The following is a 56,221-nucleotide window of genomic DNA, read 5'->3' on the forward strand; positions in this document are numbered from 1 at the left end:
CGAGCACCAGGCACTCATTGGCAGGTATGGCCTGAAGCTGGACGGCGACCTGCGCCACCGGCTGCGCCGCCCTGGGCCCTGCCTCTGCCAGCAACTGCAGGGTCGCCACAGGGCCCGCATACTCGGACCTTGGCGTCAGCGACAGCTCACTGGTCACCTCGGGTGCCATACGCTGCTGCCAGGCGAACAGGCCGATATTCAGCAGGATCAGCAGAAAGAAAAACCAACGCATTCCTCACCCTCACTCCAACGGACAGGCTAGTGCCAGGCCACGAAACACCAAGTCGGGCACGACATCTGCTGCCGGGCATAGGTCAGCCACCAGCCCTGCATCTCCGCCGGTGAGCAGCACTTCGAAGTCCGCTCCCAGCCAGTCACGGGCCAGTCGACATTGCTCCTCGACAAAGCCCCTGAGCATATGGAGACAGCCGCGCTCCACCGCTTGCGCCGTGTTGTGTCCGGGCGCCAGATCCTCTATCACCTGCACCACCTCGCCATCCTCATAGCGGATACGCCGCGTATGCGTACGCAGCTGCGCGCGCATCAGAGGAAGTCCAGGGCAAATATAGCCCCCCAGATGCTGCCCCCTGGCATCGACCAGATCGGCAGTGACGGCCGTACCGAGATCAATGACCAGACAGGCCTTGCCTGCCAGATGATAGCCAGCCACTACAGCCAGCCAGCGGTCCAGTCCCAGGCGCTGATAATCGTCATAGCCATTGCTGACCCCCATGCACGAGCGAGCAGGCACTGCCTGCCTGACACTGAGGAGATAACGCGTGGCCAGCAGATCAAGCAGTTGGCGGGTTTCTCCCTCGCTCCGAACACTGACTATGCGGCACCAGCGCAAGGCTGCGGGATCCACGCACTGCAGCGCATCGAGCAGCTCGCGGTCCGAGGCTACACTCCCGGCATGCACGGGTGGCAGACCGTCGCTCTGCAGGATTCGCCACTTGATCAGGCTGTTACCGCAATCCAACTCAAGAATCATCCTGCAGCCTCAAGCTCAGCTCGCCACCACTGAATACCTGTTCGGCACCACCGACCATCAGGCGCAGCGCACCGTCTCCGGTAACCCCAAGCACCGTCCCCTTGACCTCATGTACGCCACTGATCAGTCGCACCTCGCGCCCCTGCCAGAGATGCTGAGCCTCCCAGTCATGATGGAACGCCGCGAAACCGTGCTCGCGGTGTACTGCCAGCATTCGGCCAAGCTCCTCGGCCAAGGCCGCCACCAACTCGCACCGGTCTATCAGACTACCTGTCTCCAGCTGTATGGACGTCCATGGCTGGTCGATCTCGCTACCTGTGAGCATATTGGCATTGATGCCAATACCAATGATTACATTGCATGCATCCGCTGGATCGCCATTAAGCTCCAGCAGGATGCCGGCAATCTTCTTTCCTGCCGCCAGCAGGTCATTCGGCCACTTGAGGCCGAGGTCGACAACCCCTGCCTGGCGCAGGACGCGCAGGACAGCCAAACCGACGACTAGGCTCAGCGCCTGCAACTGCGTGGACGAGCGATCAACCCGAATCACCAGGGAGAAGTACAGGTTGGCTCCGTAAGGACTAGCCCACTGCCGCCCCCGGCGCCCGCGTCCGGCGGTTTGCGCTTCAGCCAGCACCAGGAACGGCGGCTCCTGACCTGCGAGCAGCCGGATTGCCAAGGCATTGGTCGAATCTACCTGCTCCTCCACGCACACCGACATTGGCGCTAACCGCGCCTGCAGGATGTCGTTGGCCAGCAGGCTTATGGGGCGCTCGAGTCGATAGCCCTTGCCGCGAACCTTGAACAGGGACAACCCGGTCAGTCTTTCGAGGAGCTGCAGCTGCTTCCATACCGCGCTTCGACTGATTCCCAGTGCTGCGCCAAGCTCTTCGCCGGAATGGAAATGTCCATCTGCCAGCAGACGCAATAATTGCAAGATAGGCACCCCCAATCAGCCAAGGCGCATCATAGCGGCCGGAGTAGTCACGCGCAAAATTCCGCCAAAATGCGAAACCCCGACCAGCATGAGCTGATCGGGGTTTCTGTATAGGTGCTTGACGATGACCTACTCTCACATGGGGAAGCCCCACACTACCATCGGCGATGCGTCGTTTCACTGCTGAGTTCGGGATGGGATCAGGTGGTTCCAACGCTCTATGGTCGTCAAGCAATTCGGTTGGGGCATCGCCGTGGCGCTACCCCGAATCGGGTACGTGATAGTCGTATTCGGTAATTTGCGGTTCTGCAAGCTTTCGGCCTGTCTCACGCAAACAATCAGATTGTTTGGGTGTTATATGGTCAAGCCTCACGGGCAATTAGTACTGGTTAGCTCAACGCCTCACAACGCTTACACACCCAGCCTATCAACGTCGTAGTCTTCGACGGCCCTTCAGGGAGCTCGAGGCTCCAGTGAGATCTCATCTTGAGGCAAGTTTCCCGCTTAGATGCTTTCAGCGGTTATCTTTTCCGAACATAGCTACCCGGCAATGCCACTGGCGTGACAACCGGAACACCAGAGGTTCGTCCAACCCGGTCCTCTCGTACTAAGGTCAGCCCCTCTCAAATCTCAAACGTCCACGGCAGATAGGGACCGAACTGTCTCACGACGTTCTAAACCCAGCTCGCGTACCACTTTAAATGGCGAACAGCCATACCCTTGGGACCGGCTTCAGCCCCAGGATGTGATGAGCCGACATCGAGGTGCCAAACACCGCCGTCGATATGAACTCTTGGGCGGTATCAGCCTGTTATCCCCGGAGTACCTTTTATCCGTTGAGCGATGGCCCTTCCATACAGAACCACCGGATCACTAAGACCTACTTTCGTACCTGCTCGACGTGTCTGTCTCGCAGTCAAGCGCGCTTTTGCCTTTATACTCTGCGACCGATTTCCGACCGGTCTGAGCGCACCTTCGTACTCCTCCGTTACTCTTTGGGAGGAGACCGCCCCAGTCAAACTACCCACCATACACTGTCCTCGATCCGGATAACGGACCAGAGTTAGAACCTCAAGATTGCCAGGGTGGTATTTCAAGGATGGCTCCACGCGAACTGGCGTCCACGCTTCAAAGCCTCCCACCTATCCTACACAAGCAAGCTCAAAGTCCAGTGCAAAGCTATAGTAAAGGTTCACGGGGTCTTTCCGTCTAGCCGCGGATACACTGCATCTTCACAGCGATTTCAATTTCACTGAGTCTCGGGTGGAGACAGCGCCGCCATCGTTACGCCATTCGTGCAGGTCGGAACTTACCCGACAAGGAATTTCGCTACCTTAGGACCGTTATAGTTACGGCCGCCGTTTACCGGGGCTTCGATCAAGAGCTTCGCTTGCGCTAACCCCATCAATTAACCTTCCGGCACCGGGCAGGCGTCACACCCTATACGTCCACTTTCGTGTTTGCAGAGTGCTGTGTTTTTAATAAACAGTCGCAGCGGCCTGGTATCTTCGACCGGCATGGGCTTACGTAGTAAATACTTCACCCTCACCGGCGCACCTTCTCCCGAAGTTACGGTGCCATTTTGCCTAGTTCCTTCACCCGAGTTCTCTCAAGCGCCTTGGTATTCTCTACCCGACCACCTGTGTCGGTTTGGGGTACGGTTCCTAGTTACCTGAAGCTTAGAGGCTTTTCCTGGAAGCATGGCATCAACCACTTCGCATTCTAAAAGAACGCTCGTCATCAGCTCTCGGCCTAGATTTCCCGGATTTGCCTAAGAAATCAGCCTACCACCTTAAACTTGGACAACCAACGCCAAGCTGGCCTAGCCTTCTCCGTCCCCCCATCGCAGTAACTAGAAGTACAGGAATATTAACCTGTTTCCCATCGACTACGCTCTTCAGCCTCGCCTTAGGGACCGACTAACCCTGCGTCGATTAACGTTGCGCAGGAACCCTTGGTCTTTCGGCGTGGGAGTTTTTCACTCCCATTGTCGTTACTCATGTCAGCATTCGCACTTCTGATACCTCCAGCGAGCTTCTCAACTCACCTTCACAGGCTTACAGAACGCTCCTCTACCGCTCATCCAAAGGATGAACCCGTAGCTTCGGTGTGTGGTTTGAGCCCCGTTACATCTTCCGCGCAGGCCGACTCGACTAGTGAGCTATTACGCTTTCTTTAAAGGGTGGCTGCTTCTAAGCCAACCTCCTAGCTGTCTAAGCCTTCCCACATCGTTTACCACTTAACCACAACTTTGGGACCTTAGCTGACGGTCTGGGTTGTTTCCCTTTTCACGACGGACGTTAGCACCCGCCGTGTGTCTCCCACGCTGACACTTCCAGGTATTCGGAGTTTGCATCGGTTTGGTAAGTCGGGATGACCCCCTAGCCGAAACAGTGCTCTACCCCCTGGAGTGATACGTGAGGCGCTACCTAAATAGCTTTCGAGGAGAACCAGCTATCTCCGAGCTTGATTAGCCTTTCACTCCTATCCACAAGTCATCCCCTACCTTTTCAACGGGAGTGGGTTCGGTCCTCCAGTCAGTGTTACCTAACCTTCAACCTGCTCATGGATAGATCGCCCGGTTTCGGGTCTATACCCAGCGACTAAACGCCCTATTAAGACTCGCTTTCGCTACGCCTCCCCTATACGGTTAAGCTCGCCACTGAATATAAGTCGCTGACCCATTATACAAAAGGTACGCAGTCACCTAACAAAGTAGGCTCCCACTGCTTGTACGCATACGGTTTCAGGTTCTATTTCACTCCCCTCTCCGGGGTTCTTTTCGCCTTTCCCTCACGGTACTGGTTCACTATCGGTCAGTCAGTAGTATTTAGCCTTGGAGGATGGTCCCCCCATGTTCAGACAAAGTTTCTCGTGCTCCGTCCTACTCGATTTCACTTCAAGGACCCTTTCGCGTACGGGGCTATCACCCACTATGGCCGCACTTTCCAGAGCGTTCCGCTAAAATCCAAGAAGCTTAAGGGCTAATCCCCGTTCGCTCGCCACTACTAAGGGAATCTCGGTTGATTTCTTTTCCTCAGGGTACTTAGATGTTTCAGTTCCCCTGGTTCGCCTCTTGCACCTATGGATTCAGTACAAGATACCCGGCTTGTGCCGGGTGGGTTCCCCCATTCAGAGATCTCCGGATCAAAGTCTGTTTGCCGACTCCCCGAAGCTTATCGCAGGCTACCACGTCTTTCATCGCCTCTGACTGCCAAGGCATCCACCGTATGCGCTTATTCACTTGACCATATAACCCCAAGCAATCTGCAATCCGAAGATCCGATTTCCTGCGGTCATTGTGCGTGAATACGACATTCGCCGAAAACTTGCGCTTGAACTCGCAAATTTTACCTTGACGTGGATGAGTGCAGTGAAAACACTCACCCAGTCTACTTCTATCACTTACCCGAATTTTTAAAGAACGTTCTGGCGCAAAGACCAGAAATCAGTATTCCTACATCAGCCGCACCTGGCGAACTGACTGAATACTCATTTCTGAGCTTTCGGCGATTAAATGGTGGAGCCAAGGAGGATCGAACTCCTGACCTCCTGCGTGCAAAGCAGGCGCTCTCCCAGCTGAGCTATGGCCCCATCTTTCGATCGGCCTGCGCACCACGACAATTGGTGGGTCTGGGCAGATTCGAACTGCCGACCTCACCCTTATCAGGGGTGCGCTCTAACCAACTGAGCTACAGACCCAATCGCCTTTCGCGAGTGAATCAAGCAATTCGTGTGGGAGCTTATGAAGAAGCTGGGATCTTCGATTAAGGAGGTGATCCAGCCGCAGGTTCCCCTACGGCTACCTTGTTACGACTTCACCCCAGTCATGAATCACTCCGTGGTAACCGTCCCCCCGAAGGTTAGACTAGCTACTTCTGGAGCAACCCACTCCCATGGTGTGACGGGCGGTGTGTACAAGGCCCGGGAACGTATTCACCGTGACATTCTGATTCACGATTACTAGCGATTCCGACTTCACGCAGTCGAGTTGCAGACTGCGATCCGGACTACGATCGGTTTTGTGAGATTAGCTCCACCTCGCGGCTTGGCAACCCTCTGTACCGACCATTGTAGCACGTGTGTAGCCCTGGCCGTAAGGGCCATGATGACTTGACGTCATCCCCACCTTCCTCCGGTTTGTCACCGGCAGTCTCCTTAGAGTGCCCACCATAACGTGCTGGTAACTAAGGACAAGGGTTGCGCTCGTTACGGGACTTAACCCAACATCTCACGACACGAGCTGACGACAGCCATGCAGCACCTGTGTCTGAGTTCCCGAAGGCACCAATCCATCTCTGGAAAGTTCTCAGCATGTCAAGGCCAGGTAAGGTTCTTCGCGTTGCTTCGAATTAAACCACATGCTCCACCGCTTGTGCGGGCCCCCGTCAATTCATTTGAGTTTTAACCTTGCGGCCGTACTCCCCAGGCGGTCAACTTATCGCGTTAGCTGCGCTACTAAGTTCTCAAGGAACCCAACAGCTAGTTGACATCGTTTACGGCGTGGACTACCAGGGTATCTAATCCTGTTTGCTCCCCACGCTTTCGCACCTCAGTGTCAGTATCAGTCCAGGTGGTCGCCTTCGCCACTGGTGTTCCTTCCTATATCTACGCATTTCACCGCTACACAGGAAATTCCACCACCCTCTACCGTACTCTAGCCCAGTAGTTTTGGATGCAGTTCCCAGGTTGAGCCCGGGGCTTTCACATCCAACTTGCTGAACCACCTACGCGCGCTTTACGCCCAGTAATTCCGATTAACGCTTGCACCCTTCGTATTACCGCGGCTGCTGGCACGAAGTTAGCCGGTGCTTATTCTGTTGGTAACGTCAAAACTGCAGGGTATTAGCCAGCAGCCCTTCCTCCCAACTTAAAGTGCTTTACAATCCGAAGACCTTCTTCACACACGCGGCATGGCTGGATCAGGCTTTCGCCCATTGTCCAATATTCCCCACTGCTGCCTCCCGTAGGAGTCTGGACCGTGTCTCAGTTCCAGTGTGACTGATCATCCTCTCAGACCAGTTACGGATCGTCGCCTTGGTGAGCCATTACCCCACCAACTAGCTAATCCGACCTAGGCTCATCCGATAGCGTGAGGTCCGAAGATCCCCCACTTTCTCCCGTAGGACGTATGCGGTATTAGCGTTCCTTTCGAAACGTTGTCCCCCACTATCGGGCAGATTCCTAGGCATTACTCACCCGTCCGCCGCTGAATCAGGAAGCAAGCTCCCTTCATCCGCTCGACTTGCATGTGTTAGGCCTGCCGCCAGCGTTCAATCTGAGCCATGATCAAACTCTTCAGTTCAAATCAATCCGGGTTTTGAGAAAACCCTAAACTTGGCTCAGCAATCGCAAAAAACTCTCGAATTCACGAGTGTTGCTTGTGATGCTGATAATCTTGCGATCACCAGTCTTACCCCACAAGCACCCACACGAATTGCTTGATTCAACTTGTTAAAGAGCGTTTCGATCAGACTCTGCGGAAGCTTTCGTCTCAACCGAGGCCGCGCATTCTACAGCAGCCTTTTAACCTGTCAAGCGACTTTCGAAAATTTTCTTTTCGATTCAACCGCTTGCGCTTCAGCGCAGCACCAGGCCACCGAAGCGAGGGAGATGAATCATACAGCAACCGGAGCCACTGTCAACCTCACCTCCGCAGCGCCATCCGCTTCGCGGAACAGCGCCGGCAAGACCGAAGCCTTGCCCCTCCCGACCACAACCTGAAGATAACTCCTTGATTTTCAAGGACTTTCAGCTCGTCGCCGGGAGTGGTGCGCATTATAGGGCGGCAAATCTGGGCGTCAACGCTTTTTTCACTCGGCGCGCAGCTCGATGCGCGCGAACGCCTTCTTGCCCGCCTGGCAGACATGCACCACACCGGGCGCGAAGACGAAATCGCGATCCACCACGACGCCATCCACCTTGACGCTGCCGGCATTCAACATGTCCCGCGCAGTGGCGGCATTCTTGGCCAGACCGGCCTTGTTCAGCACCGCCGCGATCGACAGCGGCTCAGCCGAGACCAGCACCACCTCCGGCAGATCTTCCGGCAGCTCACCATCCTTGAGACGATTCCCTGCCGAGCGATGCGCCGAAGCAGCCGCCTCTTCGCCATGGAAGCGACTGACGATCTCTTCGGCCAGCTTGATCTTGATGTCGCGTGGATTGGCACCGCGCTCCACGTCGCGACGGAACTCCTCGATCTCCACCATGGGGCGGAAACTGAGCAGCTCGAAGTAGCGCCACATCAGCGCATCGGGAATGGACACCAACTTGCTATACATCACCCCTGGCGCTTCCTGGATGCCGATGTAATTGCCGAGCGACTTGGACATCTTCTTGACGCCATCGACCCCCTCCAGCAGCGGCATGGTCAGGATGACCTGGGATTCCTGGCCGTAAGCGCGCTGCAGCTCGCGCCCCATCAGCAGGTTGAACTTCTGGTCGGTGCCGCCCAGCTCCACATCTGCGCGCAGCGCCACGGAGTCATAACCCTGGACCAGCGGATAGAGGAACTCGTGGATGGCGATCGACTGATTGCCCGTATAGCGCTTGTGGAAGTCGTCGCGCTCGAGCATGCGCGCCACGGTGTACTGCGACGCCAAGCGAATGAAATCCGCCGGTGACAGCTGATCCATCCAAGTGGAATTGAAGGCCACTTCGGTCCTGGCGGGATCGAGGATCTTGAACACCTGCGCCTTGTAGGTCTCGGCATTCTCCAGCACCTGCTCGCGGGTCAGCGGCGGGCGAGTCGCGTTCTTGCCGCTGGGATCGCCGATCATGCCGGTGAAGTCACCGATCAGGAAGATGACCTGATGACCCAGCTCCTGGAACTGGCGCAGCTTGTTGATGAGGACGGTGTGCCCCAAGTGCAGGTCGGGCGCGGTCGGATCGAAGCCGGCCTTGATCCGCAGCGGCTGGCCGCGCTGCAGCTTGGCCACCAGTTCCGCCTCAACCAGAATCTCTTCCGCGCCGCGCTTGATCAGCGCCAGCTGTTCTTCGACCGACTTCATGGAGCTGCCCATATCCACAGAAAAAAGGGGGCAGACACGATACAAGATCGCAGGAAATTTACAAAGACTGGGCATCTGGGCACGGCCGTGCATCGCGAAACTGACAGCCGCGGTTGCCTCAAAGGTCGTTCGGTTATAGCTTAGGGGGTTATTGCACCCGAAAGAACCCTACCCACCATGACGGATACGTCCAGGAACACACCCCCATACCCGCGCAGCCACCTGCTGGCTGCGAGCGGCATTGCGGCGCTGCTGAGCCTGACCCTGCTGGTGTTTCCCAGCAGCCAGGTAGAGGCCAAGAAGGCCCTGCTGTCATTCGACATTCAGAGCCCCAACACTCTTGTGAATGAAGACGCCAGCACCGTCAGCGCAGTCACCCCCGACACGCCTGACTCGGCAAGCGCCGACGAACGGTTGTCAGAAGCGGCTGCCGAGAAGCCCCGCGAGCGCGTGGTCACCGTAACCAGCGGCGATACCCTGTCCAGCATTTTCGCCAAGGCAGATCTGCCCGCCGACACCCTGCACCAGTTGCTGAGCGACAATCGCAATGCGACGCAGCTGACCCGAATCAAGCCGGGCCAGGTCTTCACTATCGTCCGCGACGAACAAGGTCAGCTCGAATCCCTCAGCTCGCGCCTGAGCAGCCTGGAAAGTGTGCACGTCACCCGCACGGCCAAGGGTTTCAGCGTCAAGCACGAGCAGATCAAACCGGCCGTTCGCCAGGCCTACGCCCACGGAACCATCGACAGCTCGCTGTTTCTCGCCACCAAGCGTGCCGGACTGCCGCACTCGCTGGCCCTCGAGCTGGCCAACGTCTTCGGCTACGACATCGACTTCGCTCTCGACATCCGCGATGGCGACGAATTCGAAGTGCTCTACGAAGAGCAGGTGATCGATGGCAAGGCCGTCGGCACCGGCAACATCCTGGCGGCGCGCTTCAGCAACCAGGGCAAGACCTACACCGCCGTGCGCTTCACCAACCGGCAGGGCGGCAGCAGCTACTACCGCGCCGATGGCAGCAGCATGCGCAAGGCCTTCATTCGCACGCCGGTCGACTTCGCCCGTATCAGCTCGCGCTTCTCCAGCGGCCGACTGCATCCGGTGCTGAACAAGATCCGCGCTCACAAGGGTGTCGACTATGCCGCTCCGCGCGGTACGCCGATCAAGGCGACCGGCGACGGCAAGGTCATCCTCGCCGGGCGCAAGGGCGGCTACGGCAACACCATCATCATCCAGCACGGTCAGCGCTACCGTACCCTGTACGGCCACCTGAACGGCTTCGCCAAGGGCATCCGCAGCGGCAGCCAGGTCAAGCAGGGGCAACTGATCGGTTACATCGGCACCACCGGCCTCTCCACCGGCCCACACCTGCACTACGAGTTCCAGGTCAACGGCGTGCATGTCGACCCGCTGAGTCAGAAGCTCCCCATGGCCGATCCGATCGTAGGCGCCGAGCGCAAGCGCTTCCTCCAGCAGAGCCAGCCGCTGCTGGCGCGCATGGACCAGGAACGCGCCTCGATGCTGGCGCTGAACAAGCAGTAAGGTATGCCGCTCTATCTGGGAGTGATGTCCGGAACCAGCCTCGACGGCCTGGATGTCGCCTTGGTCGAGTTCGAAAGCGCGCAACCGCTCCGGCTGCTCGCTTCGTGCTACACACCGATGCCGACCGAGCTGGGGCGACAGCTGCTCGCCTTGTGCAGCAGCGGCGAGGACGAGATCGCCCGCGCGGCCCTGGCCGAGAACGCCTGGGCGGAACTGGCCGCCCAGGCCATCGGCCAGCTGCTGCAGCAGGAGCGGCTGGCCCCCGCACAGATCCGCGCCATCGGCAGCCACGGCCAGACCATCCGCCACGAGCCGCAGCGCGGTTTTACCGTGCAAATCGGCAATCCGGCCCTGCTGGCCGAACTCACGGGCATCAGCGTGATCGCCGATTTCCGCCGCCGCGACGTGGCCGCTGGCGGCCAGGGCGCACCGCTAGTGCCCGCCTTCCACCAGGCGCTGTTCGGCAGCACGCGGCCGAGGGCCATACTCAACGTCGGCGGCTTCAGCAACCTCACCCTGCTGGCCCCCGAACAGCCGGTACGCGGTTTCGACTGCGGCCCCGGGAACGTCCTGCTCGACGCGTGGATCCACCATACCCGCGACGAGACTTTCGATCGTGACGGCGCCTGGGCCGCCAGCGGGGGCGTTGACCAGCCTCTGCTGCAGCGCATGCTGGCCGACGATTACTTCAGCCGACGCGGCCCGAAAAGCACCGGCCGCGAGCATTTCAACCTCGCCTGGCTGCTCGCCCACCTGCAGCAGCAGCCACAACTGGCCGCTGCCGATGTCCAGGCCAGCCTCCTGGAACTGACCGCCAGCAGCATTGTCACTGCCCTGCTCGACAGCCTGCCAAACGCGGAAGAGTTGCTGGTGTGCGGCGGCGGCGCGCACAACGGCCGCCTGATGCAGCGCCTGAGCGAACTGCTTCCCGGCTGCCGGGTTGCCAGTACTGACAGCCACGGCCTGCCCGCCGACTGGATCGAAGCCATGGCCTTCGCCTGGCTGGCCCACTGCTGCCTGGAAGGCATGCCTGCCAGCTGCCCCGAAGTCACCGGGGCCCGCGGACCGCGCATCCTCGGCGCCATCTATCCGGCCTGACTGAACGCACCAACGAAAAACGCCGCGCTAAAGCGCGGCGTTTTTCGTGAAGCTTGCCCGGCTCAGATCGAGAATGACTGCCCGCAGCCACAGGTAGTGGCGGCATTGGGATTCTTGATCACGAAGCGCGAGCCTTCCAGCCCCTCCTGGTAATCGACCTCGGCTCCGGCCAGATACTGGAAGCTCATCGGGTCGACGACCAGGCTCACGCCGTCACGCTCGACCACGGTGTCCTCTTCGTCCTGCTCTTCATCGAAGGTGAAGCCGTACTGGAAGCCCGAGCAGCCGCCACCGGTAACGAAGACGCGCAGCTTCAGGCGCGGATTACCCTCTTCCTCGATCAGGCTCTTCACCTTGTTGGCCGCTCCCTCGGTGAACAGCAGAGGGGTGGGGGTGAAGGTTTCAATGCTCATGTCCAAACTCCAGGCGTACAGCCATCTTGCAGCACAGAGGCGACGCATTATCGCTCACCGAGCGAAACGGTCAACTATTAGGTGGCGCGCTACGACCAAACAATACCCATGCAGCGCCGTCGGCGCGTTCTTGAGCAGATTTTGCCGCAAACCGCGGCGGTTTACTGCAGCTCTGCCCAACGAAACTGGCGCTCCAGCGGCTGGTGCTGCCCTTCGACTGCAGCGCGAATCCGCACCTCCTGGGGCTCGAAGCCGTCCGGCAAGCGCAATTCGGCCAGATCCGCACCCTCGGGGACAGCCTGGAAGTGACGGAAAGCGAACGGCAACTCGCCTGCGCTACCATTTCCCAGCTCGCCCAAGGCAAGCACGCTAGCCCTGCCCTTGAGGCGCCCCCGCAGCTCGACCTGCAGACTCCCGCGCAGCGGCTGCGCATCCGAGCCGATACGCCCCAGCAGGATCCGGAAACGGAAACGCCCGGGCTCCTCGGTCGCCTGCAGCTCCAGCGAACGGATCTGCAGCCCCTCGCGCTTGCCGGCCGGTGCCACCACGTCCTGGTAGGTAGCCAGCTCCTGCTGCAGGCGGAAAATCTGCTCCTCGAGCAGCTTGATCGTCTGGCGGTTCTGCTCCTCGGCCTGCTGCGCCAGGCTCGCCCCGCTCTCCATCACCGCCTGCTGGCGGCGCAGGCGATCCAGCTCGGCGCTGCGCAATTGCAGCTGCTCGGCCTGGACACGGGCCTGATCGATCACCCCCGCCAGGCGGTGCTCGCTGTGCCAGTAACCGGCCAGATAGGCCACCGGCAGCGCCAGCAGCAGCGCGACCGGCACCACCCGCCGCCCGCGTCGCGACAGCGTGACACCGCCGGGCAGATCCATCAGGGCAGCAGGGCGGCGTGGGACAGGCCCATGCGCTCGTCCAGCCCGAACAGGATGTTCATGTTCTGCACCGCCTGACCGGAGGCGCCCTTGACCAGGTTGTCGATCACCGACAGCACCACCACAAGGTCGCCGCCCTGCGGCCGGTGCACGGCGATGCGACAGACGTTGGCGCCACGCACGCTGCGGGTTTCCGGATGGCTGCCGGCCGGCATCACGTCGACGAACGGCTCGTTGGCGTAGCGCTGCTCGAACAGCGCCTGCAGATCGACGCTGCGGTCGGCCACGCGCGCATACAGGGTGGCGTGGATACCGCGGATCATCGGCGTCAGGTGCGGCACGAAGGTCAGGCCGACCTCGCCGCCGGCGGCGCGACGCAGCCCCTGGCGGATCTCCGGCAGATGGCGGTGGCCCTTCACCGAGTAGGCCTTCATGCTCTCGCCGGCCTCGCACAGCAGCGAACCGACGCTGGCGCCACGTCCGGCGCCACTGACGCCGGACTTGCAGTCGGCGATCAGGCTGGACGCATCGGCCAGGCCGGCCTCCAGCAGCGGAATCAGGCCGAGCTGGGTCGCGGTCGGATAACAGCCGGGCACCGCGATCAGGCGCGCACCCTTGATCGCCTCGCGATTGACCTCGGGCAGGCCGTAGACGGCCTCCGGGAGCAGGTCCGGCGCACCGTGCGGCTGGCCGTACCACTGGCTCCACTCCTCGGCGTCCTGCAGACGGAAGTCGGCGGACAGGTCGATCACCCGGGTGCCGGTGGCCAGCAGCTCGCCGGCCAAGGCGTGAGCGACGCCGTGCGGTGTGGCGAAGAACACCACGTCGCAGGCGCCCAGACGAGTCACGTCCGGCACGCTGAAGCGCAGCTCGTCATAGTGACCGCGCAGGTTGGGGTACATGTCGGCGACACGCACGCCCTCCTCCGAACGCGAGGTGATCACCTCCACCTGCGCTTGCGGATGCTGGGCCAGCAGACGCAGCAACTCAACCCCGGTATACCCGGTCCCCCCAACAATGCCGACCTTGATCATCTCGTGTCCCCGCGGGCCTTCTGTGGAAAATATAGCCACCCATGATACGGCCGTGGCGGAGCCCGGCCAACCGCAGGATGACGGCGCAGCGACGCTGCGACTACCATCTGCGCTGCCTCCATCCGAGAAGGACTCCCGCATGCTCTACCTGTGGCTCAAGGCCCTGCACATCATTGCCATCGTCTGCTGGTTCGCCGGCCTGTTCTACCTGCCGCGTCTGTTCGTCTACCACGCGATGAGCGAGGACGCACCCAGCCGCGAACGCTTCTGCGTGATGGAGCGCAAGCTGTACCGCGGCATCATGACCCCGGCGAGCCTCGCCGCAGTGGCCCTCGGCATCTGGATGCTGATCCTCAACCCCGCACTGTTCGCCAGCGGAGGCTGGATGCACGCCAAGCTGACCCTGGTCGCCCTGCTGATCGGCTACCACCACTGGTGCGGCGCCCTGCTCAAACGCTTCGCCCGCGGCGAGAACCGCCACGGCCACGTGTTCTACCGCTGGTTCAACGAGGTGCCGGTGCTGTTCCTGCTGGCCATCGTCATCCTGGTGGTGGTCAAGCCGTTCTGATCCGCCTGTTCGGCAAGCCAGCGGCCTTCAGGCGCGGTAAACTGCGCCCCCTTTGCGCGGCCAGCCCGACAGTCACGGAGACCCGCATGCCCCAATACGCCCTGATCACCGGCGCCTCCAGCGGTATCGGCCTGGCCCTGGCCGAAGCCCTGGCCAGGCGCGGCCGCGCCCTGATCCTGGTCGCCCGCGAACGCCCGGCGCTGGAAAGCATCGCCTGCGAGTTGAGCCAGCGCTTCGGCGTCGAGGTGATGTTCCGCGTCTGCGACCTGACCGAGCCCCTGCAACTGTCCGGACTGCTCTACGAGATGGAGCAGTGCGACTACCAGGTCGACCTGCTGGTCAACAACGCCGGCGCCGCCTGTGCCGGCGGTTTTCTCGACAACGACTGGCACGCCGAGCGCAAGCTGCTCGAGCTCAACGTGTTCGCCCTGACGCGCCTGTGCCACGCCCTCGGCAACGCCATGGCGCGCCGCGGCGGCGGGCAGATCCTCAACGTCGCCTCGCTGGCCGCCTTCCAGGCCGGCCCCTGGCTGAGCAGCTACTACGCCAGCAAGGCCTTCGTCCTGCACTTCTCCGAGGGACTGCGCGAGGAGCTGCGCGAGCAGAACGTACAGGTCTCGGTGCTCTGCCCCGGCCCGGTGCGCACGCCGTTCTGGCGCAATGCCGGCCTCGACCTGCGCCCGCTGAAGGACAGCCCCTGGCTGATGAACGCCGAGCAGCTCGCCCAACTGGCCCTGCAGGGCCTCGACCGCCAGCGCAGCCTGATCGTCCCCGGCTGGCGCAACCGCCTGCTGGCCCGCGCCGCCCAGCTGTTGCCGCGCGCGCTGGCGCGCCGCGTCGCCGCACGCCTCAACCGCCACCTGCTGCCGGGCTGAGCCCGGCTCAGTCGGCACGCACCGTGCGCTCGGCCGCCCAGGCACGCAGCGCCGCCAGCTCCTCGGCCATCACCACCGACAGCGGCGCGGTCTGCTGCAGGGTGGCGAGCAGCAGCGCCTGATCCACCGCGCACTGCCGCGCCTGCGCCGCGTACAGCGCACTGACCACCGCCTGCTCGATCTCCGCCCCGGAAAACCCGGCGCTGGCCGCCGCCAGCTGCGCCAGATCCAACTGTGCCGGTTCCAGTTCGCGGCGCGCCAGATGGATACGGAAGATCTCCGCACGCACCGTGACGTCCGGCAGGTCGACGAAGAACAGCTCGTCGAAGCGCCCCTTGCGCACCAGCTCCGGCGGCAGGCGGTGGATGGCGTTGGCGGTGGCGACCAGGAATACCGGCGCCTTGCGCTCGGCCATCCAGGTCAGCAGCGTGCCGAGCACCCGCTGGCTGACGCCGCCGTCGTGATCGCCGCTGGCCAGGCCCTTCTCGATCTCGTCCATCCATAGCACGCAGGGCGCCATCTGCTCGGCCATCTTCAGCGCCTCGCGCAGGTTGCGCTCGGTCTCGCCGAAGTACTTGTTGTACAGGCAGGCGAAGTCCAGACGCAGCAACGGCAGGCCCCACAGGCCGGCCACCGCCTTGGCCGCCAGGCTTTTGCCACCGCCCTGCACGCCGACCAGCAGCACGCCGCGCGGCCGGTCGGCACCCTCGGCGGCGAGGAACGCCTCACGCCGCTCGCCGAGCCAGCGCTTGAGATTGCCCAGTCCGCCGACATCGGCGAAGCGCGCAGTCTCGTACTCGAAGCCGAGCACGCCATCCATGTCGAGCAGTTGGAAGCGCGCGCGGTTGAGTTCGGGCAGGTCGTCCTGGGTGATGGCGCCGTCGTTGCAGATCACGTTGCGCGCCAGCAGGCGCGCCTCGGCATGGGCCAGGCCGCGCAGGTTCTTCACCAGCTGCTGCAGGGTGCGGTTGTCGGCGCGCACCCGCAGGCCGTGGTTGCGCTCGCTCCAGCGCTGCGCCTCGTCGCGGACGATGGCCAGCAGCTCGTCCTCGCCGGGCAGCGCCAGGCTGAAGCGCGCCGTCAGGCGCTGCAGCTCGGCCGGCAGTTTCAGCGCGTGGGACACCAGCACCAGGGTCGGGCGCTGGCTGCCCTGGGCCATCGCCACCTCCTTGAGCAGCCGCACCAGGCGCGGACTGTCGGCAAGGAACGGATGCAGGTCGCAGAACACGTAGAGGTTGGCCTGCGGATCGGCCTTGACCAGGCGCAGCGCCACCTCCGGCTCGCGGCTGTCGTCCCCGCCCTGCGGCTCGCCACCGAAGCCCAGACGCTGCACGCCCTCGGTGACCGACCACAGGTACAGACCCAGGCCGCGCTTGATCGCCAGGCCGCTGAGGGTCTCCAGCACCCGCGGCTCGTCCCAGGACTCGATGACGATCAGGCGCACGCGCGAGTCGAGCACCAGGCCCAGATCGTGGATATCGTTCTTCACACTGACTCCTTGTGGGGTGGGCGGCGACGGACGCAGCCGGTAAACTCGGCCGATCCGCAACCAATGGAGAGACGCCTGTGGACTGCCTGTTCTGCAAGATCGTCAATGGCGACATTCCGGCGCGCAAACTCTACGAAGACGACCAGGTGGTCGCCTTCCACGATATCGCTCCGCAGGCGCCGGTGCATTTTCTCGTGATTCCGAAAAAGCACATTGCCACCCTTCACGATATCGGCGAAGAGGACAAGGCGCTGCTCGGGCACATCGCCTACACCGCCCAGCGCCTGGCCCGCGAGCTGGGCTGCGCGGAAGGCTTCCGCGTGGTGATGAACTGCAACGAACAGGGCGGCCAGACCGTCTACCACATCCACATGCACGTGCTCGGCCAGCGCCAGATGCACTGGCCGCCGGGCTGATCGCACGCCCTGCTGATCCTGCGCAAGCCCCGCCACTCCGGCTTGCGCCAGACTCGCCGCCGTCGCCATTGCCGGAGGTCGCCATGACCAGCCAACGCCACTACTCCCCGGCCGATCGCCTGCTGCAGCAGGCCGACGCCGCCCTGCGCACCCTGCTGCCGTTCAGCGGCCAGCCGGGCCGCCCCTCGCCCGCCCGGGACAAGGACGAGGTCGCCCTCGCCGAGGCCGAAGCCCGCCACGTCTGCGGCCTGATGCGCATCAACCACACCGGCGAAGTCTGCGCCCAGGCGCTGTACCAGGGGCAGGCGCTGACCGCCAAGCTGCCGCAGGTGCGCCAGGCCATGGAGCAGGCCGCCGACGAGGAGATCGACCACCTGGCCTGGTGCGAGCAGCGCATCCGCGAGCTGGGTGGCCGGCCCAGCCTGCTCAACCCGCTGTTCTACGGCCTGTCGTTCGGCATCGGCGCCGCCGCCGGACTGGTCAGCGACCGGGTCAGCCTGGGCTTCGTCGCCGCCACCGAGGATCAGGTGGTCAAGCACCTCGACGAACACCTGGCCCAACTGCCGGCCGGCGATCAGCGCTCGCAGGCGATCCTCGAGCAGATGCGCGAGGACGAGCTGCAGCACGCCACCACCGCGCTGGACGCCGGCGGTCTGCGCTTCCCGGCCCCGGTCAAGGCCGGCATGACCCTGTTGTCCAAGGTGATGACCAAGGCCACCTACCGCATCTGAGGCCGGGCTGCAGAAACGCGAAAGGGCACCCGAGGGTGCCCTTTCTGCTGCGCGGCGGAAAACTCAGTGCGGCATGTTGCGGCCGTAGAAGATCTCAAGCATCTCGTGACGCACGCGCTCCTCCACTTGGGCGCGCTGCTCGGCGGAGAGGTTGTTGGTGGCGTCGCCGAACAGGTAGTTGTCCAGGTCGAAGTCCTTGAGCAGCATCTTGGTGTGGAACAGGTTCTCCTGGTACACGTTGACGTCGGTCATCTGGTACGCCTCCTTGGTGTCGTCGGAGAGGTACTTCTGGATCGAGTTGATCTCGTGGTCGATGAAGTGTTTCTTGCCTTCCACGTCGCGGGTGAAGCCGCGCACGCGGTAGTCGACGGTGACGATGTCCGAGTCGAACGAGTGGATCAGGTAGTTCAGCGCCTTCAGCGGCGAAATCACCCCGCAGGTCGACACGTCGATGTCGACGCGGAAGGTGGCGATGCCTTCCACCGGATGGATCTCCGGATAGGTGTGCACCGTGATGTGGCTCTTGTCCAGGTGCGCCAGGATGGTTTCCTTGAGCGGACCGGGCGACTCCTCGATCTGGCTGTCGGTGGGCTCCACCGGCTGCTCGGAGATCAGGATGGTCACGCTGGCGCCCTGCGGATCGTAGTCCTGGCGAGCGATGTTGAGGATGTTGGCGCCGATGATCTCGACCACATCGGTGAGGATCTGCGTCAGCCGCTCGGCGTCGTAGACCTCGTCGATGTACTGGACGTAGGCCTGCTGGTCTTCCGGCGTCTCGGCGTAGCAGATGTCATAGATGTTGAAGCTCAAGGTCTTGGTCAGGTTGTTGAACCCATGGAGCTTGAGTTTGCTTTTCACCGTCGGTAACTCCCCAGGTGTATGCGGCGTTGCCGCGGTTGTGGCATGCCCGTCAGCTGCACCAGGCAACTGCGTAGGACGGCTTGCACCTCTTCGCCAAGGCGGTGGCTATAAAGAAGGCGCCGCGCCATCCCTCGGGATCACGCGGCGCCTCGAAAAAATAAGCGCGACATTATGCAGATGGCAGGCCCGCTCGCCTAGAGCCTGCCGGCAGATTGTGGCCGGACGGTCAGGCACCCAGCTCGACGATCTCGTAGCTGTGGCTGATCTCCACGCCGCCGCGGGCCAGCATGATCGACGCCGAGCAGTACTTCTCCGCCGACAGCTCCACCGCGCGCTTGACCTGAGCCTCCTTGAGGCCGCGACCCTTGACCACGAAGCGCAGGTGGATGCGGGTGAACACCTTGGGATCCTCGTCGGCGCGCTCGGCCTCGAGGAACGCCTCGCACCCCTCGACCGGCTGGCGGGCCTTCTTGAGGATGTGCACCACGTCGAAGCTGCTGCAGCCGCCGAGGCCGAGCAGGAGCATCTCCATCGGCCGCACGCCGAGGTTGCGGCCGCCGCTCTCCGGCGGGCCGTCCATGACCACCACGTGGCCACTGCCCGACTCGCCAAGGAACATGGCCTCGCCGGCCCACTGGATACGTGCTTTCATCAGCCTGACTCCGCGCTAGTGTATAAAGGAAGCGCGCAAGCTTAACACAGCTGCCGGGGAGGCTCCTTTAGTCGAACCTCTGTGATCTGTCGCGCAATTTACCCCTACGGATTGCGGGGGGGCTGTTAAGGTGACGCCACTTTACTGGCACACTGCCTAGCTCTAAAACAATAAAATCTCGCCTGCTGCACAGGGCTTACCTCTCTTTATATTTTTCGGGATCGGGCATGGTTGCTATTAGCCTCACACCAAAGATCAAGAACCTCGACAAGCTGCTGGCACACTGTCATCGCCGTCGCTACACCGCCAAGAGCACCATCATCTACGCGGGCGATCGCTGCGAAACCCTGTTCTTCATCATCAAGGGCTCGGTGACCATCCTCATCGAGGACGACGACGGCCGCGAGATGATCATCGCCTACCTCAATCAAGGCGATTTCTTCGGCGAAATGGGCCTGTTCGACCTCGAGGGCCGCGAGCACGAGCGCAGCGCCTGGGTACGCGCCAAGACCGAGTGCGAGGTGGCGGAGATCAGCTACGCCAAGTTCCGCGAGCTGACCCAGCAGGACCCGGAGATCCTCTACACCCTCGGCAGCCAGATGGCCGAACGCCTGCGCAAGACCACCCGCAAGGTCGGCGACCTGGCCTTCCTCGACGTCACCGGTCGGGTGGCCCGCACCCTGCTCGAGCTGTGCAAGCAGCCCGACGCCATGACCCATCCCGACGGCATGCAGATCAAGATCACCCGCCAGGAAATCGGCCGCATCGTCGGCTGCTCGCGGGAGATGGTCGGCCGCGTGCTCAAGTCCCTCGAGGAGCAGGGCCTGGTGCACGTGAAGGGCAAGACCATGGTGGTGTTCGGCACGCGCTGAAGCCCGACAGCCGCCCTGCCCGCCAACGAATAGGCCGTCCTCGTGGACGGCCTTTTTGCATGGTGCCGGTTCAGCCCGGGAAGAACAGCCGGCGCAGCTCCTCGCCCGGCTCGGGCGCGCGCATGAACGCCTCGCCGACCAGGAAGGTCCACACGTCGTGGCGCTCCATCAGCTCGACGTCGGCGCGGGCGAGGATGCCGCTCTCGGTGACCACCAGGCGATCGGCCGGAATGCGCGGCAGCAGGTCGAGGGTGGTCTGCAGCGACACCTCGAAGCTGTGCAGGTTGCGGTTGTTGATGCCGAGCAGCGGCGTGTCCAGGCGCTCGAGGGCGCGCTCCAGCTCCGCGCCGTCGTGTACCTCGACCAGCACGTCGAGGCCCTGCTCCCTGGCCACCTGGGCCAGCTCGACCAGCTGGACGTCGTCCAGGCAGGCGGCGATCAGCAGCACGCAGTCGGCGCCGATGGCGCGCGCCTCGACCACCTGGTAGGGATCGATCAGGAAGTCCTTGCGGATCACCGGCAGCGCACAGGCGGCACGCGCCTGCTGCAGATAGGCGTTGGCGCCCTGGAAGAAGTCGACGTCGGTGAGCACCGACAGGCAGGTGGCGCCGCCGGCCTGGTAGCTGGCGGCGATCTGCGCCGGATCGAAGTCGGCGCGTATCACCCCCTTGCTCGGCGAGGCCTTCTTCACCTCGGCGATCACCGCCGGCCGGCGCTGCGCCGCCTGCTGCAGCAGGGCGCGGGCGAAGCCGCGCGGCGCGTCGGTGGCGCGCGCACGCGCCTCCTGCTCGGCCAGGCTGACCTGGGCGCGGGCAGCGGCGACTTCCTCGACCTTGCGGGCGACGATCCTTTCCAGCACGGTCGGCACGCTCATGCCTCGCTCTCCACTTTGAACACGTTGGTGAAGGACGCCAGCTCGTCCATCTTCTCGCGGGCCAGGCCGGTGTGCAGGGCGTCGTGGGCCAGCTGCACGCCTTCCTTGAGGCTGGTGGCGTGGTCGGCGGCGTACAGCGCGGCGCCGGCGTTGAGGATGATCATGTCGGCGGCCTTCTGGCCCGCCTCGCTGCGACGCCGGCCGAGCGCATCGCGGATCAGCTCCAGCGACTGCGCAGCGCCCTCGACATTGAGGCCGATCAGGCTCTGGCTGCGGATGCCGAAGTCCTCGGGCTGGATGCGGTATTCGCTGATCACGCCGTCCCTGAGTTCGGCGACGTGGGTCGGCGCGGCCAGGCTGATCTCGTCGAGGCCGTCCTGGGCGTGCACCACCAGCACGTGCTGGCTGCCCAGGCGCTGCAGCACCTCGGCCAGCGGCCGGCACAGCGCCTGGGTGAACACGCCGAGCACCTGGTGACGCACGCCGGCCGGGTTGGCCAGCGGGCCGAGCATGTTGAAGATGGTGCGCAGGCCCAGCTCGCGGCGCGCTGCCGCGGCATGGCGCATGGCGCCGTGGTGAGCCGGGGCGAACATGAAGCCCACGCCGACCGTTTCGATGCAACGCGCCACCTGCTCGGGCTTGAGATCCAGGTAGATGCCCGCCGCCTCCAGCAGATCGGCGCTGCCGCTCTTGCCGGACACCGCGCGGTTGCCGTGCTTGGCCACCTTGCCACCGGCGGCGGCGACCACGAAGGCGGCCGCCGAGGAGACGTTGAAGATGTTCATGCCGTCGCCGCCGGTGCCGCAGGTGTCGACCAGCCGCTCGGCGTCGATGCTCACCGGAGCGGCCAGCTCGCGCATCACCTGCACGGCGCCGACGATCTCGTCGATGGTCTCGCTCTTCATGCGCAGGCCCATGAGGAAGGCGCCGATCTGCGCGTCGCTGCACTGACCGGTCATGATCAGACGCATCACGTCCTGCATCTCGGCGGTGGACAGATCCAGCTGGTTGACCACCCGGTTGAGGGCTTCCTTGATGTCCATCAGCGCACGCCTCCGCTCTGCTTGAGGAAATTGGCCAGCAGCTCGTGGCCCTGCTGGGTGAGGATGGATTCGGGGTGGAACTGCACGCCCTCGACGTTGAGGGTCTTGTGGCGCAGGCCCATGATCTCGTCGACGCTGCCGTCCTCGAGCTGGGTCCAGGCGGTGATCTCCAGGCATTCCGGCAGGCTCTCGCGGCGCACCACCAGCGAATGGTAGCGGGTCACGGTGAGCGGATTGGCCAGGCCGGCGAACACGCCGCCGTCCTGGTGGAACACCGGGCTGGTCTTGCCGTGCATGGCCACCCGTGCGCGCACCACCTCGCCGCCGAACGCCTGGCCGATGCTCTGGTGGCCGAGGCAGACGCCGAGCAGCGGCAGCTTGCCGGCGAACTCGCGGATCACCGCCAGCGACACGCCGGCCTCGTTGGGCGTGCAGGGGCCGGGCGAGACCACGATGCGCTCGGGATTCAGCGCGCGGATCTCGTCCACGCTCAGTTCGTCGTTGCGCACCACCTTGACCTCGGCACCCAGCTCGCCGAAGTACTGCACCAGGTTGTAGGTGAAGGAGTCGTAGTTGTCGATCATCAGCAGCATGTCAGGTCCCCTTCACTCTGCACTTTGTTCGGCCAGGGCCACCGCGCGGAACATGGCGCGGCGCTTGTTGAGGGTTTCCTCCCACTCCAGGGCGGGCACCGAGTCGGCGACGATGCCGGCGCCGGCCTGCACGTGCAGCTCGCCGTCCCTGATCACCGCGGTGCGGATGGCGATGGCGGTATCCATGTTGCCGTTCCACGCCAGGTAGCCGACCGCGCCGCCGTAGACGCCGCGCTTGACCGGCTCCAGCTCGTCGATGATCTCCATCGCGCGGATCTTCGGCGCGCCGGACAGGGTGCCGGCCGGCAGGATGGCGCGCAGCGCGTCCATCGCGGAAAGCTCGGGCTTCAACTGGCCGGTGACGTTGGAGACGATGTGCATGACGTTGGAATAGCGCTCGATGACCATCTGCTCGGTGACCTTCACCGAGCCGGTGGCCGAAACGCGGCCGACGTCGTTGCGGCCCAGGTCGATCAGCATCAGGTGCTCGGCCAGCTCCTTGGTGTCGGACAGCAGATCGCGCTCCAGCGCCAGGTCGGCCTCCTCGGTCGTACCGCGCGGGCGGGTGCCGGCGATGGGCCGCACGGTGACCTCGCCGTCCTCGACGCGCACCAGCACCTCCGGAGACGAGCCGACCACGTGGAAGTCGCCGAAGTTGAAGAAGTACATGTACGGCGTCGGGTTGATGGTGCGCAGCGCGCGGTACAGGTCGATGGGCGCGGCCTGGAACGGGATCGACATGCGCTGGGAGATCACCACCTGCATGCAGTCGCCGGCGAGGATGTACTCCTTGATGCTGCGCACCGCGCTCTCGAAGTCGTCGCGGCTGAAGCTGGAACGGAATGCCGGCTCCGGGCCGAGCGGCGCGGCCAGGTCGACCCCCAGGCGCGGGGTGATCGGCTGGCGCAGACGCGCCATCAGCGCCTCCAGGCGGGCCAGACCGGCCTCGTAGGCACCGGCCTCGCTCGGATCGGCGAGGACGATGGCGTGCAGCTTGCCGGCCAGGTTGTCGAACACCACCACCGCATCGGAGACCATCAGCAGGATGTCCGGAGTGCCGATGGGGTCGGGATTCGGGCACTGCGCCAGGCGCTGCTCGACGTAGCGCACGCTGTCGTAGCCGAAGTAGCCGACCAGCCCGCCGTTGAAGCGCGGCAGCCCGGCCAGGATCGGCACGTTGTAGCGCGCCTTGAACGCTTCGACGAAGGCCAGCGGATCGGCGCATTCATGGCACTCGGTTTCCACACCGTCCACCGTCACCCGCGCCTGGTGGCCGTGAACGCGCAGCACGGTGCGGCAGGGCAGGCCGATGATCGAGTAGCGCCCCCACTTCTCGCCGCCCTGCACCGACTCGAGCAGGTAGGAGTTGGGCGCGTCGGCCAGCTTCAGGTAGATGGACAGCGGGGTGTCGAAATCGGCGAGGGTTTCGCGGGCGAGCGGAATGCGGTTGTAGCCGGCAGCGGCCAAACGCAGGAATTCTTCACGGGTCATGATCAGCCTCGGGGCCTTTTGAACGGTCGGTATGCAAAGCGCGCCGGCAAGCCGGCCAGGGACGATGTCAGGCGCGCCAGCGCCAGCGGGCCAGAGCCTTGATGACTTTCATCCACAGTTTGCAGGTGACCACCACGAATCTGATCTCTATCGGCGGGTTTGCTACGGGTAGTGCCGCACACTAGCGCAGCGCTCCCGGTGACGCAAGCAACAAGCGGCGAGGAGCATGCGCTCTGTCGCGTCGGCCGCACCGGAAGCCCCCGAAGAACCGGTGCGCGCGCCGCGCCCTACGGGCAGGGCGCGGCGCCGAACAGCTCGCGCAGGTCGTCGATCACCCGCGCCGGGTTCTCCCGGGCGATCGGCTCGCCGTGGTTGTAGCCGTAGGACAGCGCCACGCAGGCCACCCCGGCGGCGCGCGCGGCGCGCACGTCGTTGCGCGAGTCGCCGACGAACAGCGCCTCGCCCGCGCCCACCCCGGCCCTCTCCATCACCCAGTGCAGCGCGGCCGGATCGGGCTTCTGCTGCGGCAGGCTGTCGCCGCCGACCAGCCACTGGAAGTAGCCGTCCAGGCCCTTGTCGGCGAGCAGCTCGGGCAGGAAGCGCGCCGGCTTGTTGGTGATCAGCGCCAGCGCCACGCCCTCCTCGCGCAGCCGGTCGAGGGTCTCGACCACCCCGGGGTAGACGCGGGTCAGTGCGTGGTTGTCGGCGTAGGCGTCCAGGAACAGCGCCAGCGCCTGCTCGGCCAGCGCCTCGTCGACGCCGGCATGCTCGAGGCCGCCGGCCAGCGCGCGGCGCACCAGCACCCGCGCGCCGTTGCCGACCCACAGGCGCACCCGCTCGCGGCCGGCCGGTTCGCGGCCGAGGGCGAGCAGCGTGCGGTCGACCGCCGCGGCCAGGTCCGGCACCGAGTCGACCAGGGTGCCGTCCAGATCGAACATCGCCAGGCGCGGCAGGCGCCCGGCGAACAGTGCGTGCAACAGGGTCATCCGCGGACCTTGGCCAGCTCGCCGCGCATGGCGTCGATCACCGCGCGGTAGTCCGGCTGGTTGAAGATCGCCGAGCCGGCGACGAAGGTGTCGGCGCCGGCGGCGGCGATCTCGGCGATGTTGTTCACGTTGACCCCGCCGTCGATCTCCAGGCGGATCTCGCGGCCGCTGGCGTCGATCAGCGCGCGCGCCTCGCGCAGCTTGTCGAGGGTGCCGGGGATGAACTTCTGCCCGCCGAAGCCCGGGTTGACGCTCATCAAGAGGATCATGTCGACCTTGTCCATCACGTACTTCAGGCAGTCCAGCGGGGTGGCCGGGTTGAACACCAGACCGGCCTTGGCACCGCCGTCCTTGATCAGCTGCAAGGAGCGGTCGATGTGCTCGCTGGCCTCGGGATGGAAGGTGATGTAGCTGGCGCCGGCCTCGAGGAAGTCGCCGATGATGCGGTCGACCGGCCTGACCATCAGGTGCACGTCGATCGGCGCCGTGATGCCGTACTTGCGCAGCGCGCTGCAGACCATCGGGCCGATGGTCAGGTTGGGCACGTAGTGGTTGTCCATCACGTCGAAGTGGACGATGTCGGCGCCGGCGGCGAGGACAGTGTCGACTTCCTCGCCCAGGCGGGCGAAGTCGGCGGAGAGGATCGACGGGGCGATGGCGAAGGGCTGCATGGATACCTCGGGGCGGGGGGCCGGAAAAGGCGAAGTTTCCCGCTTCATCCCGCCCCGGGCAAGGGTCGACGGACGACCACGGCGTCCGGCGTAGACCTCAGGAGCCCTTGCGCCAGGCGGCGAAGCGCCGCTCCAGGGCCGGGCCGTGCTGGCTCCAGAACTCGGCGTCCATGCCCACCGCGCCGGCGATGTTCTGCTCGGCGGTGGGCAGCTCGCCCGCCACCGGCGCGTCGAGCAGCGCCAGCGCCTGGCGGTTGGTCGGCCCGTAGGCGATGCGCTCGGCCAGCGCCTTCTGCTGCTGTGGCTGGCTGGCGAAGGCGACGAAGCGTCGCGCCAGCTCGCCCTTCCACACGCCCTTGGGCAACGCCCAGTAGTCGAAGTCGTAGATGCTGCCGCTCCACACCAGCGCCAGCGGCTGCTCGGTGCGGGCGGCGCTGACCCGGCCGTTGTAGGCGGCGCTCATCAGCACGCGGCCGTCGCGCAGGGCGCGGATCGGCTCCTCGCCGGCCTTCCACCAGTGGATGTGCGGCTTCAGCTCGTCGAGCTTGCGGAAGGCGCGCTCGACGCCCTCGGCGCTGCCCAGCACCCGGTAGACGTCCTTCGCCGCCACGCCGTCGGCCATCAGGGCGAATTCCAGGTTGTAGCGCGCGCCCTCGCGCAGGCCACGCTTGCCGGGCAGGCGGCGGACGTCCCAGAAGTCGCGCCAGCCCTGCGGCGCCTCGCGCAGGCGCTGCGGGTCGTAGGCCAGGGCCATCGACCAGACGAAGATGCCCACCCCGCAGGGCTGCAGCGCACCCGGCACGAAATCCGCCGGATTGCCGGCCAGGCCGGGCTCGAGACGCTCGAACAGGCCCTCCGCGCAGCCACGCATGAGTTCCGGGGCCTCCACCTCGATCACATCCCAGGACACATGGCTCTGCTCCAGCTGCTGCTTGAGCTTGGCGAGGTCGCCGTTGTAGGCGCGGTACACCACCGCATCGCCGGTGGCCTGCTTGAACGGCTCGTAGAAAGCCTCGCGCTGCGCCTTCTGGCTCGCGCCGCCGAACGACACCACGGTCACGTAGTCGGCCAGCGCCGGCATCGCCGCGCCGCCGAGCAGGGCGGCCAGCAGGCCGCCCCGGCACACTTGCATCATCGTCACACTCCTTATGTACATGCCGCGCCTCACTCCGGCAGCTGGGTGCGCAGCTTCTCGCTGCGTCCGCGCAGCCATTCGAGGGTCAGCAGCATCACCACCGAGAAGCCGATCAGCAGGGTGGCCGCGGCGGCGATGGTCGGGCTGAGGTTCTCGCGGATGCCGCTGAACATCTGCCGCGGCAGGGTGGCCTGCTCGGGGCCGGCGAGGAACAGGGTCACCACCACCTCGTCGAACGAGGTGGCGAAGGCGAACAGCGCCCCGGAGATCACCCCCGGCGCGATCAGCGGCAGGGTGACGCGGAAGAACGCGGTCAGCGGCGGCGCGCCGAGGCTGGCGGCGGCGCGCACCAGGTTGTGGTTGAAGCCCTGCAGGGTGGCGGTGACGGTGATGATGACGAAGGGCACGCCGAGCACCGCGTGCACCAGGATCAGCGAGATGTAGCTGTTGCCCAGGCCCAGCGGGGCGAAGAACAGGTAGCTGGCCACCGCGACGATCACCACCGGCACCACCATCGGCGAGATCAGGATGCTCATCAGCAGGGCCTTGCCGCGGAACTCGCCGCGGGTCAGACCGATCGACGCCAGGGTGCCGAACACCATGGCCAGCACGGTGGCCGCCGGGGCGATGATCAGGCTGTTCTTCAGCGCGCGCAGCCATTCGGCGGCGGTGAAGAACTCCTCGTACCAGCGCAGCGAGAAGCCCTGCAGCGGGTAGACCAGGAAGGTGCCGGAGTTGAACGACAGCGGCACGATGACCAGCACCGGCAGGATCAGGAACAGCAGGATCAGACCGCACAGGCTGCGGTGGAACCAGAACCAGACCCGCTCGATGGGCGACATGTACGGACTCAGCATGACGATTCTCCTCCTCAGCCCAGGCGCAGGCGGCTGGCGCCGACCAGCCAGCTGTAGATCACGTAGAACAGCAGGGTGGCCGCCAGCAGCAGGCCGCCGAGGGCGGTGGCCATGCCCCAGTTGATGGTGGTGTTGGTGTAGAAGGCGACGAAGTAGCTGATCATCTGGTCGTTCGGACTGCCCAGCAGCGCCGGGGTGATGTAGTAGCCGATCGACAGGATGAACACCAAGAGGCCGCCGGCGCCGACCCCGGCCAGGGTCTGCGGGAAGTACACGCGCCAGAAGCTGGCGAACGGATGGCAGCCGAGCGACACCGCGGCACGCATGTAGGTCGGCGAGATGCCCTTCATCACGCTGTAGATCGGCAGGATCATGAACGGCAGCATGATGTGCACCATGGAGATGTACACGCCGGTGCGGTTGAACACCAGCTGCAGCGGCTCGTCGATGATGCCCAGCGCCTGCAGGGTGCCGTTGATCAGGCCGCCCGACTGCAGCAGCACGATCCACGCGGCGACGCGCACCAGGATCGAGGTCCAGAACGGCAGCAGCACCAGGATCATCAGCAGGTTGCTCTGCCGCGCCGGCAGGTTGGCCAGGAGGTAGGCCAGCGGATAGGCCAGCACCAGGCAGATGGCGGTGATCACCAGGCCCATCCAGAAGGTACGGGCGAAGATCTCCAGGTAGATCGCCTGGTCGGGGGTGGCCGGCGCCAGCTCGCCCAGCTCGTCGATGCGATGGTCGAGGGCGGCCAGCAGGTAGTAGGGGGTGACGCCGCTGGCGTTGCGGCTGATCGCCTGCCAGTAGGCCGGGTCGGCCCAGCGCTCGTCGATGCGCTCCAGCGCCTCGCGCCAGGAGGCCGGCTGCTCGGCCAGCGGCAGCTGGCGCGCGGTCTTCGACAGCAGGCTGCGGTAGCCCGAGACCTCCATGTTCAGACGCTTGGACAGGTCGCCGAGGGTCTGCTGCTTGCGCGCCTGCGGCAGTTCCTCGGCCAGTGCCTGGTAGACCGGCTCCGGCGGCAGGCCGCGCCCGTCCCAGGCCTCGATGGCAGCCACCGTGCGCGGCAGGGCACCGACCACCTCGGGGTTGTCGATGCTGCGCCAGAGCAGCGCGCCGATCGGCACCAGGAAGGTCAGCAGGAGAAACGCGAACAGCGGCAGGATCAGCGCCTGCGACTTCAGGCGATTGAGCCGCTCGGCGCGCGCCAGACGCTGCTTGAGGGAGAGGCCGGCGACCTCGGAAGGGACGGACACTGCGCTAGCCATGTTCAACTCCGGACAGATGGCCGCCGCCGGCGGCCGGGCAGGACTGCGGGGCGTTCCCCGCGGACGGTGCAGCGCACCCCGAGGGTACGCCGCCCGCCGTGACTGTTACTTGGCGGCCCAGGCGTTGAAGCGCTGTTCCAGCTGCTCGCCGTAGTCGGCCCAGAAGGTCACGTCGATGGCCACCTGGTTGGCGATGTTCTGCGGCGTGGTCGGCATCAGCTCGAGACGCTCCTTGGGCAGCAGGTCGATGGCCTTCTTGTTGGCCGGACCGTAGGCGATGTTCTCGGCCCACACCTTCTGCTGCTCGGGCTGGACCGAGAAGGCGATGAACTCGCGGGCCGCCTCCTGGTTCTTGGCGCCCTTGGGGATGGCCCAGGCGTCGAAGTCGTAGATGCCGCCGTCCCACACCACCTTGAGGTTGCTCTCGCCCTGCACCGCGGCGATGCGGCCGTTGTACGCCGAGCTCATCACCACGTCGCCGGAGGCGAGGTACTGCGGCGGCTGGGCGCCGGCTTCCCACCACTGGATGTGCGGCTTCAGCTCGTCGAGCTTCTTGAACGCGCGGTCGACGCCCGCGTCGGTGGCCAGCACCTTGTAGACCTCTTTCGGCGCCACGCCGTCGGCCATCAGGGCGAACTCCAGGGTGTACTTGGCGCCCTTGCGCAGGCCGCGCTTGCCGGGGAATTTCTGCACGTCCCAGAAGTCGGCCCAGCTGGTCGGCGCGGTCTTCAGCTTGTCGGCGTTGTAGGCGAGCACGGTGGACCAGACGAAGAAGCCGACCCCGCACGGCTGGATGGCGCCGTCGATGTAGTCGGCGGCCGGGCCGAACTGTGCCGGATCGAGCTCCTCGAACATCCCCTCGTCGCAGCCGCGCGCCAGCTCCGGCGACTCCACCTCGACCAGGTTCCAGGAGACGCTGCCGGTGTCGACCATGGCCTTGACCTTGGCCATCTCGCCGTTGTACTCGCCGGCGATGATCTTGTGCCCGGTGGCCTTCTCGAAGGGCTCGTAGAACGCCTTGGTCTGCGCCTGCTTGTTGGCGCCACCGAAGGAAATGGTGGTCAGATCGGCCGCAACGGCCGACAGGGTGCAACCCAGGCCCAGGGTCAGGGCCGCGAACCTCAGGGATTTCGACATTGTGTTGTTCTCCAGGATGCTGCGTTGGGGGACTTGCTGCTGTCGGGCCGCAACCTCACTCCGCGGTCAGCGGATCGAGGGCGCGGACATGCTCCACTTGCCAGCCGAGCGGCACCACGTCGCCCACCGCCAGCGCGGGGTCGAGTTCGGCGATCGGCTGCTTGACGAAGAAGTTGTGCTGTCCGGCCACCTCCAGGCGCACGCGCACGTGGTCGCCCAGGTAGATGAACTCGGCGACACGGCCGGAGAAGCGGTTGTCGCAGGTGCCGCTGTGGCCGTTGAGACGGACCCGCTCGGGCCGCACCGACAGGCTGACCAGATCGCCCGGCTGGCCGACGCGCACCGCCAGCGCCTCGACCTGCTCGCCGCGCGGCAGCTCGACCACGCAGCGCTCACCGTCGCGGCGCACCAGGCGGCCGTTGATGCGGTTGTTCTCGCCGATGAAGTTGGCGACGAAGGCGTTGCACGGCTCCTCGTACAGCTCGCGCGGCGCGGCGATCTGCTGGATCTCGCCCTGGTGGAACACCGCCACGCGGTCGGACATGGTCAGCGCCTCGCCCTGGTCGTGGGTAACGTAGACCACGGTGACGCCCAGACGCTGGTGCAGGTGCTTGATCTCCATCTGCATGTGCTCGCGCAGCTGCTTGTCCAGCGCGCCGAGCGGCTCGTCCATCAGCACCAGCTGCGGCTCGAACACCAGCGCGCGCGCCAGCGCCACGCGCTGCTGCTGGCCGCCGGACATCTGTGCCGGATAGCGGCCGGCCAGCGCCTCCAGCTGCACCATGCTCAGCGCGCGCTTGACCCGCTCGGCGATGTCGCTCTTGCCCATGCCGCGCACGCTCAGCGGGAAGGCGAGGTTCTCGGCCACGGTCATGTGCGGGAACAGCGCGTAGTTCTGGAACACCATGCCGATGTCGCGCTTGTGCGGCGGCAGCTTGTTGATCGCCCGGCCGCCGAGGAGGATCTCGCCGGCGGTGGGGGTTTCGAAGCCGGCCAGCATCATCAGGCTGGTGGTCTTGCCCGAGCCGGACGGCCCGAGCAGGGTGAGGAATTCGCCCTTGCGAATGTCCAGATTGAGATCCTTGACGATCAGGTTCTCGCCGTCGTAGCTCTTCTGCACGCCACGGAAGCTGACCAGAATCTCGTTGCCTTGTGTCTCGGCCATGACCGCACCTGTAGGACTGGGTGGACTATGGCCACAGAGTAGGCAGCGACCGCGCGCCGGCAAATCGGCGGGCAGGACGACATCACCTAGGCGCAGCGGAAGATGTCTTGTAGGAATCGCCCTACAAGGCAGGCGCGTCGGCGGCACCGGCGAGCCGCGGAACGCGGGGGTCAGACCAGCTTGTGCTCCATGGCGTAGCGCACCAGGTCGGCCACCGAGTGGGCGTCGAGCTTCTGCATCAGGCGCGCCTTGTGAGTGCTCACGGTCTTGCTGCTGACCGACAGCTGCTGGGCGATCTCGTTGACGCCCTCGCCGCGCACCAGGCGCTCGAACACCGAGAACTCGCGCTCGGAAAGCAGCGCATGGGGCGGCCGTGAGTCGGTCAGACCGACCTCGAAGACCATGCGGTCGGCCAGCGCCGGGTCGATGTAGCGGCCGCCGCCGGCGACCTTGCGGATCGCGGTGAGCAGCAGCGCCGGGTCGCTGTCCTTGGTGGCGTAGCCGGCGGCGCCGATCTTCAGCGCGCGGGCGGCCATCTGCACCTCGTCGTGCATGGACAGCACCAGGACCGCCGGCGGGCTGGCCAGCGCGCGGATCCGCGGGATCGCCTCGAGGCCGTTGACCCCGGGCATGGAGATGTCCAGCAGGACCACCTCGCAGGGGGTGTGGCGGAGGATCTCCAGCAGCTGCTGGCCGTTGCCAGCCTCGCCGGCCACGCACAGGTCTCTGGCCATGCCGATCAGCTGCTTGATGCCCTCGCGGACGATGGTGTGGTCTTCGGCCACCAGTACCCGGATCATGCCGTCTCCTTTTCCTCCTGGGCGAGGGGAATCCTCACGTACAGGGTAGTGCCCTGCCCCGGGGTGCTGTCCAGACGCAGGCGGCCGCCGAGCATGGCCACCCGCTCGCGCATGCCGACCAGGCCGAACGAGCCGCTGCGGGTGTGCGCCGGATCGAAGCCCACGCCATCGTCGCTGATGCTGAGCTGCAGCTCGTCCGCCTCGCGGCTCAGGCGCACCTCGACGCTGTGCGCGCGGGCGTGGCGCATGATGTTGGTCAGCGCTTCCTGCAGCACGCGGAACAGCCCGGTGGCCTTGGCCTCGCCGAGCGGCGGCAGCTGCTCGGGCACCTCGACCAGGCAGGGGATCTGCGTGCGCGCCTCGAAGCGCCGCGCCTGCCACTCGATCGCCGAGGCGATGCCGGCGTCGAGGATCGGCGGGCGCAGCGCGGTGGCCACGTCGCGCACCTGCTGGAACAGCTGGGCGATCAGCTTGCTCATGTTCTGCAGGCGCTCGCGCAGCTCGGCGTCCTGCTCGCCGTGGGCCAGCTGGCACATGGAGATCTCCAGCTTGAGCACGGTGAGCATCTGCCCCAGCTCGTCGTGCACCTCGCGGGCGATGCGCGCCTTCTCCTCCTCGCGCACGCTCTCCATGTGCGCGGCCAGCTCACGCAGCTGGGCGCGCGACTCGGCCAGCGCCAGCTCGGTGTGCTTGATCTCGCTGATGTCCCAGACCATGCCGTCCCACACCACCCGGCCGGCCTCCAGGCGCCGCGCGGTGGCCTTGATGTCGACCCAGATCGGCGTGCCGTCGCGGGTCAGCAGGCGGCCCTGCCAGTGCCAGTCGTCGTCGGCAGCCAGCGCCGCCTGCTGGCTGCTCCAGTAGCCGTCGCGGTCGTCGGGATGCACCAGGCTGCGGATGCCACGCTCCGGCTCGAGCAGGGTCGCCGCCGGGTAGCCGACCAGCCCGGCGCTGCCCTCGCCGATGAACGAGATGTGCACCTCGGCGCCCGGCGCGGCGCGCTCGAGGCGGAACAGCAGGCCGGGCACGTTGCCGGCGATGCCCTTCAGACGGGCCTCGCTCTCCTCCAGCGCGGCGCGCGCGCGGCGCCGCTCGGTGACGTCGGTGAGGTAGACCAGCAGGTACTCGGTGTCGCGAAAGCGCAGGAAGCTGATCGACACGTCGGTCGGCAGCCAGCTGCCGTCGGCGCGCCGGCAACGGGTCTCGAAGCCCAGCGCCACCTCGTCGGCGGCGCGTGCGTTCTTCCACAGCGCCAGCCAGCGGTCCATGTCCAGCTGCGGTTCCAGCTCGCGCAGCGGCCGCTCGACCAGCTCGCCGGGGCGGTAGCCGAGCAGCTGCTCGGCGGCGTGGTTGGCGTAGCGCACGTGGCTGTCCCAGTTGACCCAGAGGATGCCGACGGTGCTGTGGTCGATGGAGAACTGGGTCAGGCGCAGGGCCTGCTCGGCCGACTCGCGCAGCCACAGGTCGTGGCGGGCCGCGGCCAGGCGCTGTTCCAGCTCGCTGCTCTCGCGGCGCAGCCACCAGGTGGCGACCAGCAGCGCGGCCAGCAGCAGGCCGAGCAGCAGCGCCAGGCTGCGCCAGAAGCCGGCGGTCTCGCCGAGGCCCGCCACCGGCGGCTGCAGCCAGCGCCGCTGCAGCTGCTCCAGGCGCTCCTCCGGCAGGGCGCGCAGGCCCTGGTCGATCCGCGCGGCGAGCGCGTCGAGGTCGCGGCGCACGGCCACGCGCAGCAGCAGCGGATAGCCGACGTCGCCGAGCACCTGCAGCGGGGCGAATTCCGCCTCGCCGAGCAGGCGGGCGTACTGCGCCTCGTCGATCACCGCGTAGCTCGCCTCGCCGGCCAGCACCAGGCGCAGCGCCTGCCGCTCCGAGCTGGCCGACAGCACTTCCAGGCCGCTGTGGCTGCTGCGCAGGAAGCGCTGTACCGGACTGTCGTCGCGCACCGCCACCGGCTGCTGGCGGCTCAGGCGATCGAGGCGCACGGCGGCGGCGCTGCTGCGCTCGCCGACGATCAGGTGGGGGATGCGCAGGTAGGGATCGGAGTAGCGCCACAGGCGCAGGCCGCTCGGGGTCTGCTGCAGGCCGGGCGCCAGTTCGATCTCGCCATGCCGCACGGCCGTCTCCAGGGCGTCCTGGTCGGCGAAGGTGTGCCAGCGCAGGCCGACGCCGAGCTGCTCGGCCAGGGCCTCCATCAGCTCGACATGGGCGCCGACCAGCAGGTCCTGGCGCTGACGCCGATCGAGTTCGGCGTAGGGCGCCTGCAGCACCACGCCGACCTGCAGCGGCGCAGGTCCGGTCTGCCATTGGCCGGCGTCCGCCACCACGCCCTCGGCCGCGGCCGATCGGCCGGCCAGCAGCGCGAGGCCGAGCAGGATGAGCGCGATCAGGTGACGCAGCGGCGACGGGCGAACGGACATGCACGGCTCCCGGAGGCGGGACAGGGGGCGAAGGGTCAGTGCCAGTCCTGGCGCTGACGGATCAGCGCCCAGGCGGCGTGCAGCCGGCGGGTGGTCTCGGTGGCGGCGGCCAGCCGGGCGGCGTCGGCTCCCCCCAGCTTGTCCGGATGATGGCGACTGAGCAAGCGGCGATAGGCGCGCTTGACCGTCGCCGGCGCACAGTCGGCGCTGACGCCGAGTAGCGCAAGGGCGGCGCGGTACTCGGCATCATCCTCCAGGCGCGGCAGGCAGCGCCCCAGCGCGCCGGCCTCCAGCTCGGCGAGATGCGCGGCGCTGCAGCCGAGCTGCGCGGCCCAGCCGGCGAGCAGCTCGCGCGCCGCCGGCGCGCAACAGTCGCCGGCCCAGGCCATGCGCCAGGTGGCGCGCAGCACGGTGTCGCGGCGCGCCGGGCGCCCCGCGAGGCGGGCCAGCGCCTGGCCGATGCGGGCGCCGCGCTGGCCGCGGGCGAAGGCGGCCAGCGCCAGGGTTTCGTTGAGGCCGGCCCGCCGCGCCTCGCGGCGCAGGGCCCGGCGCTGCGCCGCGGGGCTCGCCGCACCGGCGGCGGCCAGCGCGCCGAGCAGGTGCATGAGCAGCACGGCGTCTAGCTGGTCGGCGGCATGCCGGCCGAGGCGCTGGCGCAGGTCGGCCCAGTCGGCCAGCTCCAGGCGGCGATCCAGCCACTGGCCGAGCGCGCCGCCGAGCAGGGCGCCGGGCACGCTGGCCAGCACGAAGCCGGCCACCCCGCCGAGCACGCTGGCCGGCCACAGCATCAGGCGCGCTCCGCCAGCAGGCGTTCGGCCTCGGCGAGGCGCTCGTGGGTGCCGACGTCGACCCAGCGCCCGCGGAAGTGCTCGCCGCTGACCTGGCCGAGCGCAATGGCGTCGAGCAGCAGCGGCGCCAGCTTGAAGGCGCCCGGCCGGCAGCCGGCGAACAGCGCCGGGTCGAGCACGGCGATGCCGCTGTAGGTCAGCCCGGCCTCGGCAGCGCGGGCGCAGGCGCGGCCGTCCTGCAGGCGGAAGTCGCCGTCGGGGTGGTGCGCCGGGTTGTCGACCAGCACCAGATGGGCGAGGCCCGCCAGCGGGCGGCGCAGCTCGGCGAAGGCGTAGTCGGTCCAGATGTCGCCGTTGACCAGCAGGAAGGGCGCGCCGCCGAGCAGCGGCAGGGCACGCTGGATGCCGCCGCCGGTCTCCAGCGGCTCGCCCTCGGCGGAGTAGGCGATGCGCACGCCGAAACGCGCGCCGTCGCCCAGGTAGTCCTCGATCTGCTGGCCGAGCCAGGCGTGGTTGATCACCAGCTCGGTGAAGCCGGCGCGCGCCAGGGCGCGCACATGGTGCTCGATCAACGGCATGCCGCCGACCGGCACCAGCGGCTTGGGCGTGTGCAGGGTCAGCGGGCGCAGGCGCTCGCCCTTGCCGGCGGCGAGGATCATCACCTTCATGCGGCAGGCTCCTTGGGCAGGCCGGCGAGCAGCTCGCCGAGCGGCGCCAGCTCGGGGCGGCGGGCGATCACCGTGTCCAGGTAGGCGAAGAAGCGCGGCACGTCGCCAAGGTATTTCGGCTTGCCGTCGCGATGGCAGATGCGCGCGAAGATGCCGATCACCTTGAGGTGGCGCTGCGCGCCCATCAGGTCGCTGGCGCGCCTGAACGCCTCGAAGCTTTCCGGCAGCGGGATGCCGGCCGCGCCGGCGAGCTGCCAGTAGCGGCGCAGCCAGCCCTCGACGCGCGCCTCGGGCCAGCTCACGAAGGCGTCCTTGAACAGGCAGGTGACGTCGTAGGTCACCGGGCCGAACACCGCGTCCTGGAAGTCCAGCACGCCGGGATTGGGCGTACTGAGCATCAGATTGCGCGGCATGTAGTCGCGATGCACCAGCACCCGCGGCTGGGCCAGGGCGCTCTCGACCAGCAGGTCGCAGGTCGCCTGCCAGGCCGCCAGCGCCTCGCCCGCGAGGGTCACGCCCAGATGGCGCTGCAGATACCAGTCGGGGAACAGCTGCAGTTCGCGGCGCAGCAGCGCCTCGTCGTAGGCCGGCAGCTGATCCGCCACCGGCAGGCGCTGGAAGGCCACCAGCGCCTGCAGGGCGTCCTCGAACAGGGCGTCGGCGTTGTCCGCGTCGATGACTTCCAGGTAGGTCTGCCGACCGAGGTCGGGCAGCAGCAGGAAGCCCTGTTCGAGGTCGGCGGCGAGGATCTCCGGTACATGCACGCCGGCGCGCGCCAGCAGACCGGCGACCTTGACGAAGGGCCGGCAATCCTCCTGCAGCGGCGGGGCGTCCATGACGATCAGGCTGCGCTCGCCGTCTTCCCAGCGGAAATAGCGACGGAAGCTGGCGTCGCTGCTCGCCGGGGTCAGCCGGGCGGCGTGCGGCACGCCCCAGCCGCGCGCGGCGAACAGTTCCGCCAGGCAGCCGTCCAGCCAGCCCTGCAGGTTTTCGTATCGACCATCCACAGACATTCGCGGGCTCCCCTTCAGCTAGCCGTTGCGTGATGCATTGATTTATCATCCGGCATCTTACTCCAGCCCATCGAAAGGCGTGCGGCCGCACCGGCTGTTGGCGCGCAGGAAGCCCGGACATAACTCAGATGGCTCTAACCCCCCCCCTGTTCCGCAGAAAGTTTCCCCTTCTGGTCACCGGCGGCCTCCTGGCCTTTGGATCCGCACCGCTCCTGCATGCCGCCGAGCAGTTCGCCTGCCAGGCGACCGCCACCGGCGGCTGGGCTTGCACCCCGAAGACGCCCAGCGCCGCCACGCCGCCACGCCCGCAGCCGGTTGCCCCGGTCGCCGGCGCTGCCCAGCCGGGCGCAGCCGCACCGCAGGGCGCAGCACCGGCACTGGCCAGCGACAACGGCGGTCGGGCGCTGGCGGCACGCAGCGCCGACTACAGTCACCTCGACTGGGTGCCGCGCGAGCGTCTGAATGCCGAGCAGAAGGCCGAGATCGCCCCCTACTGCGCCGGCACCTACGTCGAGCCGCCGCGCCCCGGCATGGCCGACAAGACCCCGCTGAGCGAGGCGCCGACCTACGTCTCCGCGCGCGCCACCCGCTACGAGCAGGCCACCGAGACCACCACCCTGGCCGGCAACGTGGTACTGCGCCAGGGCAGCATCCAGGCCGAAGCCGACGAGGCCAGCCTGCACCAGCTGGAGAATCGCGGCGAACTGAAGGGCAACGTGCGCCTGCGCGACGAGGGCTTCCTGGTGGTCGGCGATCGCGCCGAGCTGCAGCTGGACAACGGCGAGGCGCAGGTCGACAACGCCGAGTACGTGCTGCATGCCGCCAAGGCGCGCGGCAGCGCGCAGTACGCCAAGCGCCAGGAAGACGCCGTGGTGCGTCTGAAGGATGGCACCTACACCCGCTGCGAGCCGGGCGAGAACACCTGGCACCTGAAGGGCAACAACGTCACCCTCAATCCGGCCACCGGCTTCGGCAGCGCGACCAACGTCACCCTGCGGGTCAAGGATGTCCCGGTGTTCTACACCCCGTACATCTATTTCCCGATCGACGACCGGCGCCAGTCCGGCTTCCTCGCGCCGAGCTTCAGCTCCTCGAGCGACAACGGCTTCACCCTGCAGACGCCCTACTACTTCAACCTGGCGCCCAACTACGACGCGACCCTCTACCCGACCTGGATGGTCGACCGCGGCCTGCTGATGGAAGGCGAGTTCCGCTACCTGACCCCGGGCAGCGAAGGCCAGGCCGGCGCCGCGTGGATCAACGACCAGAACGATGACCGCAAGCTGCAGTCGGAGTACGAAGACCAGCGCTGGATGTACAGCTGGCAGCACAAGGGCGGCCTCGACCGGCGCCTGCTCGCCGAGATCGACTACACCGATATCAGCGACCCCTACTACTTCCAGGACCTGGACACCGACCTCGACATCGAGCAGCCGGACTTCCTCAATCAGCGCGGCAGCCTGAGCTGGCGCGGCGACAGCTACACCGCGAAGCTGGTGGCCCACGCCTACGAGCCGACCAGCGTGGTCGACGTGACCCCCTACGACCGCCTGCCGCAGCTCAGCCTCGATGGCCGCCTGCCGTTCCAGCCCGGCGGCCTGGACATCACCTACGGCACCGAGTTCGTCAGCTTCCAGCGCAGTCTGCGCAGCGGCCTGTTCACCAACGAGGACGGCGTGACCGAACCCTGGTACGACACCCGCCTGCGTGGCTTGGCGCGCAGCGAAGGCGAGCGCCTGCATCTGGAGCCGGGCATCAGTCTGCCGCTCAGCGCCAGCTGGGGCTTCCTCAAGCCGGCGGTGAAGTATGCCTACACCCAGTACGATCTCGACCTCGACCAGCAGGGCAAGGACACCCTGCTCGCCGAGCAGCAGTTCGATAGCAGCCAGGACCGTCAGGTGCCGATCTACAGCATCGACTCCGGCCTGTACTTCGATCGCAACTCCGCGCTGTTCGGCCAGGGCGGTCGCCAGACCCTGGAGCCGCGCGCCTTCTACCTGTACGTGCCGGAAGAGGACCAGACCGACATTCCGGTGTTCGACACCGGCGAGAGCAGCTTCAGCTACGCCGCGCTGTGGCGCGACAACCGCTTCTCCGGCAAGGATCGCATCGGCGACGAGAACAAGCTGTCGCTGGGCGTGACCAGCCGCTGGATCCAGGCCGACGGCCTCGAGCGCCAGCGCCTCAGCCTCGGCCAGGCGCTGTACTTCGCCGATCGCAAGGTGCAGATGCCGGGCATCGACTACCGCGACCGCGCCGACGCGCAGGCCTCGGTATCGCCCTACGCGCTGGACTACCTGTATCGCTTCAACCGCGACTGGCACCTGACCTCGGACTTCAACTGGGATCCGGACAGCAACCGCACCCGCTCGGGCAGCGCGATGTTCCACTACCAGCCAGAAGCCAGCCCGAACAAGGTGGTCAACCTCGGTTACCGCTACCGCAACGACGTGGTGCGCTACGACCAGTCCAGCGGCACCTGGAGCTACAACAGCGACTTCGGCACCCCGGGTAGTCCCAACTACATCAAGGACTACTACAAGATCCAGCAGCACGACTTCTCGACCATCTGGCCGATCGCCCAGCAGTGGAGCGTGATCGCTCGCTGGCAGCACGACTACAGCCGCAACCGTACCCTCGAGGCGTTCGGCGGCTTCGAGTACGACAGCTGCTGCTGGAAGCTGCGCCTGATCAACCGCTACTGGGTCGACTACAACGAGACCGACCTCAACCCGGACGCCAACGACGAGGGCGACCGCGGCATCTTCCTGCAGATCGTCCTCAAGGGTCTCGGCGGGGTGGTTGGCAACCGCGTGGAGTCCTTCCTCGACCAAGGCATTCAAGGTTACCGTGAACGTGAAGACCAAGCTTATCAATAGTCTGCGCCCGCTCGCCGTCGGCGCCCTGCTGCTCTGCACCGCGGCCCACGCCGAGGTGCAGCCGCTCGACCGCGTGGTGGCCATCGTCGACAACGACGTGATCATGCAGAGCCAGCTCGATCGCCGCCTGGCAGAGGTGCAGCAGAACCTGGCCAAGCGCGGTGGCGAGCAGCCGCCGCGCGCTGCGCTGGCGCCGCAGGTGCTGGAGCGTCTGATCGTCGAGAACCTGCAGCTGCAGATCGGCGAGCGCTCGGGCATCCGCATCGGCGACGAGGAGCTCAACCAGGCGCTGGCCACCATCGCCCAGCGCAACAACCTGACCCTCGAGCAGTTCCGCGCCGCGCTGGCCCGCGACGGCCTGTCCTACGACGAGGCGCGCGAGCAGGTGCGCCGCGAGATGATCATCAGCCGCGTGCGCCAGCGCCGGGTCGCCGAGCGCATCCAGGTCAGCGACCAGGAAGTGGAAAACTTCCTCGCCTCCGACCTCGGCAAACTGCAGCTGTCCGAGGAGTTCCGCCTGGCCAACATCCTCATCCCGCTCAGCGAGGGAGCCTCGGCGCAGGAGATCCAGGAAGCCGGGCGCAAGGCCGTGGAGCTGCACAACCAGCTGGGCCGCGGTGCCGACTTCGCGCGCCTGGCCGCGGCCCATTCGGCCGGCGAGAACGCCCTGGAAGGCGGCGAGATCGGCTGGCGCAAGGCCGCCCAGCTACCGCCGCCGTTCGACTCCATGGTCGGCGCCCTCGACGTCGGCCAGGTCACCGAACCGGTACGCACCCCGGCCGGCTTCATCCTGGTCAAGCTGCTCGACAAGCGCGGCGGCGACAGCGGCGTGCTGCGCGAGGAGTTCCACGTCCGCCACATCCTGCTCAAGCCCAGCGAGATCCGCAGCGACGAGCAGACCCGCCAGCTGGCCGAGCGCCTGTACGAGCGCCTGCAGGCCGGCGAGGACTTCGCCGCGCTGGCCAAGAGCTTCTCCGAAGACCCGGGCTCGGCGCTCAACGGCGGCGACCTCAACTGGGTCGAGCCGGGCGCGCTGGTCGCCGAGTTCCGCGAGGTGATGGGCGAGACGCCGCGCGGCCAGCTGTCGCAGCCGTTCCGCAGCCCGTTCGGTTGGCACGTGCTGCAGGTGCTCGACCGCCGGGTCAGCGACGCCAGCGGCGCCGCCCGCGAACAGCAGGCGCTGACCCTGCTGCGCAACCGCAAGTACGACGAGGAACTGCAGAACTGGCTGCGCCAGATCCGCAGCGAAGCCTACGTGGAAACCCGCCTGTGAGCGCAGTCCGGCGCTTCGCCCTGACCCCCGGCGAGCCGGCCGGCATCGGTCCCGACCTGTGCCTGCTGCTCGCCCGCGCAGCGCAGCCGCACGCGCTGGTGGCGGTCGCCAGCCGCGCGCTGCTCGCCGCGCGCGCCGCGCAGCTGGGCCTGGACATCACGCTGCTCGAGGTCGGCCCCGGCCACTGGCCGCAGGTGCCGGCACCGGCCGGCAGCCTGTACGTGTGGGACACCCCGCTGGCCGCCCCGGCGGTCGCCGGCCAACTCGATCCGCGCAACGCCGGCTACGTGCTGGAAACCCTGCTGCGCGCCGGCAACGGCTGCCTCGACGGCAGCTTCGCCGGGATGATCACCGCGCCGGTGCACAAGGGGGTGATCAACGAGGCCGGCATCCCCTTCTCCGGGCACACCGAGTTCCTCGCCGAGCTGACCGCCACCGCCCAGGTGGTGATGATGCTGGCCACCCATGGCCTGCGCGTCGCCCTGGTGACCACCCACCTGCCGCTGCGCGCGGTGGCCGACGCCATCACGCCCGAGCGTCTGGCCCGGGTGACACGCATCCTCGACGCCGACCTGCGCAACAAGTTCGGCATCGCCCGGCCGCGCATCCTGGTCTGCGGCCTCAACCCGCACGCCGGCGAGGGCGGCCACCTGGGCCGCGAGGAGATCGAGGTGATCGAGCCGACCCTGGCGCAACTGCGCACCGAGGGTCTCGATCTGGTCGGCCCGCTGCCGGCTGACACCCTGTTCACCCCCAAGCACCTCGAGCACTGCGACGCGGTGCTGGCCATGTACCACGACCAGGGCCTGCCGGTACTCAAGTACAAGGGCTTCGGCGCAGCGGTCAACGTCACCCTCGGCCTGCCGATCGTGCGCACCTCGGTCGACCACGGCACCGCCCTCGACCTGGCCGGCAGCGGGCGGATCGACACCGGCAGCCTGCAGGTGGCCCTGGAGACCGCCTACCAGATGAGCGCCAGCCACGCCTGAATCGCGGCGCGCCCGGCCCCGGGAGGCCGGGCGGACTTTTCGCTGGTAAACTGCCGCTCCTTTGCATTCGCCTCGGGCCCTGGGTCCGAAGCCTGGAGCCGCCCCATGTCCGAGCTGTACCAACATCGCGCCCGCAAGCGCTTCGGCCAGAACTTCCTGCACGACGCCGGCATCATCCACCGTATCCTGCGCGCCATCCACGCCCGTCCGGGCGAGCACCTGCTGGAGATCGGTCCCGGTCAGGGCGCGCTCACCGAGGGCCTGATCGGCAGCGGCGCCAAGCTCGACGTCATCGAACTGGACCAGGACCTGGTGCCGCTGCTCAGGTTGCGCTTCGGTCTGAACCCCAACTTCACCCTGCATCAGGGCGATGCGATGAAGTTCGACTTCTCCAGCCTGGTCAGCGGCGACGACAAGCTGCGGGTGGTCGGCAACCTGCCCTACAACATCTCCACGCCGCTGATCTTCCACCTGCTCGCACATGCCGGGGTCATCGCCGACATGCACTTCATGCTGCAGAAGGAAGTGGTCGAGCGCCTCGCCGCCGAACCGGGCGGTGGCGACTGGGGGCGGCTGTCGATCATGGTCCAGTACCACTGCCGCGTCGAGCACCTGTTCAACGTCGGCCCGGGCGCCTTCAATCCGCCGCCCAAGGTCGACTCGGCGATCGTCCGCCTGGTGCCGCACGCGGTGCTGCCGCATCCGGCACAGGATGTCCGGCTGCTCGAGCGGGTGGTGCGCGAGGCCTTCAATCAGCGCCGCAAGACCCTGCGCAACACCCTCAAGCAGCTGCTGCCGGCAGCCGCCATCGAGGCCGCCGACGTCGACGGCAGCCTGCGCCCGGAGCAGCTCGACCTCGCCGCCTTCGTGCGCCTGGCCGACCAGCTGGCGCTGCAGACAAGATCCGAGTGAATCGCTAAGCTTTTATGTCAGGCCAGCCGAATCCCTTGCAATGAGCACCCCGGACCCGCGTTACCAGATCGACGTCAGCGTCGTCACTCGCCACCTGCCCGAGCAGTCGGTCCCCGAGCAGGAGCGCTACGCCTTCGCCTATACGGTGACCATCCGCAACAGCGGCCTGCTGCCGGCCAAGCTGCTCACCCGCCACTGGATCATCACCGACGGCAACGCCAAGGTGCAGGAAGTGCGCGGCGCCGGCGTGGTCGGCGAACAGCCGCTGCTCGCCCCCGGGCAGAGCCACACCTATACCAGCGGCTGCGTGCTGGCCACCCCGGTGGGCAGCATGTACGGCAGCTTCGGCATGCAGGCCGGCGACGGCCATGATTTCACCGCGCCGATCCGCCCGTTCAGCCTGGCCGTCCCGGGGGTGCTGCACTGATGGCGCTGTACGCGGTCGGCGACCTGCAGGGCTGCCTGCGCCCCCTGCAGTGCCTGCTCGAGCAGGTCGACTTCGATCCCGCCCGCGACCATCTGTGGCTGGTCGGCGACCTGGTCAACCGCGGCCCGCAGTCGCTGGAGACCCTGCGCTTCCTGTTCGCCATGCGCGATGCGGTGACCACCGTGCTCGGCAACCACGACCTGCACCTGCTGGCCGTGGCGCACAACGTCGAGCGCCTGAAGAAGGGCGACACCCTGCGCGAGATCCTCGACGCCCCCGACCGCGACGACCTGCTCGAATGGCTGCGCCGCCAGCCGCTGCTGCACTACGACGAGGAACGGCAGATCACCCTTGTGCACGCCGGCATCCCGCCGCAGTGGTCGCTGAAGAAGGCGCGCAAGCGCGCCGCCGAGGTCGAGGAGGCGCTGCGCGACGACGCCCGCCTGCCGCTGTTCCTCGACGGCATGTACGGCAACGAGCCGGACAAGTGGAGCGGCAAGCTGCACGGCATCGCCCGCCTGCGCACCATCACCAACTACTTCACCCGCATGCGCTTCTGCACCGCCGAGGGCCGCCTCGACCTGAAGAGCAAGGAAGGCCTGGGCAGCGCGCCGAGCGGCTATGCGCCCTGGTTCAGCCACCCCAACCGCAAGACCCGCGGACAGAAGATCATCTTCGGTCACTGGGCCGCCCTGCAGGGGCGCTGCAGCGAGCCCGGCGTCGAGGCGCTGGACTCCGGCTGCGTATGGGGCAGCGAGCTGACCCTGCTCAACGTCGACAGCGGCGAACGCCACACCTGCAGTTGCCAAAAGGAACAACCATGAGCGAATTCAAGCGTATCGATCCCGTCACCGCCCACCAGCTGCGCCTGAATGGCGCGGTGGTGGTGGACATCCGCGACCCGCACAGCTTCGCCAACGGGCACATCCGTGGCGCCCGCCACCTGGACAACCACTCGCTGGCCGACTTCATCGCCGGCGCCGACTTCGCCGCGCCGCTGCTGGTGGTCTGCTACCACGGCAACTCCAGCCAGAGCGCCGCCGCCTACCTGGCCCATCAGGGCTTCGAGGAGGTCTACAGCCTCGACGGCGGCTTCGAACTGTGGCACTCCCGCTATCCCGAAGAGGTCGCCTGCGGCGACGAAGGCTGATCACCGCGCACCCGCGACAAGGCTCACCGTCAGTCGATTTTTCCTGCTGCGTTCGCCATCAAGCAGGTCTATGCTAGGTCCGAGGGCTTCCAAAATGGAGAGCCGGTCCACCGGCTCCCGGACAGGCAGTACGACCATTAGGGGCGGCAGTGGGGACAACCGGTCGTCGTCACACGAAGACCGGGCAGCCCGCCGAGGCCCGCTTCCGCTTCAGGCATCGAGCGAGGTGACGTGATGAGCATTTTCAGCCATTTCCAGCAACGCTACGAAACCACGCGCCAGGAAGAATACTCCCTGCAGGAGTACCTCGACCTGTGCAAGCAGGACCCCATGACCTACGCCACCGCGGCCGAGCGCATGCTCAAGGCCATCGGTGAGCCGCAGCTGATCGACACCTCCACCGACCCCCGACTGTCGCGGATCTTCTCCAACAAGGTGATCCGCCGCTATCCGGCGTTCGCCGACTTCCACGGCATGGAAGACTGCATCGACCAGATCGTTTCCTACTTCCGCCACGCCGCCCAGGGCCTGGAAGAGAAGAAGCAGATCCTCTACCTGCTCGGCCCGGTCGGCGGCGGCAAGTCGTCGCTGGCGGAGAAGCTCAAGCACCTGATGGAGCACATCCCCTTCTACGCCATCAAGGGCTCGCCGGTGTTCGAGTCGCCGCTCGGCCTGTTCAACCCGGACGAGGACGGCGCCATCCTCGAGGAGGAGTACGGCATCCCGCGCCGCTACCTCAGCTCGATCATGTCGCCCTGGGCGACCAAGCGTCTCAACGAGTTCGGCGGCGACATCAGCAAGTTCCGTGTGGTCAAGCTGTACCCGTCGATCCTCAACCAGATCGCCATCGCCAAGACCGAGCCGGGCGACGAGAACAACCAGGACATCTCCGCGCTGGTCGGCAAGGTGGATATCCGCAAGCTCGAGGAATTCCCGCAGAACGACCCGGACGCCTACAGCTACTCCGGCGCCCTGTGCCGCGCCAACCAGGGCATCATGGAATTCGTCGAGATGTTCAAGGCGCCGATCAAGGTGCTGCACCCGCTGCTGACCGCCACCCAGGAAGGCAACTACAACAGCACCGAGGGTCTCGGCGCGATCCCCTACAGCGGCATCCTGCTGGCCCACTCCAACGAGGCCGAATGGCACAGCTTCCGCAACAACAAGAACAACGAGGCATTCATCGACCGCATCTACATCGTCAAGGTGCCCTACTGCCTGCGCGTCAGCGACGAGATCCGCATCTACGACAAGCTGCTGGTCAACAGCTCCCTGGCCCAGGCCCACTGCGCGCCGGACACCCTGAAGATGCTCGCCCAGTTCTCCGTGCTGAGCCGCCTGAAGGAGCCGGAGAACTCCAACATCTACTCCAAGATGCGCGTCTACGACGGTGAAAACCTCAAGGACACCGATCCCAAGGCCAAGTCGATCCAGGAATACCGCGACACCGCCGGCGTCGACGAGGGCATGACCGGGCTGTCGACCCGCTTCGCCTTCAAGATCCTGTCCAAGGTCTTCAACTTCGATCCGCACGAGGTGGCGGCCAACCCGGTGCACCTGCTCTACGTGCTGGAACAGCAGATCGAGCAGGAACAGTTCCCGGCGGAAACCCGCGAGCGCTACCTGCGCTTCCTCAAGGAATACCTGGCACCGCGCTACGTCGAGTTCATCGGCAAGGAGATCCAGACCGCCTACCTGGAGTCCTACAGCGAATACGGGCAGAACATCTTCGACCGCTACGTGCTGTACGCCGACTTCTGGATCCAGGACCAGGAATACCGCGACCCGGAAACCGGCGAGATCCTCAACCGCGTCGCCCTCAACGAGGAACTGGAGAAGATCGAGAAGCCGGCCGGCATCAGCAACCCGAAGGACTTCCGCAACGAGATCGTCAACTTCGTGCTGCGCGCCCGGGCCAACAACAACGGCAAGAACCCGTCGTGGCTGTCCTACGAGAAACTGCGGGCGGTGATCGAGAAGAAGATGTTCTCCAACACCGAGGACCTGCTGCCGGTCATCAGCTTCAATGCCAAGGGCTCCAAGGACGAACAGCAGAAGCACAACGACTTCGTGCGGCGCATGGTCGAGCGCGGCTATACCGAGAAACAGGTACGCCTGCTCGCCGAGTGGTATCTGCGCGTTCGCAAGTCGCAGTAGTAAGCTAGAGCAAGCCCCGGTCCGGAGCGGCGATCTGCGCCGCTCCGGGCTGCGCTTCGGCCTCCAGCCCCGCATGGGAGCATGCCATGAGTTACGTCATCGACCGACGACTGAACGGCAAGAACAAGAGCACGGTGAACCGCCAGCGCTTCCTGCGGCGTTACCGTGACCACATCAAGAAGGCGGTGGAGGAAGCCGTCAGCCGGCGCTCCATCACCGACATGGAACACGGCGAACAGATCAGCATCCCCTCGCGCGACATCGACGAACCGGTGCTGCATCACGGCCAGGGCGGCCGGCGCACCATCATCCATCCCGGCAACAAGGAGTTCACCACCGGCGAGCGCATCCCGCGCCCCTCCGGCGGCGGGGGCGGCGGCGCAGGCCAGGGCAAGGCCAGCAATTCCGGCGAGGGCATGGACGACTTCGTCTTCCAGATCACCCAGGAGGAATTCCTCGACTTCATGTTCGAGGATCTGGCCCTGCCCAACCTGGTGAAGAAGCACCTGACCGGCCTGGACAGCTTCAAGACCGTGCGCGCCGGGATCAGCAGCGAGGGCACGCCGGCACGCCTGAACATCGTGCGCACCCTGCGCTCGGCACATGCCCGGCGCATCGCCCTGTCCGGCTCCAGCCGCAATCACCTGCGCGAACTGAAGGTCGAACTGGAACGCCTCAAGCGCGAGGAGCCGGACAACATCGGCGACATCCGCGAGGTGGAGGAAAAGATCGCCGGACTGCGCGCACGCATCGAGCGCCTGCCGTTCCTCGACACCTTCGACCTCAAGTACAACCTGCTGGTCAAGCAGCCCAACCCGACTTCCAAGGCGGTGATGTTCTGCCTGATGGACGTGTCCGGCTCGATGACCCAGGCCACCAAGGACATCGCCAAGCGCTTCTTCATCCTCCTCTACCTGTTCCTCAAGCGCAGCTACGAGAAGATCGAGGTGGTATTCATCCGCCACCACACCAGCGCCAAGGAAGTCGACGAGCAGGAGTTCTTCTACTCGCGCGAGACCGGCGGCACCATCGTCTCCAGCGCGCTGAAGATGATGCAGGAAGTGATGGCCGCGCGTTATCCGGCCCACGAATGGAACATCTACGCCGCCCAGGCCTCGGACGGCGACAACTGGAACGACGACTCGCCGGTGTGCCGCGACATCCTGATCCGCCAGATCATGCCGTTCGTCCAGTACTTCAGCTACGTGGAGATCACCCCGCGCGAGCACCAGGCGCTGTGGCACGAGTACGAGCAGGTCGCCGAGGCCTTCCCGGAAAGCTTCGCCCAGCAGCAGATCGTTTCCGCCGCGGACATCTACCCGGTGTTCCGCGCCCTGTTCCAGAGGAGGATAGCCGCATGACTCCTCGAGCCAAGAAAGGTCAGCCGCTGTCGACCACCTCGGAGTGGAGCTTCGAGCTGATCCGCACCTATGACCGCGAGATCGCCCGGCTGGCCGAGCGCTACGCGCTGGACACCTATCCCAACCAGATCGAGGTGATCACCGCCGAGCAGATGATGGATGCCTACGCCTCGGTGGGCATGCCGATCGGCTATCACCACTGGTCGTACGGCAAGCACTTCCTCAGCACCGAGAAGGGCTACAAGCGCGGGCAGATGGGCCTGGCCTACGAGATCGTGATCAACTCCGATCCGTGCATCGCCTATCTGATGGAAGAGAACACCATGTGCATGCAGGCGCTGGTGGTGGCGCACGCCTGCTACGGGCACAACAGCTTCTTCAAGGGCAACTACCTGTTCCGCACCTGGACCGACGCCAGCTCGATCATCGACTACCTGGTGTTCGCCAAGCAGTACATCACCAAGTGCGAGGAGCGCTACGGCATCGACGCGGTGGAGGACCTGCTCGATTCCTGCCACGCGCTGATGAACTACGGGGTCGACCGCTACAAGCGCCCCTACCCGATCTCCGCCGAGGAGGAACGGCGCCGGCAGAAGGACCGCGAGGAACAGCTGCAGCGCCAGGTCAACGACCTGTGGCGGACCATCCCCAAGGGCGTCGGCAAGGAGCGCGCCGACGACGGCACGCGCTTCCCGCCCGAGCCGCAGGAGAACATCCTCTACTTCATCGAGAAGCACGCGCCGCTGCTGGAGCCCTGGCAGCGCGAGGTGGTGCGCATCGTGCGCAAGATCGCCCAGTACTTCTACCCGCAGCGGCAGACCCAGGTGATGAACGAGGGCTGGGCCACCTTCTGGCACTACACCCTGCTCAACGACCTCTACGACGAGGGCCTGGTCACCGACGGCTTCATGATGGAGTTCCTCCAGTACCACACCAGCGTGGTCTACCAGCCGCCGTTCGACAGCCCCTACTACAGCGGCATCAACCCCTACGCGCTGGGCTTCGCCATGTACCGCGACATCCGCCGCATCTGCGAGGACCCGACCGACGAGGACCGCCGCTGGTTCCCCGACATCGCCGGCAGCGACTGGCTGGCCACCCTCAAGTTCGCCATGCAGAACTTCAAGGACGAGAGCTTCATCCAGCAGTTCCTCTCGCCGCGGCTGATCCGCGAGTTCCGTCTGTTCAGCATCCTCGACGACGACCGGCAGGACGAGCTGCTGGTCGACGCCATCCATGACGACAGCGGCTACCGCACCATCCGCGACCATCTGGCGGCGCAGTACAACCTCGGCAACCGCGAGCCCAACGTGCAGATCTGGAACGTCGACCGCCGCGGCGACCGCTCGCTGACCCTGCGCCACTACCAGCACGAGCGCAAGCCGCTGGGCGGCTCCACCGAGGACGTGCTGCGCCACCTGCACCGTCTGTGGGGCTTCGACGTGCACCTGGAGAGCATGCAGGGCGAGCAGCGGGTGAACGTGCAGCACATGCCGCCCAGGCGCGAGCGCGAGGCCGAGAGCGGCCACTTCGACCTGATCGCCCGCCCGGTCTGAGACCGGCCGCGCACCCCGCACACCGCCGCCATCGCCCCGCGCGTGGCGGCGGGTTATCCTCTGCGCCATCCCCTGGTTGCCTGCAGGACACGCCATGCAGATCTACAAGGTGGGCGGCGCCGTGCGCGACCGCCTGCTCGGCCGTACCGTCACCGAAATCGACTGGGTGGTGGTCGGCGCCACCCCCGAGGAGCTGATCGCCCAGGGCTTTCGCCCGGTGGGTGCCGACTTCCCGGTGTTCCTCCACCCGCAGAGCGGCGAGGAGTACGCCCTGGCGCGCACCGAGCGCAAGGACGGTCGCGGCTATGGCGGCTTCACCTGCTACGCCAGCCCGGAGGTGACCCTCGAGGAAGACCTGATCCGCCGCGATCTGACCATCAACGCGATGGCCGAGGACGCCGACGGCCAGGTCATCGATCCCTACGGCGGCCAGGACGACCTCGCCCTGCGCCTGCTGCGCCACGTCTCGCCGGCCTTCGCCGAGGATCCCCTGCGTGTGCTGCGCGTCGCCCGCTTCGCCGCCCGCTACGCCCCGCTGGGTTTTCGCGTCGCCGAGGAGACCCAGGCGCTGATGGCCGAGATCGTCGCCTCCGGCGAGCTGGCCGACCTCACCGCCGAGCGGGTGTGGAAGGAGATCGAGCGCGCGCTGATGGAGCCGCGCCCGGAGGTGTTCGTCGAGGTGCTGCGCGACTGCGGCGCCCTGCGCCAGCTCCTGCCGGAGCTGGACGCGCTGTTCGGCGTACCACAGACCGCCGTGCACCATCCGGAAATCGATACCGGACTGCACGTGCTGATGGTCCTGCGCCAGTGCGCCGAGCACGACCAGCCGCTGGCGGTACGCTGGGCCTGCCTGCTGCACGATCTGGGCAAGGGGCTGACCGATCCGCAGGAGTGGCCGCGGCACATCGCCCACGAGCAGCGCGGCCTGCGCCTGATTGCGGCGGTCAACGCGCGCTGCAAGGTGCCGCGCGACTGCGCCGAGCTGGCCCTGCTGGTCGGCGAGTACCACACCCATGGCCATCGCGCCCTGGAGCTGCGTGCGCAGACCCTGGCCGAGCTGTTCCAGCACTTCGACCTGTACCGCCGCCCGGAGCGCTTCGCGGCGTTCATCGCCGCCTGCGAGATGGATGCCCGCGGCCGCCTCGGCCTCGAACGCCAGCCCTATCCGCAGGCCGACTACCTGCGCGCCGCTGCCGCCGTGGCGCGCGGCGTCAGCGTGCAACCGCTGCTGGAACAGGGCCTCAAGGGCGCGGAGCTGGGCGAGGCGCTCAAGCGCGCGCGGCTGAATGCGCTGAAAGTTTTCCGCGAGGAGCAGCGCGCCGAGGCACCGTAGCACCGCTACCCGGAGGTGCGCGCGGCGCGCCCTACCGTGCCGGTGGCGAAAAGGCGGCGCGCAGTTCCGCCGGAGTCAGTTCCATGCCGCGCCAGACGAAGGACACCGGCCACAGCTTCTGCTCGATGCGCGCCGCCTGCCAGAGCGCGGCGAAGCTGCGCCCCTCGGCGGGATGGCGCAGCGCCGGGGCGAGCAGGGCCAGCGGCCAGAGCACGAAGGCGTTGCGCAGGATCTCCGCGCGCGGCAGCTGCAGGCCGTCGAACTCGCCGACCAGATCGTCGTAGAGCAGCACGTCGATATCCAGCGGCAACCCCTTGCGGTCGGGGGCGTAGCGCCCGTTGTCCGCCTCGATGGCCTTGAGCCGGCGGTCCAGCTCGGCCAGCGGCAGGTCGGTCTGCGCCATCACCGTGAGGTTGTAGAACGGGCCGCTGCGGATGCCCACCGCCTCGCTCTCGAACACCGGCGAGCAGCGCAGCTCGCCGAGGAAACCGGCCAGCGCGTCGAGACCGGCGGTCAGGTGCTCGTGGCGGCGGACATTGCTGCCCAGGCCGAGAAACACGGTAATCAGCGGCATCCGCGCTCGATCTCCACGCCGACCCCGCCACGTGCCGCCGGCACCGCGCCGGGCTTGGTCAGGCGCAAGCGCAACCAGCGGATGCCGAACTCGGCCATCAGCAGTGCCGCCAGGCGCTCGGCGAAGGTTTCCACCAGCTGGAAGGTGCTCTCCGCGGCGAACGCTTGCACCCGCGCACTGACCGCCGCGTAGTCGAGCGCCGCGCCCAGGTCGTCGCCGGCCGCCGCCGGACGGATGTCCCAGCCCAGATGCAGGTCCAGGGTCAGGCACTGGCGGATGCCACGCTCCCAGTCGTACACGCCGATGACGGTGTCGACCTCCAGGCCGTCGATGAAGACTATGTCCACGTTATCCTCTTCCGCGTCACGACAAGGTCGCGGCGCCTCGCTAGAATCGGGGTTTTCAGGCCCCGGAATCGATCATGCCCTGGCTGCTGGCAATTCTTGCCTACCTGCTCGGCTCGCTGTCGTTCGCCGTGCTACTCGGCCGCTGGCTCGGTACCGGCGACCCGCGCCTGGCCGGCTCGGGCAACCCCGGCGCCACCAATATGCTGCGCCTGGCCGGACGCCGCGCCGCGGCCCTGACCCTGCTCGGCGACCTGCTCAAGGGCCTGTTGCCGGTATTGCTGGCCCGCGCCCTCGACCTGCCGCCGCAGCAGCAGGCCTGGATCGGCCTGGCGGCCGTGCTCGGCCACCTGTATCCGTTGTACTTCCGCTTCCAGGGCGGCAAGGGCGTGGCCACCGCCGCCGGCATGCTGCTCGGCCTGTACTGGCCCGCCGCCCTGCTGGCGCTGGCCGCCTGGCTGCTGACCTTCGCCCTGACCCGCATCAGCTCGTTGGCCGCGCTGCTCGCCACGCCGCTGATCCTGCCACTGCTGGCCTGGCAGCAACCGACGCTGCTGCTGCCCGCCACCCTGCTCACCGCGCTGATCGTCTGGCGCCACCGGCGCAACCTGCGCGATCTCCGCGCCGGGCGCGAGCGCCAATTCTAACCGCCTCGGGCGACGTCGCGGGCGCCGAAAGCGGCATCCACCCTACGGCGCCCGACCCACCGCCGGCAGGCTTTCCATCGACCAGCGCGGCTGCACACCGATCGCCGGACCGTCGTGCTGACCGGCCAGCAGGCGCTGGCAGCCGGCATAGGCGATCATCGCCCCGTTGTCGGTGCAGAAGCGCGGCCGGGCGTAGAACACCTGGCCCTTCAGCTCGCCGAGCATCTTCTCCAGCGTCTGGCGCAGCGCCTGGTTGGCGCTCACCCCGCCGGCGATCACCAGGCGCCTGAGGCCGGTCTGCTTGAGCGCGCGGCGGCACTTGATGGTCAGCGTCTCGACCACCGCCTGCTGGAACGCCAGGGCGATGTCGGCGCGCGCCTGCTCGAGATCGCCACCCTCCGCCTCGCACTGCTTCCAGGTATTCAGGGCAAAGGTCTTCAGGCCGCTGAAGCTGAACTCCAGGCCCGGGCGGTCGGTCATCGGCCGCGGGAAGACGAAACGCCCCGGCGTGCCGCGTTCGGCCAAGCGGGCGATCTCCGGCCCGCCCGGATAGCCGAGGCCGATCAGCTTGGCGGTCTTGTCGAAGGCCTCGCCGGCGGCGTCGTCCAGCGACTCGCCGAGCAACTGGTACTGGCCGATGCCGTCGACGCGCACCAGCTGGGTGTGGCCGCCGGACACCAGCAGGGCGACGAACGGAAACTCCGGCGGCCTCTCCTCGAGCATCGGCGCCAGCAGATGACCTTCCATGTGGTGCACGCCGACCGCCGGCACGCCCCAGGCCAGGGCCAGCGCCTGGGCGCAGGAGGCGCCGACCAGCAGCGCGCCGACCAGTCCGGGACCGGCGGTATAGGCGATGGCGTCGATATCGGCGAAACTGCAGCCCGACTCATCCAGCACCTGACGGATCAGCGGCAGCATGCGCTTGACGTGGTCGCGCGAGGCCAGCTCGGGCACCACGCCACCATAGACCCGGTGCAGGTCGATCTGGCTGAACAGCGCGTCGGCCAGCAGGCCGCGCTCGCTGTCGTACAGCGCCACACCGGTTTCGTCGCAGGAAGTTTCCAGGCCCAGCACTCGCATTGGGAAGTCGCCCCGTCTTGCCGTGATCGTTCGAGAAACCGCGCATGATAAGCGGCTCCGGGGCGGACACCAAGTCTCGAACGGCCGCGACGGACCGCCGGCGGGCAGGTTTTGCCTCCCGGGGGCTTGGCAGCCCGCCTGTCAAGGGTTAATATCCGCAACCCTTGAAAACCGGTGCCTCCCGAGCCTTTTGCAGGATTGCACCATTCATACTCGGTAATCAGTGAAGGTACGACCTGGATGCCCGCCGTCAAAGTTAAAGAGAACGAACCCTTCGACGTAGCCCTGCGTCGTTTCAAGCGCTCCTGCGAAAAAGCCGGTGTTCTGGCTGAAGTGCGTAGCCGCGAGTTCTACGAGAAGCCCACCGCCGAGCGCAAGCGCAAGGCTGCGGCTGCCGTGAAGCGCCACGCCAAGAAAGTGCAGCGCGAGCAGCGTCGCCGCGAGCGTCTGTACTGAGTTCTCACTCGTACAGCAGCGCCTCGCACAACACCCGGCTCAGGCCGGGTGTTTGCTTTAGCGGTATTCCCACTCCGACTTGCCCGGCAAGCCTCGGAGTTTTTGCATTTTCCGGCGCGCACGGCGACTCCCGGCGCGCGCCCCTGCTGAGCAGCACAGCCACGAGCAGCCCATGGCCGGCCTGATCCCCCAGCGCTTCATCGACGACCTGCTCAACCGCACCGACATCGTCGAGGTGGTCGGCGCGCGCGTGCAGCTGAAGAAGACCGGCAAGAACTACAGCGCCTGCTGCCCGTTCCACCAGGAAAAGACCCCCTCGTTCACCGTCAGCCCGGACAAGCAGTTCTACTACTGCTTCGGCTGTGGCGCCGGCGGCAACGCGCTGGGCTTCGTCATGGACCACGACCACCTGGACTTCCCCCAGGCGGTGGAGGAACTGGCCAAGCGCGCCGGCCTCGAGGTGCCGCGCGAGGACAGCCGGCCCGGCCACAAGCCGCGCCAGCCGGTGGACTCGCCGCTCTACCCGCTGCTCGCTGCGGCCGCCGACTACTACCGCCAGGCGCTGAAGAGCCATCCGGCGCGCCAGGCCGCGGTGGAGTACCTCAAGGGCCGCGGCCTGTCCGGGGTGATCGCCCGCGACTTCGGCCTGGGCTTCGCCCCGCCCGGCTGGGACAACCTGATGAAGCACCTGGGCGGCGACAGTCTGCAGCAGAAGGCGCTGATCGACGCCGGCCTGCTGATCGAGAACGCCGAGACCGGCAAGCGCTACGACCGCTTCCGCGACCGGGTCATGTTTCCGATCCGTGACAGCCGCGGCCGGGTGATCGCCTTCGGCGGCCGGGTGCTCGGCGACGACAAGCCCAAGTACCTCAACTCGCCGGAAACCCCGGTATTCCACAAGGGCCAGGAGCTCTACGGCCTCTACGAGGCGCGCCAGCACAACCGCGACCTCGACGAGGTGATCGTGGTCGAGGGCTACATGGACGTCATCGCCCTCGCCCAGCAGGGTCTGCGCAACGCGGTAGCCACCCTCGGCACGGCGACCAGCGAGGAGCACATCAAGCGCCTGTTCCGCCTGGTGCCGAGCATCCTGTTCTGCTTCGACGGCGACCAGGCCGGCCGCAACGCCGCCTGGCGCGCCCTGGAGGCCTGCCTGCCGAACCTGCAGGACGGCCGTCGGGTACGCTTCCTGTTCCTCCCCGAAGGCGAGGATCCGGACACCCTGGTCCGCCAGGAGGGCGCCGATGCCTTCCGCGCGCGCATCCACCAGCAGGCCCAGCCGCTGGCCGAATACTTCTTCCGCCACCTGATGGAGGAAGCCGACCCGGCGACCCTGGAGGGCAAGGCGCACCTGGCCACCCTCGCCGTACCGCTGCTGGACAGGCTGCCCGGCGCCAACCTGCGTGCCCTGATGCGCCAGCGCCTGAGCGAGATCACCGGCCTCGGCGCCGAAGCCCTCGGCCAGGCGACGAGCGCCACGCCCGCAAGCGCAGCGGCGGAGAACTTTGCCCCGGCCTGGCCGTCCTATCAGGAAGAGAGCAGCGCTTTCGGCGCCCCGTTCGAGCGACCGCGTGCCGAGCGCCAGCGCAGCGATGGCAAGCCGTGGCCGGGCAAGCGCGACCGGCAGCGCCGCGAGGCGCCGGCCGCGCCGCTGCCGCGCGGCGCCGCCGGCGTCGAGCCGCCGACCCTGAGCGCCCTGCGCACCCTGCTGCACCACCCGCAACTGGCGCAGAAGGTCGAGAACGCCGGGCACTTCGCGGCCGAGGACGACACCTATGCCCAGCTGCTGGTCGCCCTGCTCGAGTCGCTGCAGAAGCAG

Annotated in this window: 49 protein-coding genes, 2 tRNA genes, 3 rRNA genes and 1 pseudogene (2 of these 55 only partly in view); 21 read left to right on the top strand and 34 right to left on the bottom strand. The window is 66.6% G+C overall.

Going from position 1 to position 56,221, the window contains the following annotated elements; translation table 11 throughout:
- The 9 genes from BLT78_RS15915 to tyrS form a co-directional block, all read right to left on the bottom strand.
- On the bottom strand, positions 1 to 232 hold the 5' end (the start) of the coding sequence (locus BLT78_RS15915) for an SPOR domain-containing protein (RefSeq protein ID WP_090350250.1). The gene continues 461 nt to the left of window position 1, outside the view; the window shows 232 of its 693 coding nt (coding positions 1-232); it begins with the start codon at positions 230 to 232; its stop codon lies off the left edge, out of view.
- A gap of 9 nt (positions 233 to 241) precedes the next feature.
- On the bottom strand, positions 242 to 991 hold the full coding sequence (locus BLT78_RS15920) for a type III pantothenate kinase (RefSeq protein ID WP_090350253.1): 750 nt from the start codon (positions 989 to 991) through the stop codon (positions 242 to 244).
- Positions 981 to 1,931, bottom strand: a complete 951-nt coding sequence (gene birA, locus BLT78_RS15925; protein ID WP_090352357.1) for a bifunctional biotin--[acetyl-CoA-carboxylase] ligase/biotin operon repressor BirA — start codon at positions 1,929 to 1,931, stop codon at positions 981 to 983. Before birA ends, BLT78_RS15920 begins: the two co-directional genes overlap by 11 nt.
- A 113-nt stretch (positions 1,932 to 2,044) precedes the next feature.
- A 5S ribosomal RNA gene (gene rrf / locus BLT78_RS15930) occupies positions 2,045 to 2,160 on the bottom strand.
- Positions 2,161 to 2,286: 126 nt separating this feature from the next.
- Positions 2,287 to 5,178, bottom strand: a 23S ribosomal RNA gene (locus tag BLT78_RS15935).
- Positions 5,179 to 5,446: 268 nt separating this feature from the next.
- A tRNA-Ala gene (locus BLT78_RS15940) sits at positions 5,447 to 5,522 on the bottom strand.
- Positions 5,523 to 5,553: 31 nt separating this feature from the next.
- Positions 5,554 to 5,630: transfer RNA gene (locus BLT78_RS15945), tRNA-Ile, on the bottom strand.
- A gap of 66 nt (positions 5,631 to 5,696) precedes the next feature.
- Positions 5,697 to 7,233 (bottom strand): 16S ribosomal RNA (locus tag BLT78_RS15950).
- The 16S, 23S and 5S rRNA genes sit together here with 2 tRNA genes alongside, the layout of an rRNA operon.
- Before the next feature lie 508 nt (positions 7,234 to 7,741).
- Positions 7,742 to 8,941 (bottom strand): tyrosine--tRNA ligase, encoded by a 1,200-nt coding sequence (gene tyrS / locus BLT78_RS15955; RefSeq protein ID WP_090350255.1) that lies wholly within the window; start codon positions 8,939 to 8,941, stop codon positions 7,742 to 7,744.
- Between the two features lie 177 nt (positions 8,942 to 9,118).
- Here tyrS and BLT78_RS15960 point away from each other — a divergent pair, with 177 nt between their 5' ends.
- Together BLT78_RS15960 and BLT78_RS15965 are read left to right on the top strand one after the other, a co-directional pair.
- Positions 9,119 to 10,483 carry a peptidoglycan DD-metalloendopeptidase family protein gene (locus tag BLT78_RS15960; RefSeq protein WP_090350258.1) on the top strand — a complete coding sequence of 455 codons (1,365 nt, stop codon included), beginning with the start codon at positions 9,119 to 9,121 and terminating at the stop codon, positions 10,481 to 10,483.
- A gap of 3 nt (positions 10,484 to 10,486) precedes the next feature.
- On the top strand, positions 10,487 to 11,581 hold the full coding sequence (locus BLT78_RS15965; RefSeq protein WP_090350259.1) for an anhydro-N-acetylmuramic acid kinase: 1,095 nt from the start codon (positions 10,487 to 10,489) through the stop codon (positions 11,579 to 11,581).
- A 62-nt stretch (positions 11,582 to 11,643) separates the two neighbouring features.
- On the opposite strand, the gene erpA is transcribed toward BLT78_RS15965, so the two are convergent.
- The 3 genes from erpA to argC form a co-directional block, all read right to left on the bottom strand.
- On the bottom strand, positions 11,644 to 11,994 hold the full coding sequence (gene erpA, locus BLT78_RS15970; protein WP_090350261.1) for an iron-sulfur cluster insertion protein ErpA: 351 nt from the start codon (positions 11,992 to 11,994) through the stop codon (positions 11,644 to 11,646).
- A gap of 161 nt (positions 11,995 to 12,155) precedes the next feature.
- Complete coding sequence (locus tag BLT78_RS15975; protein WP_090350264.1) at positions 12,156 to 12,866, bottom strand: DUF6776 family protein; 711 nt, start codon at positions 12,864 to 12,866, stop codon at positions 12,156 to 12,158.
- Positions 12,866 to 13,900, bottom strand: a complete 1,035-nt coding sequence (gene argC, locus BLT78_RS15980; protein ID WP_090350267.1) for an N-acetyl-gamma-glutamyl-phosphate reductase — start codon at positions 13,898 to 13,900, stop codon at positions 12,866 to 12,868. The genes BLT78_RS15975 and argC overlap by 1 nt, the downstream gene beginning before the upstream one ends.
- Before the next feature lie 139 nt (positions 13,901 to 14,039).
- On the opposite strand from argC, the gene hemJ reads away from it, so the two are divergent.
- Positions 14,040 to 14,468, top strand: coding sequence for a protoporphyrinogen oxidase HemJ (hemJ, locus tag BLT78_RS15985; RefSeq protein ID WP_090350270.1), 429 nt, complete (start codon positions 14,040 to 14,042; stop codon positions 14,466 to 14,468).
- A gap of 86 nt (positions 14,469 to 14,554) precedes the next feature.
- Complete coding sequence (locus BLT78_RS15990; RefSeq protein ID WP_090350273.1) at positions 14,555 to 15,343, top strand: SDR family NAD(P)-dependent oxidoreductase; 789 nt, start codon at positions 14,555 to 14,557, stop codon at positions 15,341 to 15,343.
- Between the two features lie 7 nt (positions 15,344 to 15,350).
- On the opposite strand, the gene BLT78_RS15995 is transcribed toward BLT78_RS15990, so the two are convergent.
- Positions 15,351 to 16,832, bottom strand: a complete 1,482-nt coding sequence (locus tag BLT78_RS15995; RefSeq protein ID WP_090350276.1) for an AAA family ATPase — start codon at positions 16,830 to 16,832, stop codon at positions 15,351 to 15,353.
- A 77-nt stretch (positions 16,833 to 16,909) separates the two neighbouring features.
- On the opposite strand from BLT78_RS15995, the gene BLT78_RS16000 reads away from it, so the two are divergent.
- Positions 16,910 to 17,248 carry a histidine triad nucleotide-binding protein gene (locus BLT78_RS16000; protein ID WP_090350279.1) on the top strand — a complete coding sequence of 113 codons (339 nt, stop codon included), beginning with the start codon at positions 16,910 to 16,912 and terminating at the stop codon, positions 17,246 to 17,248.
- Between the two features lie 83 nt (positions 17,249 to 17,331).
- Entirely contained in the window at positions 17,332 to 17,979 is a 648-nt protein-coding gene (gene coq7, locus BLT78_RS16005; protein ID WP_090350283.1) for a 2-polyprenyl-3-methyl-6-methoxy-1,4-benzoquinone monooxygenase, read from the top strand.
- 63 nt (positions 17,980 to 18,042) lie between these two features.
- Here the strand turns inward: coq7 and speD are convergent, their stop codons facing one another.
- Together speD and BLT78_RS16015 are read right to left on the bottom strand one after the other, a co-directional pair.
- Positions 18,043 to 18,837: an adenosylmethionine decarboxylase gene (gene speD, locus BLT78_RS16010; protein ID WP_090350286.1), complete on the bottom strand. Its 795-nt coding sequence runs from the start codon at positions 18,835 to 18,837 to the stop codon at positions 18,043 to 18,045.
- A 229-nt stretch (positions 18,838 to 19,066) separates the two neighbouring features.
- Complete coding sequence (locus tag BLT78_RS16015) at positions 19,067 to 19,492, bottom strand: OsmC family protein (RefSeq protein WP_090350287.1); 426 nt, start codon at positions 19,490 to 19,492, stop codon at positions 19,067 to 19,069.
- Positions 19,493 to 19,719: 227 nt separating this feature from the next.
- Between BLT78_RS16015 and crp the strand changes: the two genes are divergently transcribed.
- Entirely contained in the window at positions 19,720 to 20,364 is a 645-nt protein-coding gene (crp, locus tag BLT78_RS16020; protein WP_090350290.1) for a cAMP-activated global transcriptional regulator CRP, read from the top strand.
- 70 nt (positions 20,365 to 20,434) lie between these two features.
- Here the strand turns inward: crp and trpC are convergent, their stop codons facing one another.
- The 16 genes and pseudogenes from trpC to BLT78_RS16100 all read right to left on the bottom strand — a co-directional run bounded on the left by trpC (position 20,435) and on the right by BLT78_RS16100 (position 37,264).
- On the bottom strand, positions 20,435 to 21,238 hold the full coding sequence (gene trpC / locus BLT78_RS16025) for an indole-3-glycerol phosphate synthase TrpC (RefSeq protein WP_090350293.1): 804 nt from the start codon (positions 21,236 to 21,238) through the stop codon (positions 20,435 to 20,437).
- Positions 21,235 to 22,281 carry an anthranilate phosphoribosyltransferase gene (gene trpD / locus BLT78_RS16030; RefSeq protein WP_090350295.1) on the bottom strand — a complete coding sequence of 349 codons (1,047 nt, stop codon included), beginning with the start codon at positions 22,279 to 22,281 and terminating at the stop codon, positions 21,235 to 21,237. Before trpD ends, trpC begins: the two co-directional genes overlap by 4 nt.
- Positions 22,281 to 22,874, bottom strand: a complete 594-nt coding sequence (locus BLT78_RS16035) for an aminodeoxychorismate/anthranilate synthase component II (RefSeq protein ID WP_090350298.1) — start codon at positions 22,872 to 22,874, stop codon at positions 22,281 to 22,283. The genes trpD and BLT78_RS16035 overlap by 1 nt, the downstream gene beginning before the upstream one ends.
- Before the next feature lie 12 nt (positions 22,875 to 22,886).
- Positions 22,887 to 24,365 carry an anthranilate synthase component I gene (gene trpE / locus BLT78_RS16040; RefSeq protein ID WP_090350301.1) on the bottom strand — a complete coding sequence of 493 codons (1,479 nt, stop codon included), beginning with the start codon at positions 24,363 to 24,365 and terminating at the stop codon, positions 22,887 to 22,889.
- A gap of 67 nt (positions 24,366 to 24,432) precedes the next feature.
- Positions 24,433 to 25,351, bottom strand: a pseudogene (locus BLT78_RS16045) (phosphoglycolate phosphatase).
- Positions 25,348 to 26,022: a ribulose-phosphate 3-epimerase gene (gene rpe, locus BLT78_RS16050; RefSeq protein WP_090350306.1), complete on the bottom strand. Its 675-nt coding sequence runs from the start codon at positions 26,020 to 26,022 to the stop codon at positions 25,348 to 25,350. The pseudogene BLT78_RS16045 and the gene rpe overlap by 4 nt, the downstream one beginning before the upstream one ends.
- 97 nt (positions 26,023 to 26,119) lie before the next feature.
- Positions 26,120 to 27,157 carry an ABC transporter substrate-binding protein gene (locus tag BLT78_RS16055; protein WP_090350309.1) on the bottom strand — a complete coding sequence of 346 codons (1,038 nt, stop codon included), beginning with the start codon at positions 27,155 to 27,157 and terminating at the stop codon, positions 26,120 to 26,122.
- Between the two features lie 29 nt (positions 27,158 to 27,186).
- Positions 27,187 to 28,014: an ABC transporter permease gene (locus BLT78_RS16060; RefSeq protein WP_090350311.1), complete on the bottom strand. Its 828-nt coding sequence runs from the start codon at positions 28,012 to 28,014 to the stop codon at positions 27,187 to 27,189.
- A 14-nt stretch (positions 28,015 to 28,028) separates the two neighbouring features.
- On the bottom strand, positions 28,029 to 29,279 hold the full coding sequence (locus tag BLT78_RS16065) for an ABC transporter permease (RefSeq protein ID WP_090350314.1): 1,251 nt from the start codon (positions 29,277 to 29,279) through the stop codon (positions 28,029 to 28,031).
- Between the two features lie 105 nt (positions 29,280 to 29,384).
- On the bottom strand, positions 29,385 to 30,416 hold the full coding sequence (locus tag BLT78_RS16070) for an ABC transporter substrate-binding protein (RefSeq protein ID WP_090350316.1): 1,032 nt from the start codon (positions 30,414 to 30,416) through the stop codon (positions 29,385 to 29,387).
- Positions 30,417 to 30,471: 55 nt separating this feature from the next.
- Positions 30,472 to 31,581, bottom strand: coding sequence for an ABC transporter ATP-binding protein (locus BLT78_RS16075; protein ID WP_090350319.1), 1,110 nt, complete (start codon positions 31,579 to 31,581; stop codon positions 30,472 to 30,474).
- A gap of 170 nt (positions 31,582 to 31,751) precedes the next feature.
- A complete protein-coding gene (locus BLT78_RS16080; RefSeq protein WP_090350322.1) occupies positions 31,752 to 32,381 on the bottom strand; it encodes a response regulator in 630 nt (209 codons plus the stop codon).
- Positions 32,378 to 34,795, bottom strand: coding sequence for a PAS domain-containing sensor histidine kinase (locus tag BLT78_RS16085; protein ID WP_090350325.1), 2,418 nt, complete (start codon positions 34,793 to 34,795; stop codon positions 32,378 to 32,380). Before BLT78_RS16085 ends, BLT78_RS16080 begins: the two co-directional genes overlap by 4 nt.
- Positions 34,796 to 34,830: 35 nt before the next feature.
- Complete coding sequence (locus BLT78_RS16090) at positions 34,831 to 35,583, bottom strand: co-chaperone DjlA (protein ID WP_090350327.1); 753 nt, start codon at positions 35,581 to 35,583, stop codon at positions 34,831 to 34,833.
- Positions 35,583 to 36,251: an N-acetylmuramate alpha-1-phosphate uridylyltransferase MurU gene (murU, locus tag BLT78_RS16095; RefSeq protein ID WP_090350330.1), complete on the bottom strand. Its 669-nt coding sequence runs from the start codon at positions 36,249 to 36,251 to the stop codon at positions 35,583 to 35,585. Before murU ends, BLT78_RS16090 begins: the two co-directional genes overlap by 1 nt.
- Positions 36,248 to 37,264, bottom strand: a complete 1,017-nt coding sequence (locus tag BLT78_RS16100) for an aminoglycoside phosphotransferase family protein (RefSeq protein ID WP_090350333.1) — start codon at positions 37,262 to 37,264, stop codon at positions 36,248 to 36,250. Before BLT78_RS16100 ends, murU begins: the two co-directional genes overlap by 4 nt.
- A gap of 128 nt (positions 37,265 to 37,392) precedes the next feature.
- On the opposite strand from BLT78_RS16100, the gene BLT78_RS16105 reads away from it, so the two are divergent.
- From BLT78_RS16105 to BLT78_RS16155, 11 genes are all read left to right on the top strand, one after another.
- A complete protein-coding gene (locus BLT78_RS16105; RefSeq protein ID WP_090350336.1) occupies positions 37,393 to 40,143 on the top strand; it encodes an LPS-assembly protein LptD in 2,751 nt (916 codons plus the stop codon).
- The gene (locus tag BLT78_RS16110; protein ID WP_090352359.1) at positions 40,121 to 41,416 is read left to right on the top strand and encodes a peptidylprolyl isomerase; all 1,296 of its coding nucleotides are present in this window, start codon (positions 40,121 to 40,123) and stop codon (positions 41,414 to 41,416) included. The genes BLT78_RS16105 and BLT78_RS16110 overlap by 23 nt, the downstream gene beginning before the upstream one ends.
- Complete coding sequence (gene pdxA / locus BLT78_RS16115) at positions 41,413 to 42,405, top strand: 4-hydroxythreonine-4-phosphate dehydrogenase PdxA (RefSeq protein WP_090350339.1); 993 nt, start codon at positions 41,413 to 41,415, stop codon at positions 42,403 to 42,405. The genes BLT78_RS16110 and pdxA overlap by 4 nt, the downstream gene beginning before the upstream one ends.
- A gap of 105 nt (positions 42,406 to 42,510) precedes the next feature.
- The gene (gene rsmA / locus BLT78_RS16120; protein WP_090350342.1) at positions 42,511 to 43,317 is read left to right on the top strand and encodes a 16S rRNA (adenine(1518)-N(6)/adenine(1519)-N(6))-dimethyltransferase RsmA; all 807 of its coding nucleotides are present in this window, start codon (positions 42,511 to 42,513) and stop codon (positions 43,315 to 43,317) included.
- Between the two features lie 40 nt (positions 43,318 to 43,357).
- On the top strand, positions 43,358 to 43,744 hold the full coding sequence (apaG, locus tag BLT78_RS16125; protein ID WP_090350344.1) for a Co2+/Mg2+ efflux protein ApaG: 387 nt from the start codon (positions 43,358 to 43,360) through the stop codon (positions 43,742 to 43,744).
- Positions 43,744 to 44,568, top strand: coding sequence for a symmetrical bis(5'-nucleosyl)-tetraphosphatase (locus BLT78_RS16130; protein WP_090350347.1), 825 nt, complete (start codon positions 43,744 to 43,746; stop codon positions 44,566 to 44,568). Before apaG ends, BLT78_RS16130 begins: the two co-directional genes overlap by 1 nt.
- Positions 44,565 to 44,894: a thiosulfate sulfurtransferase GlpE gene (glpE, locus tag BLT78_RS16135; RefSeq protein ID WP_090350350.1), complete on the top strand. Its 330-nt coding sequence runs from the start codon at positions 44,565 to 44,567 to the stop codon at positions 44,892 to 44,894. The genes BLT78_RS16130 and glpE overlap by 4 nt, the downstream gene beginning before the upstream one ends.
- Positions 44,895 to 45,128: 234 nt before the next feature.
- Positions 45,129 to 47,051 carry a PrkA family serine protein kinase gene (locus tag BLT78_RS16140; protein WP_090350353.1) on the top strand — a complete coding sequence of 641 codons (1,923 nt, stop codon included), beginning with the start codon at positions 45,129 to 45,131 and terminating at the stop codon, positions 47,049 to 47,051.
- 86 nt (positions 47,052 to 47,137) lie between these two features.
- Positions 47,138 to 48,412: a YeaH/YhbH family protein gene (locus BLT78_RS16145; RefSeq protein WP_090350356.1), complete on the top strand. Its 1,275-nt coding sequence runs from the start codon at positions 47,138 to 47,140 to the stop codon at positions 48,410 to 48,412.
- Positions 48,409 to 49,968 carry a SpoVR family protein gene (locus BLT78_RS16150; protein WP_090350359.1) on the top strand — a complete coding sequence of 520 codons (1,560 nt, stop codon included), beginning with the start codon at positions 48,409 to 48,411 and terminating at the stop codon, positions 49,966 to 49,968. The genes BLT78_RS16145 and BLT78_RS16150 overlap by 4 nt, the downstream gene beginning before the upstream one ends.
- 94 nt (positions 49,969 to 50,062) lie before the next feature.
- Positions 50,063 to 51,301 carry a multifunctional CCA addition/repair protein gene (locus tag BLT78_RS16155; protein ID WP_090350362.1) on the top strand — a complete coding sequence of 413 codons (1,239 nt, stop codon included), beginning with the start codon at positions 50,063 to 50,065 and terminating at the stop codon, positions 51,299 to 51,301.
- A 31-nt stretch (positions 51,302 to 51,332) separates the two neighbouring features.
- Here the strand turns inward: BLT78_RS16155 and folK are convergent, their stop codons facing one another.
- Positions 51,333 to 51,875 (bottom strand): 2-amino-4-hydroxy-6-hydroxymethyldihydropteridine diphosphokinase, encoded by a 543-nt coding sequence (folK, locus tag BLT78_RS16160; protein WP_090350364.1) that lies wholly within the window; start codon positions 51,873 to 51,875, stop codon positions 51,333 to 51,335.
- The gene (gene folB / locus BLT78_RS16165) at positions 51,866 to 52,222 is read right to left on the bottom strand and encodes a dihydroneopterin aldolase (protein ID WP_090350367.1); all 357 of its coding nucleotides are present in this window, start codon (positions 52,220 to 52,222) and stop codon (positions 51,866 to 51,868) included. Before folB ends, folK begins: the two co-directional genes overlap by 10 nt.
- 74 nt (positions 52,223 to 52,296) lie before the next feature.
- Between folB and plsY the strand changes: the two genes are divergently transcribed.
- On the top strand, positions 52,297 to 52,866 hold the full coding sequence (gene plsY, locus BLT78_RS16170; RefSeq protein ID WP_090350370.1) for a glycerol-3-phosphate 1-O-acyltransferase PlsY: 570 nt from the start codon (positions 52,297 to 52,299) through the stop codon (positions 52,864 to 52,866).
- Positions 52,867 to 52,908: 42 nt separating this feature from the next.
- Here plsY and tsaD read toward each other — a convergent pair whose 3' ends face one another.
- Positions 52,909 to 53,946 (bottom strand): tRNA (adenosine(37)-N6)-threonylcarbamoyltransferase complex transferase subunit TsaD, encoded by a 1,038-nt coding sequence (tsaD, locus tag BLT78_RS16175; RefSeq protein ID WP_090350372.1) that lies wholly within the window; start codon positions 53,944 to 53,946, stop codon positions 52,909 to 52,911.
- A 240-nt stretch (positions 53,947 to 54,186) separates the two neighbouring features.
- Between tsaD and rpsU the strand changes: the two genes are divergently transcribed.
- Together rpsU and dnaG are read left to right on the top strand one after the other, a co-directional pair.
- Positions 54,187 to 54,402, top strand: a complete 216-nt coding sequence (rpsU, locus tag BLT78_RS16180; protein ID WP_003085057.1) for a 30S ribosomal protein S21 — start codon at positions 54,187 to 54,189, stop codon at positions 54,400 to 54,402.
- 172 nt (positions 54,403 to 54,574) lie between these two features.
- On the top strand, positions 54,575 to 56,221 hold the 5' portion of the coding sequence (gene dnaG, locus BLT78_RS16185; RefSeq protein WP_090350375.1) for a DNA primase. The gene runs 285 nt beyond the window's last position; the window shows 1,647 of its 1,932 coding nt (coding positions 1-1,647); the start codon lies at positions 54,575 to 54,577; the stop codon falls past the right edge of the window.

It is taken from the genome of Pseudomonas oryzae, from assembly GCF_900104805.1.
GTDB lineage: Bacteria > Pseudomonadota > Gammaproteobacteria > Pseudomonadales > Pseudomonadaceae > Geopseudomonas > Geopseudomonas oryzae.

What these genes read in the sequence shown, in the direction of transcription:
- rpe (WP_090350306.1), bottom strand. Translation starts at nt 26,022, where the DNA reads ATGCAGCCCTTCGCCATCGCCCCGTCGATCCTCTCCGCCGACTTCGCC.
- BLT78_RS15960 (WP_090350258.1), top strand. Translation starts at nt 9,119, where the DNA reads ATGACGGATACGTCCAGGAACACACCCCCATACCCGCGCAGCCACCTG.
- BLT78_RS16100 (WP_090350333.1), bottom strand. Translation starts at nt 37,264, where the DNA reads ATGTCTGTGGATGGTCGATACGAAAACCTGCAGGGCTGGCTGGACGGC.
- BLT78_RS16080 (WP_090350322.1), bottom strand. Translation starts at nt 32,381, where the DNA reads ATGATCCGGGTACTGGTGGCCGAAGACCACACCATCGTCCGCGAGGGC.
- tsaD (WP_090350372.1), bottom strand. Translation starts at nt 53,946, where the DNA reads ATGCGAGTGCTGGGCCTGGAAACTTCCTGCGACGAAACCGGTGTGGCG.
- folK (WP_090350364.1), bottom strand. Translation starts at nt 51,875, where the DNA reads ATGCCGCTGATTACCGTGTTTCTCGGCCTGGGCAGCAATGTCCGCCGC.
- BLT78_RS15920 (WP_090350253.1), bottom strand. Translation starts at nt 991, where the DNA reads ATGATTCTTGAGTTGGATTGCGGTAACAGCCTGATCAAGTGGCGAATC.
- BLT78_RS16150 (WP_090350359.1), top strand. Translation starts at nt 48,409, where the DNA reads ATGACTCCTCGAGCCAAGAAAGGTCAGCCGCTGTCGACCACCTCGGAG.
- erpA (WP_090350261.1), bottom strand. Translation starts at nt 11,994, where the DNA reads ATGAGCATTGAAACCTTCACCCCCACCCCTCTGCTGTTCACCGAGGGA.
- BLT78_RS16065 (WP_090350314.1), bottom strand. Translation starts at nt 29,279, where the DNA reads ATGGCTAGCGCAGTGTCCGTCCCTTCCGAGGTCGCCGGCCTCTCCCTC.
- BLT78_RS16075 (WP_090350319.1), bottom strand. Translation starts at nt 31,581, where the DNA reads ATGGCCGAGACACAAGGCAACGAGATTCTGGTCAGCTTCCGTGGCGTG.
- hemJ (WP_090350270.1), top strand. Translation starts at nt 14,040, where the DNA reads ATGCTCTACCTGTGGCTCAAGGCCCTGCACATCATTGCCATCGTCTGC.
- BLT78_RS16130 (WP_090350347.1), top strand. Translation starts at nt 43,744, where the DNA reads ATGGCGCTGTACGCGGTCGGCGACCTGCAGGGCTGCCTGCGCCCCCTG.
- BLT78_RS15965 (WP_090350259.1), top strand. Translation starts at nt 10,487, where the DNA reads ATGCCGCTCTATCTGGGAGTGATGTCCGGAACCAGCCTCGACGGCCTG.
- crp (WP_090350290.1), top strand. Translation starts at nt 19,720, where the DNA reads ATGGTTGCTATTAGCCTCACACCAAAGATCAAGAACCTCGACAAGCTG.
- BLT78_RS15975 (WP_090350264.1), bottom strand. Translation starts at nt 12,866, where the DNA reads ATGGATCTGCCCGGCGGTGTCACGCTGTCGCGACGCGGGCGGCGGGTG.
- BLT78_RS16035 (WP_090350298.1), bottom strand. Translation starts at nt 22,874, where the DNA reads ATGCTGCTGATGATCGACAACTACGACTCCTTCACCTACAACCTGGTG.
- rsmA (WP_090350342.1), top strand. Translation starts at nt 42,511, where the DNA reads ATGTCCGAGCTGTACCAACATCGCGCCCGCAAGCGCTTCGGCCAGAAC.
- BLT78_RS16015 (WP_090350287.1), bottom strand. Translation starts at nt 19,492, where the DNA reads ATGAAAGCACGTATCCAGTGGGCCGGCGAGGCCATGTTCCTTGGCGAG.
- trpE (WP_090350301.1), bottom strand. Translation starts at nt 24,365, where the DNA reads ATGACCCGTGAAGAATTCCTGCGTTTGGCCGCTGCCGGCTACAACCGC.
- murU (WP_090350330.1), bottom strand. Translation starts at nt 36,251, where the DNA reads ATGAAGGTGATGATCCTCGCCGCCGGCAAGGGCGAGCGCCTGCGCCCG.
- BLT78_RS16085 (WP_090350325.1), bottom strand. Translation starts at nt 34,795, where the DNA reads ATGTCCGTTCGCCCGTCGCCGCTGCGTCACCTGATCGCGCTCATCCTG.
- BLT78_RS16105 (WP_090350336.1), top strand. Translation starts at nt 37,393, where the DNA reads ATGGCTCTAACCCCCCCCCTGTTCCGCAGAAAGTTTCCCCTTCTGGTC.
- tyrS (WP_090350255.1), bottom strand. Translation starts at nt 8,941, where the DNA reads ATGAAGTCGGTCGAAGAACAGCTGGCGCTGATCAAGCGCGGCGCGGAA.
- BLT78_RS15990 (WP_090350273.1), top strand. Translation starts at nt 14,555, where the DNA reads ATGCCCCAATACGCCCTGATCACCGGCGCCTCCAGCGGTATCGGCCTG.
- BLT78_RS16090 (WP_090350327.1), bottom strand. Translation starts at nt 35,583, where the DNA reads ATGCTGTGGCCGGCCAGCGTGCTCGGCGGGGTGGCCGGCTTCGTGCTG.
- trpD (WP_090350295.1), bottom strand. Translation starts at nt 22,281, where the DNA reads ATGGACATCAAGGAAGCCCTCAACCGGGTGGTCAACCAGCTGGATCTG.
- glpE (WP_090350350.1), top strand. Translation starts at nt 44,565, where the DNA reads ATGAGCGAATTCAAGCGTATCGATCCCGTCACCGCCCACCAGCTGCGC.
- BLT78_RS16060 (WP_090350311.1), bottom strand. Translation starts at nt 28,014, where the DNA reads ATGCTGAGTCCGTACATGTCGCCCATCGAGCGGGTCTGGTTCTGGTTC.
- trpC (WP_090350293.1), bottom strand. Translation starts at nt 21,238, where the DNA reads ATGAGCGTGCCGACCGTGCTGGAAAGGATCGTCGCCCGCAAGGTCGAG.
- BLT78_RS16070 (WP_090350316.1), bottom strand. Translation starts at nt 30,416, where the DNA reads ATGTCGAAATCCCTGAGGTTCGCGGCCCTGACCCTGGGCCTGGGTTGC.
- argC (WP_090350267.1), bottom strand. Translation starts at nt 13,900, where the DNA reads ATGATCAAGGTCGGCATTGTTGGGGGGACCGGGTATACCGGGGTTGAG.
- rpsU (WP_003085057.1), top strand. Translation starts at nt 54,187, where the DNA reads ATGCCCGCCGTCAAAGTTAAAGAGAACGAACCCTTCGACGTAGCCCTG.
- plsY (WP_090350370.1), top strand. Translation starts at nt 52,297, where the DNA reads ATGCCCTGGCTGCTGGCAATTCTTGCCTACCTGCTCGGCTCGCTGTCG.
- coq7 (WP_090350283.1), top strand. Translation starts at nt 17,332, where the DNA reads ATGACCAGCCAACGCCACTACTCCCCGGCCGATCGCCTGCTGCAGCAG.
- BLT78_RS16055 (WP_090350309.1), bottom strand. Translation starts at nt 27,157, where the DNA reads ATGATGCAAGTGTGCCGGGGCGGCCTGCTGGCCGCCCTGCTCGGCGGC.
- BLT78_RS16155 (WP_090350362.1), top strand. Translation starts at nt 50,063, where the DNA reads ATGCAGATCTACAAGGTGGGCGGCGCCGTGCGCGACCGCCTGCTCGGC.
- BLT78_RS16145 (WP_090350356.1), top strand. Translation starts at nt 47,138, where the DNA reads ATGAGTTACGTCATCGACCGACGACTGAACGGCAAGAACAAGAGCACG.
- apaG (WP_090350344.1), top strand. Translation starts at nt 43,358, where the DNA reads ATGAGCACCCCGGACCCGCGTTACCAGATCGACGTCAGCGTCGTCACT.
- BLT78_RS16140 (WP_090350353.1), top strand. Translation starts at nt 45,129, where the DNA reads ATGAGCATTTTCAGCCATTTCCAGCAACGCTACGAAACCACGCGCCAG.